This window comes from Aestuariivita boseongensis (assembly GCF_001262635.1).
Classification (GTDB): domain Bacteria; phylum Pseudomonadota; class Alphaproteobacteria; order Rhodobacterales; family Rhodobacteraceae; genus Aestuariivita; species Aestuariivita boseongensis.
Genome location: NZ_JXYH01000009.1, coordinates 56,102 through 102,950, shown reverse-complemented (window position 1 = coordinate 102,950; position 46,849 = coordinate 56,102). Strand labels below are relative to the sequence as shown.

Sequence of the window (46,849 nt, the reverse complement as noted above, 5' to 3'; positions counted from 1 at the left end):
ATCAGATCGGGCTGCTCAGCGGTACAAGTCCCCTCCAAGGACCAGCCCGGACAAAAACCGACAAGGATTGATGATCTCACCCGCCGAGAGGCCCAGGTCCTTCGTCTGGTCGCGAAAGGCAAGCAAAACAAGATCATCGCCGAAGAGCTCAACCTGTCTGAGCACACCGTGAAGCTGCATATTCACCATGTGATCGCCAAACTGGGTGTCCACAACCGGACAGAGGCCGCGATCAAATTCCTTGCCGAGTGGGGTGAGGAGGATGAGGTCGTCCGGTGACCACCGCAGACCGCCCTCCCGAACTCGACGACATCCTGTTGCGGGTGGGTCATCTGAACTATGCCTGGACGAATACGGAAAGCCTTTTGATCCATCTGATCGCCGGCTTGTGCCGCGTGGACAAGGACACGGCGCTGATTGTGTTCCTGACCCTGAACACCACGCGCGCGCGGCTGGATCTGGTGGAACGGCTTGCCAAGATGGAGCGCACCTCGGTTGCCGAGCGGGAAGGCGTTCTGGCGATCACCAAACGTATCCAAAGCCTGTCGGGCCTGCGCAACCGTTACAACCATTGCATTTACGCCTTCGACCCCGAAGGCGGGCAGCACCGCACCATATTGATGCGCATCGCCGATCGCCGCGATCATCTGCGCATGGGTCAGGTCAACGTGCTGGATTCAATCGCACTGACCGATATCGAAGAGGCCATCGCCGAATTGCGCGCCATCAACCGAGCGATCTGGACCCATGTGGGCGAGTTCAAGTACCCCGTTTAAGCCTCGGGCGGCGGATGTCAGAACCAGTCTGCCGCCATGTCGAATGCCGTCTGGTCATTCGCTGACAGCGTCTTGGCCCAGCCTTCTGTGCGCACCAGTTCCCGCGCATAGAAATAGCGCGCCGCCTGATGTTTGCCGCGCAGGAACGCGGTGTCACCATCGCGACTGGCCACGCGTTTGGCCGCTTCGGTCAGGCGCAGCCACATCCACGCCATGACCACATGACCCATGCAATCCAGATAAAGCGTGGCATTGGCCAGGCCCCGCGTTGGGTCTTTCATCAGTTCGCCGGCCAGATGCAGGGTCACGGGCTCCATGCGGTCCAGCGCGTCGCTCAGGGGCTGGGCAAACTCCGAATCTGCTGCCGCCGCGATATCGGCGCGGATCGTTGACATCAGCCCCTTGAAGGCAGCGCCGCCGCCCATCACCACCTTGCGGCCCAGAAGGTCCATCCCCTGAATGCCATGGGTGCCCTCGTGGATATGGTTCAGACGGTTATCGCGGTAATAGCGTTCCACCGGATAATCACGAGTATAACCTGCACCACCCAGGATCTGGATGGCGTGCTTGTTGGCCTCAAGGCAGAACTCGGACGGCCAGGACTTCGTGACGGGCGTCAGGATTTCCAGCAGAGGACCGGCCGCCTCGTCGCCCTTGCGCTCCCGATCCACCAGAGAGGTACAGTAGATCGACAGCGCCAAAGCGGCTTCCACAGCCGCTTTCTGCGCCAGCAGCAACCGGCGGATATCGGCATGTTCGATGATGGGCAGTTGCGGGCTGACCGGATCCTTGCCCGCGGGCGACCGGCCCTGGGGCCGCTCCCGCGCGTAAGCCAAGGACGCCTGATAGCCCGCCTGACCCAGCGCGGTGGCACCCATGCCGACACCGATCCGCGCCTCGTTCATCATCTGGAACATATAGGACAGGCCCTTGTGCGGCTCTCCCAAAAGCTCGCCCACGCACGCGCCTTTTTCCCCAAAGTTCAGCGCGCAATTCGTCGTGCCGCGATAGCCCATCTTGTGGTTCAGACCCGCCAGCGTCACGTCATTGGGCGTACCGTCCGCATTCCGCTTCGGCACGATGAACAGCGAAATCCCTTTCACACCCGGCGGTCCACCGGGGATCTTGGCCAGCACCATATGCACGATGTTTTCGCTGATCTCCTGTTCCCCGCCGGAAATCCACATCTTGCGCCCTGAAATGGCGTACCGCCCATCCTCCATCGGCTCGGCGCGCGTTGTGATGTCAGACAGCGAAGACCCGGCCTGCGGTTCGCTCAGGCACATGGTGCCGAAGAACCGGCCCTCGGCCATGGGCTCCAGATAGCGTTTCTTCTGGTCTTCCGTCCCGAAAGACTGGATCAGACGACCCGCGCCCACGGTCAGAAGCCCATAGCCGGCAAGCGAGATGTTGGAGGCCGAAAAGATGAACGCCGCCGCCTGATGCACCGTCTCGGGCAGGCCCATCCCACCGCTTTCGGGCGCAAAGCCCGACCCGATGAACCCGGCCTCGACCTGCTCGCGGACGGCGGCGATCGCCTCATCCGGGATCACGGCGCGGCCATCCACAAATTCGGGGTCATTTTCGTCCAGCAGCTTGCCGTGGGGCAGGAAGTGATCGGTCGCGATCTGATCGGCGGTATCAAGAATGCCCATCACCGCTTCGCGATCCAGATCCGTTCCCGCGATCTGGTCTTCAAGCTGCGCCACTTCGAACAGCTGGAACAGCAGGTCGTCACGATCATAAGCACGCATGGGTCTCTCCTCGGGTTTTTCCGGGACCATATGCGATCACGCGGGGCTCTGCCCACTCTGACCCTGCGGCAGTTGTTTTCGGACGGCAAAGACCGTATCTGATCGGCATCGACAACAAGGAAGACGCGCGTGGCCAACCACCTTTATCAGAACGATCTGCCCGACGGGCTGGACCTTGGTCCGGTTGTAGCCATTGATTGCGAAACGATGGGCCTGAACCCTCATCGCGACCGGCTGTGCGTGGTGCAGTTGTCGGGCGGTGACGGGGATGCGCATATCGTGCAGGTGACAAAGGGCCAGACATCGGCGCCGAACCTTTGCGCGATGCTGGAAAACCCCGATGTGCTGAAGATCTTCCACTTTGGCCGGTTCGATATTGCGGCACTCTATCATGCCTTTGGCGCGGTCACCGCGCCTGTCTATTGCACCAAGATCGCCAGCCGCCTTGTGCGCACCTATACCGACCGGCACGGTCTGAAGAACCTGCTTCAGGAATTGCTGGGCGTCGATATCTCGAAACAACAGCAGATGAGCGATTGGGGGGCGGAAACGCTGACCGATGCGCAACTGGAATACGCCGCCTCTGACGTTCTGTATCTGCATCAGCTGATGGAGCAGTTGAACGGCAGGCTCACACGGGAAGGCCGCACCGAGATGGCGCAGGCCTGTTTCGATTTCCTGCCCACCCGCGCCCGGCTGGATCTCGAGGGGTGGCCGGAAACGGACATCTTCGCCCATTCATGACCGCCTATCAGGATACCGCCCGCCGCGTCATCGCGACGGAAGCCGAAGCGTTGACAACGCTGGCGGGATCGCTGGACGACCGGTTTGACGCGGCCGTGGCGCAAGTCCTGGACACCAAGGGCCGGGTAATTGTCACAGGGATCGGCAAGTCGGGCCACATCGCGAAGAAGATCGCGGCGACACTGGCCAGTACCGGAACGCCTGCGCAATTCGTGCACCCAGCCGAAGCCAGCCATGGCGATCTGGGCATGATCACACAGGCAGACACGGTTCTGGCGATCTCGAATTCCGGGGAAGCGCCCGAACTGGCGAACCTGCTGATCTATGCCCGCCGTTTCGGCATCCCCCTGATCGGGATGACCAGCCGCCCCGACAGCACTCTGGCCAGCCAGTCGGATATCGTTCTGCCCCTGCCCCAGGCCGGAGAGGCATGCGGAACCGGCGTTGTGCCCACCTGTTCAACCACAATGACGCTGGCGCTGGGCGATGCGCTGGCCGTCGCCCTGATGGAACACCGCCGCTTCACCGCCGAGCATTTCCGCGAATTTCACCCCGGTGGCAAGCTGGGTGCGCAGTTGAGCCGCGTGCGCGATCTGATGCACACCGGCGACGCCATTCCCATGGTCAGTGTCGACACCGCGATGAGCGATGCACTGCTGGAGATCAGCCAGAAATCCTTTGGCGTGGTTGGCGTCGCAACCGATGACGGCGCGCTGACGGGCATCATCACCGATGGCGACCTGCGCCGTCATATGGAGGGGCTACTGTCCCAGACCGCCCGTGACGTGATGACCGCCGCACCGACCACCATCCGGCCCGACGCCCTTGCGGAAGAAGCGGTTGCCGTGATGAACAAGCGCAAGATCACCTGCCTTTTTGTCGTTGATCCCGAAAAGGGCCCCTCTGCGCTTGGGCTGATCCACATCCATGACTGCCTGCGTGCCGGTCTGGGATAGGAGCGCGATGTGGATGGATATTCGCGCCTTGTCGCCTTCCTTAAGGTTTTGCTGCCACTGACCGCGCTTGGGCTGTTGTCCACGCTGTTCCTGCTCTCGCGCAGCGTCGATCCAACCACGACATTACCCTTTGGCGAAGCGGAGATCAGCGAACGCCTGCGGGAAGGGTTGATCACGGCGCCCTATTTTTCGGGTACCACATCGGGCGGCGATCAAATCATCATTACAGCTTCGACAGCCAAACCAGAAAGCGAAACGGCTCTGGCACAGGCCGCGGACCTGAAGGCGCAGATTACCCTTTCAAGTGGGAACAACGTGACGCTTGAGGCGCTGACCGGCTCGTTCGACCCAAATGGCGATATCGCGCGGTTCATTGGCGATGTCCAAATTCAGACCACCAACGGATACTCGTTGATCACCGATGCGCTGGAAAGCCGTATCAAGGAACTGGATCTGCGCAGTGACGGCCCGGTCTCTGGACAGGCGCCTTTCGGCACTTTGGAGGCCGGACAGATGCAGTTGAGCGCCAATTCTGAAGGTGATGACGCCCATTTGCTTTTCAAAGACGGTGTGAAACTGATATATGACCCGAAAGATGTAGAAGATCGTCCATGACCCTCCTGCGTATTCTAACAATTTGTCTTTGCTTTTTTAGTTTTGCGACGGTCACTTCGGCGCAGGAAACACGTGTGTCTTTCGGTGCCCTGCAGGTCGACACGAAGCTTCCAGTGGAAGTCACCGCCGACGCGCTGGACGTTGACCAGGAAACCGGGGAAGCGATCTTTCAGGGCAATGTCCTGATCTCTCAGGGGGATATGCGGCTCTCGGCACCGCGCGTTCTTGTTGTCTATGACGCGGATACACGGGCCATCGCCCGGATGGAAGCAACCGGCGGCGTGACCCTTGTCAGCGGCCCCGACGCCGCCGAGGCAAACCGCGCCGATTATACCATCGACAGCGGTGTGATCGTGATGACCGGCAATGTGCTGCTGACCCAAGGGCCCAGCGCCCTGACTTCCGAGAAAATGACCGTGAACCTGACCACCGGGTCCGCGCAAATGGTGGGTCGTGTGACAACGATTCTGCGCAGCGGTGATTAAGCATGGCGCGCCCCGAGCTTAAGGTAACCGAAGGCGCGGTCGGCCTGCGCGTGGACAAACTGCGCAAATCCTATCGCAAGCGGGTGGTCATCCGCGATGTGACCATGGACCTGAACCCGGCCGAGGTTGTGGCGCTTCTGGGCCCCAATGGATCGGGCAAGACGACGACCTTTTATGCCATCGCCGGTCTGGTCTTTCCCGAAGCAGGCAAAGTCATCGTCGATGGTCAGGACGTGACCACCCTGCCGATGTACCGCCGCGCGCGGCTGGGTATCGGGTATCTGCCGCAGGAAATGTCGATCTTTCGCGGGCTGAATGTCGAAGACAATATCTCGGCCATCCTCGACATCACCTATTCCGACCGCCACAAGAAGCGCGAGCGGCTGGAAGAGTTGCTGTCCGAGTTTTCCATCGAACACCTGCGCCGGGCTCCGGCGCTGGCACTGTCGGGTGGTGAACGACGGCGGGTCGAAATCGCGCGCTGCCTTGCAGCCGACCCGAAATACCTGCTTTTGGACGAACCCTTCGCCGGGGTCGATCCGATTTCGGTCGGGGATATCCGTCATCTGGTCGCCGATCTGAAAAAACGGGGAATCGGCGTTCTGATCACCGATCACAACGTGCGCGAAACGCTTGAGATCGTGGATCGCGCCTATATCCTGCACGATGGTCAGGTGCTTATGTCAGGCACACCCAAGGACGTTGTCGAAAACGAAAACGTGCGCCGCGTCTATCTGGGCGACACGTTCCGCATTTCCTGAAAAATTCTCTGCCAAGCGTTGTTTCATCAGCCGCTTTTCGTTGACAGGTTGAGGGCCATGTCCTCAAATACAGGTATGGTTCTGCAACGGCCCCAGTCGATTGTTCCAACCCTCCGCCTGCGGAATGGGTCGGGTCAAAGCAAAGGCCAGGGTGGAACCAAAACACCCAATCCAAGTTGAAAACACCGCGAATCCCGGGCCAAACCGGGATCGGCAGGTTTTGAGCGACCAATGTGAAGGAGACCACATGCGCTATCAAATCACCGGAAAACAGATCGATATCGGAGCCGCATTGCAAACCCATGTCGAAACTGAACTGGGCGGAATCGTTGAAAAGTATGCCGAACGTCCGACCGACGCGAATGTCGTGTTTTCCAAGTCCGCGCATGAATATGTTTGCGAGGCGACTGTACACCTGTCGACCGGATTGACCGCGCAGGCCAAAGCGCATGCTACTGAAATTTATGCAGCTTTTGACGGCTGCGCCGAGAAAATGGAGAAACAGCTGCGCCGATACAAGCGCAGGCTGAAAGACCATCACAAGGATCGCTCGGAACCGGTTGAACTTTTTGGCGCGTCCTCGTATATCCTCGCCGCTGAAGAAACGAGTGATGACGGTGAGCCGGAATCGCTCCAGCCAATCATCGTCGCCGAGATGGAAACCCAGATACCGTCGCTGTCGGTTGGGGAAGCCGTGATGCAGATGGAATTGGCAGGGGCTCCGGTTCTCGTGTTTAGGAACGAAGGGAAAGACGGGGTCAATGTCGTGTACCGTCGCGATGACGGGAATATCGGCTGGATCGACCCTGGATCTTAACCAAATCTTGGGGGCTGTCCGTTACAGCGGGCGGTATGGAGCAAAGACAAATGGAATTGTCCACCATCCTCAAACCTGAGGCTGTTAAAGTCCTGTCCACAGTATCCAGCAAGAAGCGCCTGTTTCACGACATCGGCGATCTGGGGGACGCGGTTTATGGCCTGCCCGCAGATCGCACGGTCGAGGCGCTTCTTGAGCGTGAGAGCCTTGGCCCTACCGGTGTGGGCCACGGCGTCGCCCTGCCTCACGCCCGTTTGCCCGGCCTGACTTCGGTGGCGGGCACCTTTGTTCTGCTGGAAAAGCCGATCGACTTTGGCGCGGTCGATCGCCAGCCGGTCGATATCGCATTCGCGCTTTTCGCCCCGGAAGAAGCAGGGGTTGAGCATCTCAAGGCGCTTGCCCTGGTGTCCCGCACTTTGCGGGACACGACGCTGTGTTCGAAACTGCGGGCCAATTCCGATGCAGCGACGCTTTATGCCATCCTGACCGAAGGGCGGTCGGTTCAGGCAGCCTGACCCCAGGGGCCAAACCCAAACATGATGTAATCGCGCTGATAGACATCGGCGATCTGCGCTTCCAGCGCATCGTCATAGATATCAGCCAGGTCATAGGGCGTGTCTGCTGACGGTACATCCGGCAAAGGTTTGGGCGCGCAACCAAGACGTTCGGCAAGCGCTGGCAGATCAGTCGCTGCGTCCTGCGCGCGAATAACCAGATCAGGCAAGGCAAATTCGCTGAAACCCTGCAGGATTTGCGACTGCGTGCACCAGAAGGCATCGACGCGCAAAGCGGTCTGGCCCGCCAGATTGGCCTTCACGAAATCCAGAAAGACCGAAAACGCCTTGCGGTGATCCGCGGCGCTGTAACCGGGGTCTGGCATCTCCTCCGGGATGGGCAAATCAAAGTTCTTCCGCAAGCTGCGCCGCAGCTGGCCGAAATGTCCGAGACCGGTTGACAGGATCTTGGTGCAAAAGGCGTGATGCGCCCGCTCCAACGGGTGCGGCAACACGGTGAATCGCCGATGGCCAGGATGGGCGCGCATCCATTCGCGCAGGTCTTTCTGGTTCATCTTGCGATGCAGATCGCCGCGCGACACGCCGTCAAGGGATGCGAGCCACGCCTCCACCTGCCGTTCGGGTCCGCCTTTGACTGGCAGGTACATCAAGGGCGCCTCCCGCGCCGCGACATAGCTGGGCACCGCCGCGCCCCGACGTGGTTCGAAATTCGGCGTGCGCGTCAGGTTGAACTGATCCAGACGCCCCACGGCCTCCACCATCTGGCCGGGGTTCGCAACTTTCTCGACCAGGGGCTGGGGGTTCTGGCGTTTGAGGTTCTTCGACAAACCCTCAAGCCGCGCGTCGATTCCCAGCCACTGCGCCAACCCGTTCATCACATCGACCGATTGCAGGTCTTCATAGGCCACATAAAAAGGCGTCTGCCCGGTGATCTGCAGCCGGTTCAGAACCGTCACCTGAAAGCTTTGCAGCGCCTCCACATGGGCCGCGAATTCATCCGCATCGAATTGCGCTTTCGCCGCCTTGCGCTTTTGCACATTGGTCAGTTTCCACTGCCCGGTAGCCTGCGCGATCTTCCACGACACATAGCTGTCCAGCGGATTGCGCGTCAGGATGATCTTGGCGCAGGCGGGATCATCCAGCAGGAAGTCCAGCACACGCGGGTCGTGGTCGTGGAAATACCGAAAGCCACCCAGCTCGCCCGGTTGTCGTTTGATCAGCGACAAAAGCCGCATCGGATCACTGTCACGTTCTGCCCGTGTCAGACCCAACAGCGCGTCTTGCGTGGGATAGCCGATGAAATGGGGGTTGAACGCCTCCCCATGACAGGTGACGCCATCAAAACTGTTCAGGTTGGTTTCAAGGAAATTCGACCCGGTGCGCATTTCCGCGAGGACCACGAAATATTCAAATCGCGCCATGGATGATCACCTGACCAGATAGGGTTTGCGCGGCGGGCGCGGCTGATTGACAGGCGCGGGATCGACGGGGAAGTCGCCCATAAGATACGGGTGCATTCCCTGGTTTTTCAGGTTCTGCAGGAACTGCCCGAACCCTTCCAGATCCACCATTTTGGGCGCTTCGGCCAAACGGCGGTCATGGACCGTCCCGATTTCATCAAGGATCGTCTGCAGCGGCTCCATCGGGGCTTCGATGAATTCGGCCATTGTCCAGATCCGAATGCGGGCCTTCGCATGGACCGACCGCAGCACATCCAGATGTTTGCTTTCGATGCGCTGAAGCTCGGCCGCCTCAGCCCTCAGATCGGCGAAGTTGCGGTTGGTCTTGAACAGCGGCACCGCCCAGGCCCCCGAAATGACCGAGATCTGCGCATTCGGGTCCTTGGCCAGAAGCCAGCTGATTTTCTGATTATCGCCCGGCCCATACTGAAAAATCTGCCGTTCGCCCCGCGTGTTCCAGATCAGACTGGTCAGAAACGCCTTGGGTTCATAATCGCGGATCGCGGCGCTGTCGGGCAAACAGCCGTTGATCATGGTCTGGCCCCCGGCGAATTCGGCCCGGTCAGGCGCAAACAGATGGCCATGCACCCGCGCGCCCGTCGCCTTGGACAGCCAGGTTTCGAAATTGTCGAACAATTCGGTGAAGCCTTCGAACACGGAATAGGGGCTGCAGGTCACGCCATTCTCCCAATCCTCGTTCGGAAAACGGCTGTGCATGTACAGGCCCGGCCGCCCGCGCGTGCGGCGCTCCACGGCCTTGGCAAAGATACGGTCGATCTTGCCAGGGTTCGGTTCGGTCTGTTTCTGCGCGCCTTCAGGCGGGTTCAGGAACACCTCGTAAAGCCGGTTCGCCTGAGGCCAGATCTTGCGCGCGACAAAGCAGTCCGACCGGCGCAAAAGCTGCAGGTGATCGTCATAGAAAATATGCGGTTTGCCCTGGAAATCGAATTTCGAAAGGGTCAGCGACCGGCTTTCGATATTGCTTGAATAAAGCCGCACAAGCGTCTGGAAGTAACTCTCGTCCGGGATCCAGACCTGGCTGAAATACCGGTCATAGGCCTCACGCGCCGGATCCTGCAGGATGGCAGAAAGGGTTTGCCGGGTCAGACACCACCATTGACTGCCCATATGGGGCACAAGACCGGACGGTACTTTGCGTTTCAGGTGCAGCCTGCGCTGGATATCGACAGACAGATCGAAAAGCCGGCGATGGCGCTTCCACGAGAACGGAAAGCGCAAGGTAAACCGTTCTTCATCAAGCCCGCCCACGGTCCAGGGCACATCGGCGGTTGTGGCGCTTTCGATAAAATCGGTTCGGGGGCTGGCCGCCAGGTAATCAATCAGTTCATCAACCGGACGCAGCGGCAGGCAAGAGCCTGAGGTCAGGTAAACATGGCTCACATCGGCATAAGCTTTCAGCATCAGTTCCGACGCCGATTGCGTTGCCGCCACAAGCCCCCAGCGACCCCATTCGCAGCGGTGCCGCTTGGAAAACCGGATCAGCGGATCATCCGACAGGGCATCCTCGAACGCGCGATAGGCCTTGCGCGATACGTTCAGATCCACATGGATCACCACCGGACACCCAGCCGCCGTCCAGTGGCGCGCCACCTGTTCAGCCCTGTGCAGTGCGGTATGCACCAGCATGACGATACCGACCGTCATGCCCAGTTGCCTTTCGACATCAGGCCTAGAATCTCAAGCTGCCGCCAGTTGATGTATTTTTCGGACCATTTGCACCACAGCTCGGGGTTCTGAGCCAGTTGTTCGGCATAGGCGCGATATTCGACCGACGCCGAATAATGCTGTTTCCGCTCCAGCTCTTCCTGCGCCTTGTGGGTAAACGTGTCGATGAATTTGGCATGCAGTAGGACGCCTGACGCCTTCTCACCACCCCATTCGTCATAAACCAGATTCAGACCGCGCGGCAAAAGCATATGGGTCGAGCTGACATAGACATAGCGCCTGTCCCATTTCACCAGCGGGATCTTGTTCAGCGCGGGCGCCAGCGCCGGCTTTTCCGAAAAGAACACCCGTGCGCGCGGCCCGCCCTGTATCCACAGATTGCCGAAGCGCTTGTTCTTCTTGATCGTGTAATTGCCGCTGTCGAACCAGCAGGCAATTTCCATCGGGTCCTGGCCTTCAGAATAGGGCTGATCGTTCAGCGCGCCCTTGGGATACATGTCCAGAAGCATCGCACTGAACGACTTGATCGACGACGCATCCAGCCAGTCAGTAAGCGCACGCAATGGCCTTGTATCGCAGAACGGATAAACGAAGAACTCATCAGGATCGACCGTCAGCGTCCAGTGCCCATGCGCATGTTTGCGCTGCAGCCAGTTCAGCCAATCCACGCCATAGCGTGACTTCTTGTAACTGGCCCGCGTATGCCAGAGCGAGACATCAGGTTGGTCCGCAAGGTACTCATACGCGCCATCGGTGCTGTCATTGTCGACAAAGAAGAAGTGGTTCACACCCAGCCGGCGGTAATATTCCAGAAAATAGGGGAGCCGCACCTTTTCGTTCCGCTGGGTGCTGAACAGAAGGATATCGCCAGGCTTGATCTGACTGGTGCGGTCGACAACCGACTGAAGCTGACGCCGCTTGCGCAACGCCCGCACACGCCATCTTCGGCGTGACCATCTCAGGCGATAGGACTGCCAGAGGCCCAATCGTTCAACCCTTCATTCATTACCGAACGGTACACGGCCCCTCACATCGGCGTAAGGGCCAAGCGGAAATGATCGTCCCAGGTTGGCGCGCGAAACCCAACGGTTGATCCTGAAATCTGCTCGACCTTTGGCCCTTTTGACAGGCTCTGCACTGTATTAGCTAATAAATAGCGGTCCGTTGCTTTCAGGTAAACGGGAATGTCTGCCAGAGTTTCCCGGTAAACGGGCAGATCAAGGCAGATGACGGGCGTGCCCAGCGTGGCGGCTTCGATAGGGGGCAAGCCATATCCCTCGGCCTCACTGGGAAAGACCATCGCACGGGCGTTCTGCACCAGCGCGCTCAGGGCCGCGTCCGGCAGGCCCGGCAGTTCCCGCACCGGACCGTCTCTCGACAGCGCGTCAAGGCGGGCGAAGACGGCCTCATTTTTCCATCCGCGCGATCCGCAGATGTAAAGCCGGGGCACCTGATCGGCGGGCAGCTCATTGGTAAGCACCTCCCAGGCATCCAGAAGCAGCGCGTGGTTCTTGCGCGGCTCGATCGTGCCCACCGTGACGAAATAGGGCTGGGTGAGGTCGATATCGCCCGGCAATCCGGCGGGATCTGGCGGCGGCACCTCGACCCCCAGTGGTGCGACGACACCGGGTGGCGGATCACCCCATTGGCACATGTGATGCTCTGCCCGCTCCTGCGTATGGGCCGAGTTATAGATGATCTGGTCCGCAAAGTGCCGCACGCGTTTCAACCTGGCGCGAAACGCCTCTGGCGTGCCGGGGCGTTGGTATTGCGGGTAATCCAGCGGGATGGCGTCATGGATCAGCACGATGATCCGCGCCTTCAGATCATGTCGAACCGCCCAGAGGGTGCGATCCGTCAGGTTGCTGTGCCCGACATTCAGGTACTGCGCACCCGTTGGCAAATGCGTGCGCAACAGCCGTTCCAGCCGCGAAGGCAACGCGCGGGCGATGCACAGCCTGCGCAAATCGCTTTCGGCGCGCCGGACCGCCGGACCTTTCTTACGCGCACCCCATGACAACGCGTCCGCCCGGCCCCAGGGCTGCTGCCCGTCGAACCGCTCCAACAGTGCGAGCAGACCTGCCCGATCCAGAAGCACATAGCCCAGACTTGAGCGGACCAGCCCGAAACAAGGTGACGCGCCTTGAACCAGATGCCTTAAATAGGCCAGTTCGACCCGGTCCACGCCCGTCGGAACGCGGCCCGCCCGGCTGATCAGGCGGGTCAGGTCCAGCAGAAACGCATCGGGGTTATTTGTCGTAGTGGCCAGTTTGGTGCCATCTCCACGCGTCAGCGATCATCGTGTGCAGGTCGGACCGCTTGGGCCTCCACCCCAGTTCAGTCTCGGCGCGAAACGATCCCGATACAAGGCTTGCCGCATCCCCGCCGCGGCGGGGTCCCTCGTGAAACGGTACCTCCCGGTTGGTCACCGCGCGCGAGCTTGCAATCACCTCCCGAACAGAAAACCCACGGCCCGAGCCCAGGTTGAACACGCGGTTGGGCTTGCCCTCCATCAGCCAGGACAGGCCCAGCACATGCGCGTCCACCAGATCGGACACATGCGCGTAATCACGCACGCAAGTGCCGTCGGGTGTGTGGTAATCCGTGCCATAAACCGTCAGCGCATCGCGCTTGCCGTCGATCGCATCCAGCGTCAGCGGGATCAGATGCGTCTCGGGGCGGTGAAATTCTCCGACCTCGCCATCCGGATCGGCGCCCGCCACGTTGAAATAACGAAAGATCACGTGGTTCAGGCCGTGGCTTTCCCCGAAATTGCCAAGGATCTGTTCGATGGCCAGCTTGCTGGCGCCATAGGCGTTCAAAGGCTCTTGCCGCGTGGTTTCGTCCAGCGTGACGCCGTCATGGTCCCCATAGGTCGCACAGGTCGAAGAGAAGACAAACTTCAGGCACCCGGTGGCCACAGTCGCCTCGATCAGGTTCAGCGCACCGCCGACGTTGATCCGCCAGTACCGGCCCGGATCGCCCATCGCTTCACCCACCAGGGACAGGGCTGCGAAATGCATCACCGCGACGGGCTGGTATTTGGCAAACACCTCGTCGACCCGCGCGCGATCCATCAGGTCGCCCTCTTCAAGCGGTCCGAACTTGACGGCCTCCCGCCAGCCTGTCGCGAAATTGTCGAATGTCACGGGGGTAAACCCGGCAGCTTTCAGCGCCTTGCAGGCATGGGATCCGATATACCCCGCGCCCCCCGTCACCAACACATGCTGCGCCATGACGTCCGGTTCCGTTACTGGCTGGCCTTATCCATGGCGACAACCTCATGCAGGTATCGCGACAGGTCATCACGCAGATCTTCCCGCGCAAGACCGAAAGAAACCGTCGCCTGCAAAAACCCTGATTTAGAGCCGCAGTCAAAACGCTGACCCCGGAATCGCAGACCGTAAACGCCACGTTTGGGTTTTCCGATCTCCTGTGCGATGGCGTCGGTCAACTGTATCTCCCCACCGGCACCGGACTTGATCTTGTTCAGGTTCGACAGAACCGACGGGGTCAGAATGTACCGGCCGATCACCGCCAGGTTCGACGGCGCCTCTTCAGGCTTGGGCTTTTCGACCATGGACTTGACCTTGACGACCGACCCCATGTCTTCTTCAACGTCCAAGATACCATAGGCCGAGGTGCGTTCCGGCGGCACTTCCATCGCGGCGACCATGCAGCCGCCGGTTTCCTGATAGGCTTCGACCATCTGCTGCAGGCACGGTTTTTCCGCCGCGATCACGTCATCGGGCAACATGACGGCAAAAGGTTCATCGGCAATCAGACGACGCGCGCACCAGACCGCATGGCCCAGGCCCAGCGCCTTGTGCTGACGGATATAGGCGATCGCCCCGCTTTCCATATTGGTGGATTTCAGGGTCTCAAGAAGCGCATCCTTGCCCTTCTTGCGCAGTTCCTGTTCCAGCTGGGGGGCATGGTCGAAATAGTCTTCCAAAGCGCCTTTGCCGCGCGAGGTGACGAAGATGAACTCTTTGATCCCTGCCGCGCGCGCCTCGTCGATGGCGTATTGCACCAGCGGCCGATCCACCAATGTCATGATTTCCTTGGGCACCGATTTCGTCGCTGGCAAGAACCGTGTTCCCATGCCCGCCACCGGGAAAATCGCCTTGGTCACCTTCTTACGCATTCTGCCTCGCTCGCATGTGCTTCGCCACGCTGTTGCTGTCCGTGCCAGCTATTTTGCTGCCCATCACTTAACCAAGAAGCGCTGGGCGCGTCCATGACTACGCTCAAATTATTAACGGTTTCACCAAAATTGATGAAATTTACTGGTTTTTCGCCCAAAGCGTCGCTTCACGTTTGATCCGCTTGCTAAACCGCCAGAACGATAGCCAACGATCCGACCGCAGGCTTTTACCGAAAAGGCCACCTGTCTGCAGCCAATACCCAGGCATTTCATAGCGGCGTCTGTGAAACAGAGTTGTCGGCGAGAACGTATAAACGCAGGGAATTTTCCCCGATCTTGCGGCCTCGTCGGCTTGGGCTTGCAGGCGCTTTTTCGACCAGCTTCGACCCGCCAATGTGATGATTGGTTTTTCCGGGTCAGACGGGAAAGGCCTGAATGGGTCCGAAGCCCCTTCCAACGGCCCCAAAGCAGAGGCGGGACGCGCAAGCCCCTCTTCATATCCGCGGCGCAAACCACCCATGATCCGGCGCACGTCGCGCGGCTCTAGGCGGCCGTCGATCATGTATTGCACCAACCGCCGACGTTCTGCCTTGAGAATATCGGCCCAGCGCTCGTCCACATGTACCTCTGGACAATGGCGCGACAGGAACACGGCCCAGCTTGCCCCAAGTTGATGCAGGTCGCGGGGAACACGGTCAGCGCGCCGCGTCGCATTTTCGGCAAAGCCGTGATGCACCACGGCAAGGGGCAAAATCGCAGTGGCCGCGCCTGCCTGAGCAAGGCGCAGGTTCACATCGGTTTCGTCGAGGAAATAATGGTAATTCGGGTCAAATCCGCCCAGCTGCGCCAGAACTGATCGGCGAATGGCCATATTGGTGCCTTCCGTCTTGATCGCCCGGCCCGGTGACGGGGTCAGCACCAATGCTGTGTCCTCGGAAATCTCAATCGGGCGGATTTGACCGGCAAGATCCACGGAATGTGCCGCCCATTGCCACGAGATCCCGTTGCGCCCGCGCACAAAACCGCCAGCGGCGCTGACGGACGGGTCCTGAAACGGAGCTGCAAGGTGGCGCAGCCAGCCGGGTTCGGGCACCGCGTCATCGTCGATAAAGGCCACGATATCGCCCGCCGCGGCTTCGACCCCCAGATTGCGCGCGACCGAGATATTGGGTTCATCAAACGCAATCGTTTTGACATCCCCCGCCCCCGGCCAGCGCCACACGGCCTCCAGCCCTTGCGGATCGGCCACGACGATCACCTCGAACGGGGCATAGCGCAGTTGCGCAATTCCGGTCAGGCATCGGATCAGGGCCGCAGGGCGGCCTCTGCTGACCACGATGATGCTGACCGGAACTGCGGTCATTCAAGCCCCATCTCGACCATCATGGCTTCGATCTTGGGCACATCCTCGGGGTTGTTCAGCTCCCAGAACTGGCGGCCGCGGGCTTCGACCTCGACACAAAGAACCTTGCGCCCGTTTTCCATGAAGCGCAGCTGTTCCAGCCCCTCCAGTTGCTCAAGCGGGCCAACGGGCCATCCCGGATAGGCCGCCAGTGCATCGGGGCGATAGGCATAGACACCCACATGGTGGAAAACCGGCGTGGGATCGGCTTCAGCATAATGCGACGCCGTGAACGGCACGACTTCTTTCGAGAAATACATCGCGTGGTGATCGCGGTCGAATACGGCCGTTGTACCCCCCACGCGTCCCGCTTTCCTGTCGGCCAGCAGACCATTCAGCGCCGCGCCGTCACAGCGCAGAACGGGGGTTGCGATCTCGGCCTCCGGCGCGTTTTGCAGACCGCTTACTAGCCCCTCGACGAACCAATGGGGGGTCAGGGGCGCGTCGCCCTGCAAGTTGACTACGATCTCGAACCCGCCGCCCAGCGCTGCATGCGCCTCAGCACAGCGTTCGGTACCGTTCGCACAGGTTTCCGAGGTCATCACAACCTCGGCCCCGAAGCCGTCGCAGGCGTCGCGGATACGTTCATCATCTGTGGCAACCACCACGCGGTCGGCCCCGCTCACGGCGATGGCTGCGCGCCAGGACCGTTCAATCAGGCTGCGCGCCTGACCGGAAGACCCTGTCAGATTGACCAGAGGTTTGCCCGGATACCGGGTAGAGGCGAAACGGGCCGGAATGACGATCAGAACAGACATCACGCACCTTTCAGGGTTACGTTAGGGGCGAAAGCGATGAAGAACGGGTTTTCAAACCCATCCTTGCCATATGTCAGCGGGCTGTGATCATCGAACCGCACAACCTGACCGCCAGCCCCGGCCAGAACCGCATGTCCTGCCGCGGTGTCCCACTCCATCGTGCGGCCAAGCCGGGGGTACAAATCGGCCTCTCCGGTCGCGACCAGACAGAACTTCAGCGAAGACCCGGCGCTGGTCATGTCGCGAACGTCATATTTCGCGATATAGTCGTCGGTCGCTTGATCGCGGTGCGATTTGCTCGCCACCACCATCAGCGCCCCATTGTCCGGCGTACTGACCGAGATCGCCTTGGTCTCTCCCGGCCTGCCAGGATCGAAGGGGCCGGTTTCCTCGACCGTCTGGCCATCGGCGGTCGTATAGAACATCCGCTTGCGCGCAGGCGCATAGACCACACCGCGCGTAGGCACTCCTGCTTCGACCAAAGCGATATTCACGGTGAAATCACCGCGCCGGTTGACGAACTCCTTGGTGCCGTCCAGCGGATCGACAATCAGGAAGGTATCGCCGGACTGGGCATGAGAATCCGCCTGCTCCTCGGTGACCAGCATCAGATCAGGAAACGCCTCCCTCAGACCGGCGGAAATCAGGGCATCGGCCGCTTCATCCGCCGCAGTCACAGGGCTTTCATCGGATTTCGTCTTCACCTCGAAATCATCAGCGTCATAGATCTCCATTATCACATCACCTGCCTCGATCGCGAGGCGGCGCAAAACGGGGATGAGGGATTCATATGACACTTGGAAAACTCCGTTTTCGCTTCGATTGATCTGACATCATGATGCACTTATGCTGACCCCATAACGGAACAGCAAGAATTCCGTCATATTTTGAGGCAGTCCTAATAGGATCCGCAGAACATGTTTGAACAGGTACGGCGCCGAAGCCGTCTGAGCGCTGGGCTTGGCATGGCCGAAGTGGTCTATCACTCGGTCGTTCGCGACGTGCGCAAACAGCACGGCAACGCCTTCCTGGCGATCCTCGTGAATATGCTGCAGATCATCATTTTCGTCGCTGTCTTCTATGTCATGTTCGAACTTCTGGGTCTGCGCACGGCAGCGGGCGCGATCCGTGGTGATTTCCTGATCTATCTGCTGTCCGGCATCTTCCTTTACATCACCAACATCAAGACGCTGGGCGCGGTAATGGGTGCGGCGGGGTCGACCAGCGCAATGATGCTGCACGCACCGATGAACACCATCGTGGCCATTGCAGCGGCCGCCTTTGGCGCCCTTTACACTCAGGTTCTGACATTGGTTGTGATCCTTTTCGGATACCACGTCATCATCAGCCCGGTGACAATCGACGATCCGGGCGGCGCTTTCATGATGTTCCTCTTGGCCTGGTTCTCCGGTATCGCCATTGGGCTGCTGCTTCTGGCGTTCAAGCCCTGGTTTCCGACCGCCGCGATGATCATCGCAACCATCTACAAACGCGCCAACATGATTGCATCCGGCAAGATGTTCGTGGCCAACAGCCTGCCTGGCTTTATGCTTGCCATGTTCGACTGGAACCCGCTGTTCCACATCATCGACCAAACCCGTGGCTATGCCTTTGTCAATTACTTCCCGCGCAACACGAATTGGGAATACCCGCTGATCGTGTCCTGCTGTTTCATCGTGCTGGGGCTGATGGGCGAATTCTTCACCCGCCGCCACGAATCCCGCAGTTGGGAGGCGCGCCGGTAAACCCGGTCACTCCACCACTCGCAGCGTCAGGTTGATGCGCCCGCCCTTGGGCAACAGGCTGGACGATTTGAACCGGATCCTGTCCACCCCGTGGTAGGTCAGCCGTGCCTCGCCCCCCATGACCACCACATCCCCCGATCCCAGCCAGATCGATTCCGTCTTCCCACCGCGCGTGGGATTGCCTATCCGGAACAACGCGTCATCCCCCAAAGAGATCGACAGAACCGGCCAGGAGAAGTCGGCCTCGTCCTTGTCCTGATGCAGACCCATCCGCGCATCTTCACCGTAATAGTTGATCAGACAGCAATCCGGCATCCGCTGATCGCTGACCAGGTCGCGCCAGACGTGAAGAATCTGGTCGGGAATGGCAGGCCAGGGCTGCCCGCCCGGATGCCGGTCGACATAGCGATACCCGCGCCTGTCCGAAAACCAGCCCAGCCGCCCGGCCGAACTCATCCTCACCCGCATGGGCTTGCCATAGGGCGTATCGGGCCGGTAAAGCGGCGCCGCTTTCAGCAAATCGCGCAAGGCATCAACCATCTGCTTTTGCGCAGATGCGTCCAGAAAGCCTTTGTGGATGTGAAAACCGCATAGCTTCAGCACCATCCGCGCCTTAATCCTTTCCAAGCAAAACCCAAAAAATACCCCGAAGATTCCCGAAAACACACGCTTCAGAACGGTTGCAGGGTCGCATTACCGTCCTTATATACGCCGGGACGCGCAAGGGGCACGCCCCACGCGCCATTCACTTTCGGGGCAGGGATGCCGGAACGGGTCCGGGCCTCGGGTAATCGCCTTGAATAGATAAGGGATGAACAACATGGCCAAAGTCATCGGTATCGACCTTGGAACCACAAACAGCTGCGTTGCCATCATGGACGGCTCTCAGCCCAAGGTTATCGAAAACTCCGAAGGGGCGCGCACCACGCCCTCGATCGTCGCCTTCACAGATGATGAGCGTCTGGTCGGACAGCCTGCAAAACGCCAGGCGGTGACAAACGCAGATAACACGATTTTCGGCGTCAAACGCCTGATCGGCCGCCGGTTCGACGATGCGGACCTGGCGAAAGACAAGAAAAACCTGCCCTTCGCTGTGATCGACGGCGGCAATGGCGACGCCTGGGTCGAGGCCAAGGGCGAGAAATACTCCCCCAGCCAGATCTCCGCGTTCATTCTGGGCAAGATGAAAGAAACCGCCGAAAGCTATCTGGGTGAGGAAGTGACCCAGGCAGTCATCACGGTTCCCGCCTATTTCAACGACGCCCAGCGTCAGGCCACCAAAGACGCAGGCAAGATCGCCGGTCTGGAAGTGCTGCGGATCATCAACGAACCGACAGCCGCCGCCCTGGCCTATGGTCTGGACAAGGAAAACACCCACACCATCGCGGTCTATGACCTTGGTGGCGGTACCTTTGACGTGACCATCCTGGAAATCGACGATGGCCTGTTCGAGGTGAAATCCACCAACGGGGACACGTTCCTGGGTGGTGAAGACTTCGACATGCGCATCGTGAACTACCTTGCTGAGGAGTTCAAAAAGGAACACAGCGTCGATCTGACCAAAGACAAGATGGCCCTGCAGCGTCTGAAAGAAGCTGCCGAAAAGGCCAAGATCGAACTGTCTTCCTCCAGCCAGACCGAAATCAACCAGCCCTTCATCTCGATGGGGTCGGACGGTCAGCCGCTGCACATGGTCATGAAACTGACCCGCGCCAAGCTGGAAAGCCTGGTGGGCGACCTGATCAAATCCTCCCTGAAACCCTGCCAGGCCGCGCTGAAAGACGCCGGTCTCTCGGCCAGCGACATTGACGAGGTTGTTCTGGTCGGCGGTATGACCCGCATGCCCAAAGTCGTTGAGGAAGTGACCAAGTTCTTCGGGAAAGAGCCGCACAAAGGCGTGAACCCCGACGAGGTTGTCGCCATGGGCGCCGCCATCCAGGCCGGTGTTCTGCAAGGCGACGTCAAGGACGTGGTCCTGCTGGACGTTACCCCGCTTTCGCTGGGCATCGAAACGCTGGGTGGCGTGTTCACCCGTCTGATCGACCGCAATACGACGATCCCGACCAAGAAGTCGCAGATCTTCTCGACCGCCGAAGACAACCAGAACGCTGTGACGATCCGGGTCTTCCAGGGCGAACGCGAAATGGCCGCCGACAACAAGATCCTGGGCCAGTTCAACCTGGAAAACATCCCGCCCGCACCGCGCGGCATGCCCCAGATCGAGGTGACCTTCGACATCGACGCCAACGGCATCGTGTCCGTGTCGGCCAAGGACAAGGGTACCGGCAAGGAACAGAAGATCACGATCCAGGCTTCGGGTGGCCTCAGCGATGAGGACATCGAAAAAATGGTCAAGGACGCCGAGGAGAATGCCGAAGCGGACAAGGCCCGTCGCGAGCTGATCGAAGCCAAGAACCAGGCCGAATCCCTCATCCATTCGACCGAAAAGTCGATGGAAGAGCATGGCGACAAAGTGGATCCCACCACGATCGAGGCCATCGAACTGGCGATCTCGGCGCTCAAAGACGATCTGGAGAAAGAAGACACCGGCGCAGACAAGATCCGCGCAGGTATCCAGAACGTGACCGAAGCCGCGATGAAGCTGGGCGAGGCGATCTATAAGGCCAGCCAGGAAGAGGACGACGGTGAACCCGCCGCCGCGGATCAGGCGCATGACGACGATATCGTCGACGCCGAATTCGAAGACCTGGATGATGACAAACGTGCGTAAGGCGTAAAGCCGGAGCGCAATCAGGGCCGGTCCGGCATCCGGGCCGGCCCGATTTGTTCCGGTGAGAGGGGCAATACGATGTCAAAACGCGATTATTACGACGTTCTGGGAATATCCAAAGGCGCATCCGCCGAAGAGATCAAGAAAGCCTATCGCACAAAGGCGAAAGAGCTTCACCCCGACCGCAACGCGGACAATCCCGATGCAGAGGCGCAGTTCAAAGAAGCGAACGAAGCCTATGAAGTTCTGAAAGACGCGGACAAGAAGGCGGCCTATGACCGCTTCGGCCACGCTGCCTTCGAAGGCGGCATGGGCGGCGGCGGGCGGCCCGGCGGTGGCTTTGGCGGCGGGCAGGGCGATTTTACCAGCGCCTTCTCGGACGTGTTCGACGATCTGTTCGGCGATTTCATGGGGGGCCGTGGCGGAGCCGGCGGACGCCAGCGCGCCGCGCGCGGATCCGACCTTCGGTACAACCTGCGCGTCACATTGGAAGAGGCGTATTCAGGCCTGCAGAAAACCATCAAGGTGCCCACGCTTACCGCCTGTGGGTCTTGCGCTGGCAGCGGCTCCGAAGGTTCGTCCGAACCGACCTCCTGCCCCACCTGTTCGGGCATGGGCAAAGTCCGCGCGCAGCAGGGCTTCTTCACGGTTGAACGGACCTGCCCGACTTGTTCCGGCATGGGCCAGATCATCAAGAACCCTTGCAAGACCTGCGGCGGTGCCGGCCGGGTCGAAAAAGAACGCGCCTTGAACGTCAACATCCCCGCCGGTGTCGAAACCGGCACCCGCATCCGCCTTGCCGGCGAAGGCGAGGCAGGGATGCGCGGCGGCCCTCCGGGCGATCTTTACATCTTTGTCGAGGTGACCCAGCACGAGCTGTTCGAACGCGACGGCTCCAGCCTGTTCTGCCGCGTGCCGGTCAGCATGGCAAAAGCCGCGCTGGGCGGGTCGATCGAAGTGCCCACCATCGATGGTGGCCGCGCCCGTGTGCAAATCCCCGGCGGCAGCCAGTCAGGCCGTCAGATGCGCCTGCGTTCCAAGGGCATGCCCGCCCTGCGCGGCGGCCCGCAGGGCGACATGTTCATCGAACTGGCGGTGGAAACCCCGGTCAATCTGACCTCGCGCCAGAAAGAGCTTTTGGAGGAATTCGAGAAGCTCAGCGAAGACAACAACCCGGAAAGCAAAAGTTTCTTTTCCAGCGTGAAGTCTTTTTGGGACGGGATGAAGGGCTGACGCCCCCAGCGACGCCCCGGGCCTGACCCGGGGCCTCTGCCCGCCTCTGGACGTTGCCCTATGCCACGGCGCATCATGCGCTCCATGACGATCCTTGGGCAATCCGAACGAACCACCCTGCGCCGGCTGTGCCCCACAGATTTGGACGCCTTCCTGGCCTATCGCGGCGATCCGATCGTGGCGCTTTATCAAAGCTGGGCACCCATGTCGCGCGAGACCGCCCTTGGGTTTCTTGCCGCCTGCGAAACTGCGCCGCTTTTCGCGCCGGGCGAATGGTGCCAGATCGCGATTGCGAATGCCGAGAATACGCTGATTGGCGATATGGGCCTGTTCCTCTCTGACGACAGCGCCCATGCCGAACTGGGCATCACCCTCGCCCGACCGCATTGGGGGCAAGGCCATGCCATATCCGCCATGACTATGGCCATTGATCTGGTCTGGGCGCAAAGCCCCGCACGCGCGATCCGTGCCTGGGGCGATCAGCGCAACACGCGCTCCATTGCCTTGATGCAGCGCCTTGGCATGACCCATCTGGGCACCGAAACCTCCAACATCGTGGAAGAGGCATTTATCCTGCACCGACCAAAGGGGCGTTAACCGGTTTTTCACCATCCGCGGGCACTCTGCCGCGCATGACCCGACACTCCGCCTTCGAAGAAGCCCCGCAAACCCTGTTCGACCTGGACGAGGCTGTTCCCCTTCCCCTGCCGAAGGGCCAGAAACTCCCCTCCTACATCGCCGATCACCGCAAACGCCTGCGCGCCCGGTTTCGGGAGGGTGGCGCGCAAGCCCTGCCGGATTACGAACTGTTGGAACTTGTCCTCTTCCGCGCCATCCCCCGACAGGACGTGAAGCCGCTGGCCCGTGACCTGATCGACTGCTTCGGCGATTTCAACCGGGTCATCACTGCGTCGGACCCCCAGTTGAAAGAGGTGAAGGGCGTGGGCGAGGCCGTGATCACAGAACTCAAGCTCATCGAAGCCGCCGCACAGCGGCTGGCCCGCGCACGGGTGCTGCAGCGCCATGTCATCTCAAGCTGGGATGCGGTGCTGGATTACTGCCACACCACCATGGCCCACCGCGACACCGAACAGTTTCGTGTGCTGTTCCTAGACCGCAAGAACACCCTGATCGCGGATGAGGAACAGGCCAAAGGCACCGTGGATCACGTGCCCGTCTATCCGCGTGAGATCGCCAAACGCGCGCTTGAGCTGAACGCATCCGCCCTGATCCTGGTGCACAACCACCCGTCAGGCGATCCGACACCCAGCCAATCGGATATCGACATGACCACACAGGTTCAGCGCGCGTGTCAGGCGCTGGATCTGACCCTGCATGACCACCTGATTATTGGAAAAGAACGGGAACTGAGCTTTCGCGCACAGGGGTATTTGTAAGCGGAATTACTTCACCCAGACCTCAACCCGGCGATTGACCTGTCGGCCCCAGGCGCTGTCATCGCAGGCCATGGGCATCGCCTCTCCATAGGCTTCGATCTTCAACTCTACCCGGCCCGGCGTCACCGCCTCTGCCGCGGCGGTGACCGCATCGCGCACCGCCGTGGCCCGTCGGCGGGCAATCTCCAGATTGGCGGGGGCAGGCCCTTCGCCGTCGGAAAAGCCGACAAAACTCAGGCTGCGCGCGTCGTAAACCCCGGCTTCAATGGCGCGGGCCAATTGCTCCACATTCGACCGTGACTGCGCATCCAACCGCGTTGACCCGGTTTCGAACCGGAAGGACGTGGTCAGCCGCGTCATCGGCCGCAATGTAGACACCATACGCTGAATTTCATCCAGCGTGACCTCTTCCCCGGCCGAGGAAATCGCATTGGCGAACCGATCCCCCTGACGATTGATCGGGATTTCTTCGGGCGCCTGATCCACGAAACCCACGCGCCTGATCACGATCTGCGCGGCCGGTCCCCGGAGATAGCCCAGGAATTCCCGCGCCAGCTTCGGCAGGCGCCTTGCCGGCATGTACAGAAACATGGGCGAGGTCAGCGGATAATCCTCTGTCTTGATCGTGCGCCGCGTCGCCTCCAGCGTGAAGCCGCAACTGCCCGTCAATGTCAGCATCCGGGCGTTCCCCACCTCGGCAAAGCTGACAAGGCCCAGGCCGAACGGATCGGTGGTAACCGCACGTGACAAAGCGCTGCTGACGCGGTGGCGCACCACATCGTCAGGCAACACAGCGCCCACGGGGCGCAAAAGCCGGTCTTCCACCGCTTGCGCCAGACCCGATCCGGCATCCGGCAGATGCAGGGTAATGGGTGCGTCCGGCCCGCCCAGATCGGCCCAGTTCGTGATTTTCCCCGAAAAGGCCGCCGCCAGATCGGGCATGGAAATCGCCTTGACCGGATTGCCCGGCGATACGATCGGCACCATTGCGTCCAGCGCCAGAACACGGCTGCGATTGCGGTCGGTCATGTCGCCCATGCCCGCTTCGCGTGCGCGGGTGCGTTCTTCGGGACGGATTTCGCGCAGGGCCAGCACGATATCGGCCTCATCGGCCAGGAGATCGGCGAACCCCTCATCCGTCGTGGTCACCCGGAAGCCGAACCGCGCCAGTGTCTTCTGCGTCTGCCCGTCGCTCAGGAAGAAATCCACATGGGTTTCGTCCAGATTGCTGCGGCGCACGCGGTACCCGTTGCGCAGGGCAAACCCCTCCAGCAGCGCGGGCATCAGAACCTCGGCCATGGTCGAGGATCCGGAGAAATCCACCTCAGCCACGAAATCCAGAAGATTGGGGCAACCCGGCCCTTCGCAGGTCACGCCCGACCCGTCGACGGTCAATTCGCCATAGACCGTGTCGACACGGTAAAACTCACCGTCAAAGCCCAGAAGAGTGCCGGTGATTTCGACACCGCCATCGCGTGACGTCAGCGTCACGTCCTGCGCTGTCGCGGCCAGCGGCGTGATCAAAAGAAGAAGTGCGGCGAAAATCGCCGCACCTTTGGAACCCAGCATGAGGCCTCGAACGGTCGCGGATCAGTTGGCCGCGATTTTCAGGTCATCCACCAGATTATTCAACACCAGAAAGTCACCAATCGACGAACATTCCGGCACGGCAAGCGTCAGATATTGCGTGCGCAGGGTGCCATCGGATTTCACCTCAAGCGATTGCGCCTCGATATCCTGGCCGCAGTTCTGTGCGGTCACTTCCGCCTCGACGCTCAGCGCGATATCGCCGCTGCGCGAGGCCGTGCCGGTCGGGAAGGTGTAAACTTCAACAACACGGGGGGCCAAAGCCACGTTATCGCCCAATCGGGTCATGAACCCGCCCTGGCCCAGCGCGGCCGCGGTCACTTCGCGTGCGGCACCCGACCAGACATGGCCATCGCTGCCATATTCGGCGCCATATTCACGCGCGTGCAGTTCAAATCCCATGTCACCGGCCCATTGCAGAACGACCCGGTCATAGAACATCAGCGACGGCACGTCGGCAGTGGCCACGGCCCCTTCGCCATTTGCGAATTCAACGATCAGAACGGCGGTTTCCGACAAGGCAGGCACCAGCGTGCTCATTGCGCCGGTGTCATCGGTCGCAGCCGTGAACATCATACCGTTGTGGTGAACCACAACCCGTTCACCCGGCAGACAAGGCGCGGTCACGTCCAGCTTCACCATCGCACCTGCATCAACGGTCGCCACGGCATCGATGCCGCAGGTGACTTGGGGCGCTTCGGGTTCAGATGGCATGCCCGGCAGGGTGGTATCGGCCAGTGCAGCGGTCTGCACCTCTTTCGCGATCTCTGCTTCGGGTTCTGATTTCGGATCGGCGGGTGCCACGATCTCGGTCATGGCCGCGGCCTCAGCGGGCTTCGGCTCAACCAGTTCGGCATTTTGCTGCGGCTCGTTTCGAACCGGGAAGGCGGGTTCGCTCAGCGGTTTGAAATCCGCCCGTGCAACGGGTTCGATCGGCGCGGCGGCTGTTCCGGTATCGGAGGCCGCATTCTGCATGAAAAAACCAATGCCGATGGCACACAGAAGCGTGCCGCCAATTGTGATGATGCGTGTTTTATTCATTGCTCGTTACCCCTGAACGCACCTCGGAAGGCGTCTGGTTGCGCGCAGCGTCGCAAACAATCAGGGCAATGCTGTGGCACCCATCGGGAACCATCATGGCAAAAGTCGGGCACCCCTTAGACGAGGCGCCCGTGGCAATGTTTGAACTTCTTGCCGGAACCGCAGGGACATTTCTCGTTCCGGCCAGGGCTGCCCCAGGTGGACGGGTCGTCTTCGACAAATCCGGGCGCGGCCTCTCCGGGCTGGACTTCGGGCTCGGGCTCGGGCGCGGGTGGTTGCAGGCTGGCCTGTTGCGCGGCCATCTGCGCCATGATCTCGCGCTGTTGTTCTTCGGTCAGCGGCTGGATACGTGACAAATCGCGGGTCACATCCTGGCGCAGGCTGTCCAGCAGGTTTTCGAACAGCTGGAAGGATTCGTTCTTGTATTCGTTCAGCGGATCGCGCTGCGCATAGCCACGGAACCCGACGACCGACCGCAGATGCTCAAGCGTCAGAAGATGCTCGCGCCACTTGGTGTCGATAGTGTTCAGCAGAACCTGTTTTTCGATATTGCGCATGGTGTCGGGGCCGAAATCGACGGCCTTTTTCGCCATCATTTCATCGCTGGCCTTGGTCAGGCGTTCGATGATGTGTTCATCATCGACACCTTCCTCATTGGCCCAGTCCACCACCGGCACATCCAGCGACAGCTGTTCTTTCACCGCCTCGTGCAGACCTTCGGTATCCCACTGATCGGCATATGTGTTTGGCGGCAGATAGGTTGTCACCAGATCGTCGATCACCTGATGACGCATATCGGTCGAGATTTCCGAGACATCATCCGCCGCCATGATCTCGCGGCGCTGGTTGAAGATCAGCTTCCGCTGGTCGTTCATCACGTCATCGAATTTCAGGATCTGCTTGCGCATGTCAAAGTTGCGGCCTTCGACCTTCGCCTGCGCGCGTTCCAGCGATTTGTTCACCCAGGGGTGAATGATCGCCTCGCCTTCTTTCATGCCCAGCGTCTTCAGCACCTTGTCCAGCCGTTCCGACCCGAAAATGCGCATAAGGTCATCTTCCAGCGACAGGTAAAACGCCGTGCGGCCAGGATCGCCCTGACGGCCCGACCGGCCGCGCAGCTGGTTGTCGATCCGGCGGCTTTCATGCCGTTCGGATGCCAGAACATAAAGCCCGCCCGCCTCGATAACCTTCTGCTTTTCTTCGGCGTGACGTGCCTCTTCTTCGGCGCGCAGCTGTTCGGGATCGGCTTCGGGGTTTTCGGCCAGCGCCTGCAGCACTTTCAGCTCAACATTGCCGCCCAACTGAATGTCGGTGCCGCGGCCTGCCATGTTGGTCGCGATCGTCACCGCGCCCAACTTGCCGGCTTCGGCGATGATCTGCGCCTCTTGCTCGTGCTGGCGTGCGTTCAGAACGTTATGCGCGATCCCGGCCTGGGTCAGAAGCTGGCTGAGCTGTTCCGACTTCTCGATTGACGTGGTGCCAACCAGAACCGGCTGACCCTTTTCATTCGCCTTTTTGATCTCGTCGATCATGGCGTTGTATTTCTCGCGGACGCTGGAATAAACCTTGTCGTCTTCATCCACCCGCGCGATGGGCTTGTGCGTCGGCACTTCGACAACGCCCAGACCATAGATTTCCTGGAATTCCTCGGCCTCGGTCGCGGCGGTACCGGTCATGCCCGACAGCTTGTCATACAGCCGGAAGTAGTTCTGGAAAGTGACACTGGCCAACGTCACGTTTTCAGGCTGGATCGACACGCCTTCCTTGGCCTCAATCGCCTGATGCAACCCATCGGACAGGCGGCGTCCCGGCATCATCCGGCCGGTGAATTCGTCAATCAGCACGACGTTGCCGTCGCGCACGATGTAATCCTTGTCCTTCTGGAACAGCTTCTGCGCCCGGAGCGCCTGGTTCACATGGTGAACGATTGTGGTGCTTTCGGGGTCATAAAGGCTCTGACCTTCGTCCAGCAGACCGGCCTCGTGCAGTTTCTCTTCAAGAAACTCGTTGCCTTCATCGGTGAAGTTCACCGCGCGCTGCTTTTCGTCGATCTCGTAATGATCGTCCTGAATGCTTGGGATCAGGTCATTGATGGTGATGTAAAGATCACTGCGATCCTGCGACGGCCCCGAGATGATCAGCGGCGTCCGCGCTTCGTCAATCAGGATCGAGTCGACCTCGTCCACGATGGCAAAGCTGTGGTGCTTCTGAAACAGCTGCGACAGCTCGGATTTCATATTGTCGCGCAGGTAATCAAAGCCGAATTCATTGTTCGTGCCGTAAACGATATCGCTGGAATAGGCCTCCAGCTTTTCCTCGTTCGGCATGTTCGAATAGATGCAGCCGGTCCTCATGCCCAGCGCGGAAAACACCTTGCCCATCCATTCGCTGTCACGCTTGGCCAGGTATTCGTTCACCGTCACGACATGCACGCTCTCGCCCGACAGCGCGTTCAGATAGGCCGGGAATGTGGCCACAAGGGTCTTGCCCTCACCCGTCTTCATCTCGGCGATATTGCCCTGATGCAGGAAGATGCCGCCCATCAGCTGCGTGTCGAAGGCGCGCAGGCCCAAGGTCCGGCGCGCGGCCTCCCGGCAGTTGGCGAAGGCTTCCTGCAACAGGTCGTCCAGGCTTTCGCCCCCGGCAAACCGATCGCGCAGCTCTTGTGTTTTGCTGATCAGCGCGTCGTCGCTCAGCGCCTCGAATTCCGGCTCAAGGGCGTTGATGCTCTCGACCAGAGGGCGTGTCGCCTTGATCTTGCGATCATTGGGTGTGCCAAACACCTTTTTGGCGATTGTTCCGAGTCCCAGCATGCTCTCTCCGACGGATCTGACCTAATCGTGCTTGGGCCCATCTTGCCGCCCCCGCACGCAGCCCGTAGATACGAAGGTAGAAAAGGCCTTGCCCAAGCCTCTCAGCGATGTAAGGGCCGGGCGAAACAGTGTCAACGCCGTGCCCTGTCGCGGCCCTGAAACAGGACCTCTTCTTATGCGTAAAGGTGTCACATTCCTGACAACTCTGGTACTCGCGGGCGCTTTGGCGCTCCCCGTCAAGGCTCAGGACACGCCGTCGCCTGATACAGTCGTGGCAACGGTCAACGGCACCGATATCACACTGGGTCATGTGATCGTCGCGTTTTCCACCCTTCCCGCACAGTATCAGCAGCTGGATCCGAATGTGCTTTTGCCCGGCATTATCGACCAGCTTGTCCGCCAGGCCGCCCTCGCGCAGTCCTTTGACGGCGAACCCAGCCTTGCCGCGCGCCTCGCGCTTGAGAATGAAGAACGGTCCCTTATCGCCGGTGAAGCGGTCGAAATCGTCATGCGCGAGGCCGTCACCGCAGAAGCCGTTCAGGAGACGTATCAGGCGCTTTATGCCAATGGCACGGCGGGCGAGGAGTATAACGCCTCCCACATTCTGGTCGAAACCCAGGAGGAAGCGCAGGCCATCATCACCGAACTGGAAGGCGGGGCTGATTTCGCCACGCTGGCGCAGGAAAAATCCACCGGCCCCAGCGGACCCAGCGGCGGTGAACTGGGCTGGTTCGGCCCGGGCCGCATGGTGCCCGATTTCGAAGCCGCCGTTATCGCGCTGGACGTGGGCGCAATCTCGCAACCGGTGCAGACGCAATTCGGCTGGCACGTGATCAAACTGAACGACACGCGCACCGTGGACGCCCCCGCGCTGGAAGAGGTGCGGTCCGATATCGAACTGGAAATCCGCCAGCAAGCCGTCAGCGAACATATCGAGGCACTGGTGGCAGAGGCCGACATCGTACGCCCCGACCTAAGCGATCTGGACCCAAGCGCGATTTCCAACCTCGACTTGTTGAGTGACTAAAATGGCCGGCCCCGTTTCGCCCCTGGCGCCCGAACGTTTCCCGGTTCTTCCTGTCATTGACGGAGTAACATTCGCCGCCACTGCCGCTGGCGTGCGATACAAAGGCCGCACCGATGTGATGCTGGCCCTTTTGCAGCCGGGTACATCGGTTGCGGGGGTTTTCACCAAATCTTCCACCCGCTCTGCCCCGGTTCTGGATTGTCAGGCCAAACTGGGCGGCGATGCCTCGGCCGGGGCTGCGATCCTTGTGAACTCAGGGAATTCCAACGCCTTTACAGGGCACTATGGACAAACCTCGGTGGCCGAGATCTGTGCGGCCGTTGCCCAGGCCACCGGCCTGCCCCAAGCCCGCGTCTTCACCTCCTCCACCGGGGTGATCGGCGAACCGCTGCCCCATGACCGCATCATCGCCAAGCTGGATGAACTGGCTGGCGCTCAGGATGCCACAGGTATCGAAGCCGCCGCGCGCGCCATCATGACCACCGACACCTTCCCGAAAGGCAGCGCCACGCAGGTCGACGTGGGGGGCACAACCGTCTCAATCGCGGGGATTGCCAAGGGCAGCGGCATGATCGCGCCCGATATGGCGACGATGCTGGTCTATGTCTTCACCGATGCCAAAATCGCCCAGCCCGATCTGCAGGCGATGGTCAGCGAACTGAACGCGAAAACCTTCAACTGCATTACCGTCGACAGCGACACGTCGACGTCAGATTCCCTCCTGCTGTGTGCAACCGGTGCGTCGGGTGCCGATGTCACGGGAAACGCAGCGTTCAAGGACGCTCTGCATCAGGTTATGCAAGACCTTGCCCATCAGGTTGTCCGTGATGGCGAAGGCGCGACCAAATTCGTTGAGATCGCCGTGACCGGTGCCGCCAATGATTCCGACGCGCATACCCACGCCATGTCCATCGCCAATTCGCCCTTGGTCAAAACCGCGATTGCCGGCGAAGACCCCAACTGGGGCCGTATCGTCATGGCGATCGGCAAATCCGGCGCGGCAGCGGATCGCGACAAGCTTAGCGTTTCTTTCGGGGATGTTCTGGTTGCCGAAAACGGCTGGGTCAGCCCGACTTACAAAGAAGCCGACGGCGCAGCCTGCATGAAACAGGAAAACATTCAGGTCAGTGTCGATCTGGGCCTGGGCTCTGGCAGCGCCACCGTCTGGACCTGCGATCTGACCCATCGCTATATCGAGATCAACGCGGATTACCGTTCGTGATGAAAACGGTCCTTGTTTCTGCGGTCGCGCTAATTGACGTGGACGGGCGTGTGCTTCTGGCCCAACGGCCCGAGGGCAAGTCGATGGCGGGCCTGTGGGAGTTTCCGGGCGGCAAGGTCGAGCCCGGCGAAACCCCCGAAGCCGCCCTGATCCGCGAGCTGGAGGAAGAGCTGGGGATCAACACGTGGTCCTCCTGCTTGGCCCCTCTGACTTTCGCCAGTCATTCCTATGCCGATTTCCACCTGCTGATGCCGCTGTTCGCCTGCCGCAAATGGGAGGGAACTCCGGCCTCGCGCGAAGGCCAGACGCTGAAATGGGTGCGCGCGAATGATCTGCGCAACTATCCCATGCCCGAGGCCGATATTCCCTTGATCCCCATATTGCGTGACTGGCTCTGATCCACAATTAGCCTAAAAACAAAGCATATGCCTGAATTTCAGTCGCGTTTTTCATCGGCGGAAAACTGTTAACGAAAACTTTCCTTCTTCAGGATTGACGCTATTTCGCGTACAATCCTGCGCAGCTGAAAGTCATTTGGGGGACTGACATGCTCAAGACGATTACGGTTGGTTCCTGTGTCTCCATTCAGGGGCTGTATGTAAAAACCCTCCCCGACGGGCGTGTGGCCGTTCGCGTTGGTGACACCATCTATACCGGATATCCCGTGGCAAAAGCCGCCTGAACCGTCGTTCAGGACCAGAAAAAAGGGGCAGCTTCACGCTGCCCCTTTTTCATTTCGATGGTTTTAGCGTGGATCAATCCAGCGTCCGAGACACTTCTTCGCGCTCGAAAATCTCGATCACGTCGCCTTCGCGGATATCGTCGTAGTTCTCGAAGGCCATACCGCATTCCTGACCCGACTGCACTTCGGCCACTTCGTCCTTGAAGCGTTTCAGGGTCTTCAGCGTGCCTTCGTGGATCACCACATCGTCGCGCAGCAGACGCACACCAGCCGACCGGCGGGCGACACCTTCGGTAACCAGACAGCCAGCCACCTTGCCCACACCCGAGACCTTGAAGACCTCCTTGATCGACGCATAGCCGATGAAGTTCTCGCGCACCTCGGCGCTCAGCAGACCGGAGGCCGCCGCTTTCACATCGTCCACCAGGTCATAGATCACCGAATAATACCGGATCTCCACGCCCTTCTGGTTCGCGCTGTTCCGGGCCGGAGCATTCGCCCGCACGTTGAACCCGATCACCGGCGCGCCCGACGCTTCGGCCAGGCCGATATCGGTTTCCGTGATCGCACCCACGCCCGAATGCAGCACGCGCACGCGCACTTCATCGTTGCCGATCTTCTCCATCGCCTGAACGATAGCCTCGGCAGACCCCTGCACATCGGCTTTCACCAGAATCGGCAGCTCTGCAACGTTTTCATCCGCCTTGGCCTTGGCCAGCAGCTGATCCAGCGTGGTCGCGGCGCCGGCTGCGGCGCGTTTGTCCTTGGCGGCCTGTTCGCGGTATTCTGCGATCTCACGTGCTTGCGCCTCGGTTTCGACCACGTTCAGAACGTCACCCGCTTCGGGCGTGCCGTTCAGACCCAGCACCTCGACCGGCACGGACGGGCCGGCGGTTTTCACCCGGTCGCCATGGTCGTTCTCCATGGCTCGGACTTTACCCCACTGCTCGCCCACGACGAAGATATCGCCTTGTTTCAGCGTACCGTTCTGCACCAGAACCGTGGCAACGGGGCCGCGGCCCACATCCAGCTGCGCCTCGATCACGGCGCCTTCGGCGGCGCGGTCGGGGTTGGCTTTCAGTTCCAGAATTTCCGCCTGCAGCGCGATGGCTTCCAGCAGATCGTCCAGACCCTGACCCGAGATGGCAGAGACTTCAACGTCCTGCACTTCACCCGACATCTTCTCCACGATCACTTCGTGCTGCAGAAGGTCGGTCCGCACCTTGTCCGGATTGGCGGCAGGTTTGTCGATCTTGTTGATCGCCACGATCATTGGCACATTCGCCGCCTTGGCGTGGTTGATGGCCTCGACCGTCTGCGGCATCACCGCATCGTCAGCAGCGACAACCAGCACAACGATGTCCGTCACCTGCGCACCGCGCGACCGCATCGACGTAAACGCCGCGTGGCCAGGCGTATCCAGGAAGGTCAGAACCGCGCCATCCTTGGTCTTCACCTGATAGGCGCCGATATGCTGCGTGATGCCACCGGCCTCGCCCGCGGTCACATTCGCATTCCGGATCGCATCCAGAAGCGAGGTTTTGCCGTGGTCCACGTGACCCATGATGGTGATCACAGGCGGGCGCGGTTTGAGGTCTTCTTCCTTGTCTTCAACCTGCTGAATGACGTCTTCGACATCGGCATCCGACACACGGACAACCTTGTGGCCGAATTCCTCGATGATCAGCTCGGCGGTATCGGCGTCGATGGTCTGGTTCTGCGTGACCATCATGCCCATCTGCATCAGCGATTTGACAACTTCGCCCACGCGTTCGGCCATCCGGTTCGCCAGTTCAGACACAACGATGGTCTCGGGCAGCTGCACATCGCGCACAACCTTTTCGCGCTCGACCGATCCGCCCATGGCTTTCTGGCGTGCACGTTCCTGTTTGCGCTTCATCGCAGCCATCGAGCGTTGCCGCCCGCCTTCACCGCCGGACAAAGCTTGGTTCAGCGTCAGCTTGCCCGCCCGGCGGCCGCCGTCATCGCCACGGCCTTTGCCGCCCTTATTGCGATCATCGCCACGGTCCCGCTCGGTCTTGCGGGGTGCAGGCGCAGCTTTCGCGCGGTCTTTCTCAACAGCTGGTTCCGGCGCGGGCGCAGCCGCCGCCGCACGCGCCTTTTCTTCGGCTTCTTTCCGGGCGCGCTCTTCTTCCTCGGCCTTGGCCTTGGCTTTCGCCTCGCGCTCACGCTCTTCACGTTCTTTGGCTTCCGCCTCCGCGCGACGGCGCTCACGCTCCTCGGCGCGTGCCTTCTCTTCGGCTTCGCGCTGCGCCTCTTCTTCGGCCTCGCGGGCCTTGGCTGCCTGCAGCGCCTTCAGACGGCGCTCCATTTCCGCATCAGAAATACCGGCAGGCCGTTTCGACGGATCGCCCGCCTGCGTCGTCCCGGCAGGCCCCGAGGCCGCAGGTTTCCCGGCACCCGGCTTGGGCACCACAACGCGTTTACGCTTGGTTTCGACCACGACATTCTTGGTCCGCCCGTGGCTAAAGCTTTGCTTTACGCTCCCCGGACGCGCGCCGCCGCGCAAACCCAATGTCTTTTTGCCGTCACTATCGCTCATTAAGCTCTTTTTCCTTCCCGGCGGCCCCTGCCACCGTCGTCCGTTTGACGCACGCCTTTAAGTCTTTGGGCTTCCTCTACAACACGTTGCGTGAGTCCACCAGAGGCGAGCGCAGCATGTATCACAGTTTCGCGGCCAAAGGCCATGCCCAGCTCATCCGCGGTCAGAAACCCGATATAGGTACCGTAATGCGGCGTGCTCAGTTTCGATTTACCCCGTTCAGAGCCATCTTTGGCCTGAATCAGAACCTCGGCCTCTTCCTTGGCCAAGATATCTTTCACTTTCTCGTACCCGGCGACCGCCCGGCCCGATTTCCGCGCAAGGCTGATCAACTCGATCACCCGGCGGGTCAGTTGGCGTTCCACCTCGGCAATCAGATCCTCGGGCACGCGGGTCTGCGTTTTTAAACCCCGCGCAAAGAGGTTCTTTTTGACCGCTGTTTCAAGCGCCGCACGATCGGCAGCAACATAGACACCACGACCCGGCAGTTTGCCCAGAACATCCGGCACAATCTGCCCGTCAGGGCCTGCCACGAAGCGGATCAGCCCAAATTTCGGCTGCACCTCACCAGTGGCAATGCACTTGCGGTCAGGACCGTCTCCGCGGTCTTTATGGGCGCCACCGCGTCCCATGTCGGGCCTCAGGGGCCTGAGATCAGGCCCCGGCCTCCTCAGTGGCTTCGCCTTCTTCCCCTTCGGCTTCTTCAGCCTCCAGATCCGCAGGATCGACCCAGCCCAGAAGGATTCGCGCGGTCATCACCATGTTTTGCGCTTCTTCCAGGGACACATCGAAGGGCTCAAGCACACCATCGTCCTTGATCCGCTCACCGTCGACCGTGGTCCAGCCACCGGCCAGCTCCCAGTCGGCGCAGGTGGCGAAGTCTTCCAGAGACTTCACATCATCCTTGGCCAGTGCTTCCACCATTTGGGGTGTCAGACCTTCGAATTCAATAAGGCTGTCCTCGGCACCCAGGGCACGTGCATTCTCCAACGCCGCCTTGTTCTGCGCATCCAGATAATCGCGCGCACGGGCCTGCAGTTCTTCGGCAGTGCCTTCATCCACACCGTCGATGACCAGCAGTTCGTCCAGCTCCACGTATGCAACCTCTTCCAGGTTGGTAAAGCCTTCGGACACCAGAAGCTGAGCAAAGAATTCGTCCAGATCCAGCGTTTCCATGAACAGCGCAGTGCGTTCCTCGAATTCTTTCTGACGGCGTGCGGATTCCTCCTCCTCCGTCATGATGTCGATATCCAGACCCGTCAGCTGAGACGCCAGACGCACGTTCTGACCACGGCGACCAATCGCCAGGCTCAGCTGCTCTTCCGGCACAACAACTTCGATCTTGCCGGCTTCTTCATCCAGAACCACTTTCGACACTTCCGCAGGCTGCAGCGCGTTCACCAGGAAGGTGGGCTGATCTTCGTTCCACGGAATGATGTCGATCTTTTCGCCCTGCAACTCGTTCACGACAGCCTGCACGCGAGAACCCCGCATACCCACACAAGCGCCCACGGGGTCAATCGATCCATCATAGGAAATCACGGCAATCTTGGCGCGCGAACCCGGATCACGGGCCACGGCCTTGATCTCGATAATCCCGTCATAGATCTCCGGCACTTCCATCTTGAACAGTTCCGCCATGAATTCCGGCGCGGTCCGGCTCAGGAAGATCTGCGGGCCGCGCGGTTCACGACGCACATCCTTGATGTAAACGCGGATGCGGTCATTCGGGCGATAGCTTTCGCGGCCGATCTTCTCGTTCCGGCGCAGGATCGCTTCGCCAGCGCCCACATCGACGATGACGTTGCCATATTCCTCGCGCTTGACCTGACCGTTGATGATGGTGCCCGCGCGGTCTTTGAACTCTTCGTACTGGCGCTCACGCTCGGCTTCACGCACCTTCTGCAGGATCACCTGCTTGGCAGATTGCGCCGCGATCCGGCCCATCTCCACCGGCGGCACTTCTTCAACGAAGGTGTCACCGACCTTGGGGTCGTCCATATACTGCTTGGCCTGTTCGACGGTGAACTCTGCCTGATAATTCTCAAGCTCTTCATCCTCGACCACGGTGCGCACGCGCGTGAACGTCGCCTTGCCGGTCTTGCGGTCAATCGACACGCGAATGTCCATCTCCGCGCCATACCGCGACTTCGCCGCCCGGGCGAGGCTTTCTTCCATCGCCTCGATCACCAGCGCGGGGTCGATCATCTTTTCGCGGGCAACGGCCTCGGCGGTTTGCAACAGCTCAAGCTGGTTTGCAGAGGTAATAGCCATTCTCAGTCCTCCTCAGGAGACCCTTCAGTCTCAATCTCGTCAAATGCGTCTTCATTCAGTGTGCCCGCAGCTTTCCGCTGACGCAGCATTTCCTTGATCAGATCGTCGGTCAGCACCAGCTTCGCATCACTCAGCCAGTCGAACTGCAGACCAATCGTGCCCTCTTCGACGTTGATCAGAACCTCATTATCCTCAACCCCGGCCAGCACGCCCTTGAAGCGGCGGCGTCCATCGATCAGCTCAGCCGTCTCCAGCTTGGCCTCATAGCCTTCGAATTCCTCGAAATCCTTTAGCCGCGTCAGGGGCCGGTCGATCCCGGGGCTCGACACTTCCAGCGTGTAGGCATCCAGAATCGGATCTTCCACATCCAGAACCGCGCTGATCGCGGTCGAGATTTCGGCGCAATCATCCACCTCGATCCCACCGCCGGGCTTGTCGGCCATCACCTGCAATGTCGTCGCCTTGCCCGACATCAGACGCACGCGCACCAGCTCATACCCCATGTCTTCCATGACAGGGGTAATGATCTCGGCCATACGGCGATCCATGGCGGATTTGGCGATCAGGTCGTTCGACATGTTTCCAAGCACAAAAAAACGGGCGCGCGGCCCGTACAAACTTTCCGGTGGAGCGTCAGGTTTGGACCCCAGCGCACCGCTGTTGAGGGGGATATACGTGGCCGGGGCTGAGTCTGCAAGGCCTGTGACACTGCGGACTCACATTTCTCGCAATCACAAAAACGGAATCCCAGTTTAGGAGTTCTTTGCTTGTTTGCGATACGAATGCTGCCTAGATTCAACCAAGAGGTTAGAGAGTTGGCAAAAAAGAAACCGTTACTGGAACAGATGGATGCCAATCCTCGAAACGACTGGCAAATAAAACACGTTGAAAAGCTATGCTCACAGATCGGTCTGACTTTGGAGCCGCCAAGTAATGGTAGTCACTACAAAGTCTACAGTGATTATCTTCGCGACGTTTTGACCATACCTGCGCACAAACCAATCAAGCCACCGTACATAAGAACGCTGGTAAGTTATGCAAAAGCACACATCTCAAACTCCAGCAGCAAGGATGACTCCGATGACTGAATATCCGATCGCGATTATTCCTCTTTCCGACGAGGACGGTGGGGGGTTTCTTGGCTTTGCACCAGACCTGCCTGGATGCATGTCTGACGGCGATACTCCAGAAGAAGCACTGGCAAACACACTTGACGCAATGAATGAGTGGCTTGATCTGCAAATACGTAGAGGTTCGGACATACCATCGCCCGGCAGCGCCGCTGAAGCGGCTGAAGCGCGAGAAGGTAAACTTCTAGAAACGATCCGATCCTTGGCGGATTACCGCGAAGAAATTGAAAGTGAGAACGGCGCCCTCAAGCGAAAATTGGCTGAGGTACTCGCTCTGCTAAAGGAAGACAGTGGTAAGTTTGGGCCGTCGGTAAACGTACCGAAAAGCTTAAGGTTCAAGTCGCCCAAAGCTCGACACTAGAGTTCGCTAAACCATCCACCACCGCTGCGCGATCCGCCCATCGTCCAACGGCGCGCGGCGGCCCAGCTGTTTCGGCACGCCCATGCCTTCGCGCGCGGCCAATTCAATGGTCTCCGCATCCGGGCGCAGGATCAGGGCAGACGTATCGCCCAGACCCTCCGCTTGCGGCAAATCGGCGACATCGACAAACCCATCGCGCAACGCCTCCGCCCGCACGGCGGGGTCGGGGATCACGGCAATCTCAACCTCATCAAACCAACCCGCCTGCCCGTCCTTGTAATGCGGCTGCACACGGCGGCCCAGGAAGTGGCGGTCACTCTGGTACCGCTGCACCTGATACAGGCCCGTGCCCGTCGGCGCATCGGCCATCTGACCGCCGGGCAGCATGATCAACGCAGGATCGGCCAGCAGATAGGGCAGCTGTGGGTTCGGCTCATCCAAGCGCAAGCGCAGCCGGTGCGCACCGTCCACATCAATATCCGCCGCCAGATCGTACAGGCTCAGAGACTGCGCCGCATCCTCGGCCTCAAACGCCCGTTCATCGTGAAACCGCGCATCCGGGCGCAGATCGATCACCCAATCCGCCCCATGCACATCGCTGGTCCAGCGCGCCGCCAATTCCCCGCGCAACAGCCCATCCGGCCCCACCTCGGTCAGCGTGTCATAAACCGCCCCGCGCACCGCAGCCTCAAACCGTGCATCCGCCCGTGGCACGGCCAAGCGCAACCGCCCACCCCGGCGGGGTGCGGCCTGCAACGAAACACCCGAGGCCGCCAAAAGCGCAGCAGCAGCACCAGAAGTGAATAGGGCACGACGATCCAGACGGGACATTACAGAACATCCTCCGCAATCTGATCCATCGTGCGTACCAATTCGGCACTGATCCCCGGTTCAGACAAAGCATGCCCCGCATTCCGGATCATCTTCAGCTCACAGGCCGGCCACAGCTCTGCCAACCGATAGGCGGAAGTCGGCGGGCAAATCATGTCATACCGCCCCTGCACGATCACACCGGGGATGTGAGAGATCCGGCCCATATGCGCCAGGATCTGCCCATCAAACTCCAGAAACCCGCCATTGATGAAGTAATGGTTCTCAAGCCGCGCAAAGGCGCGCGCATAATCCCCAGGGCTTTCCCCAGATGAGCCGTTCGAATGAATCGACGCCAGCGCATTCTCCCAGGCTGACCAGGCGCGGGCATAGCGCGTCTCCAACGACAGATCGCCGGAAAACAGCCGCCGGTTATAGGCGCGGATCAAGTCATCGCGTTCATCCTGTGGAATCAGCGATACAAACCGCGACCATGTCTCGGGCCAGAACTTGCCCGCGCCGCCGCCATAGAACCAATCCAGCTCGGCCTTGGTCATCAGGAACACACCGCGCAGGATCAGCCGCAACACGCGGTCGGGATGTTCTTGCGCATAAACCAGCGACAGGGTCGCGCCCCAGCTGCCGCCAAAGACGCACCACGCATCAATGCCCAGTGCCCGGCGGATCGCCTCGATATCCTCGACCAGATGCCATGTGGTGTTGTGGGTCACCGACGCATGGGGCCGCGACCGCCCACACCCGCGCTGATCAAACAGAATCACACGATAGACACGCGGATCGAAATAGCGCCGCATCGCCGGGCTGCATCCGCCCCCGGGACCGCCATGCAAGACCACAACCGGGATGCCGTTCGGCTCCCCACATTGTTCGACATAAATCTGGTGACCATTGCCCACGTCCAGCATCCGCTGATCGAACGGGTCGATCGGCGGGTACAGATACTGCATTGCGCGCTTTTGATCCAAGAATTTGTCCATTACTGACCTATATAGTCCGCGACGGACAAAAGAGCACATGGAGACAGGAATGCAAGCGCAACAAACCACCGTTGACCCGGGTGAAATCGCTAAATTCGAGGCGATGGCTGCGGAATGGTGGGATGTGAACGGCAAATTCAAACCGCTGCACATGCTCAACCCCTGCCGCCTAGACTATATTACGACTCAGATAGCCGGAGAATTTGACCGCGATCTGAGCCAGCCTGAACCGTTCAAAGGTCTGCGTATCCTCGATATCGGTTGCGGCGGCGGGCTGCTGTGTGAACCCATGGCCCGGCTGGGTGCCGATGTTGTGGGGGCCGATGCCGCCGAACGAAATATCCCCGTGGCGAAAGTGCACGCAGAACAATCCGGGCTGGATATTGATTACCGCCACACCACCGCCGAAGACATGGCCGCCGCGGGCGAACAATTCGACGTGGTTCTGAATATGGAGGTGGTCGAACACGTCGCCAGCCCCATCAGCTATCTGACCGCCTGCCAACGGCTTCTGAAGCCCGGAGGGCTGCACATCTGTTCCACGATCAACCGCAATCCCAAAAGCTATGTCATGGCGATCTTCGGGGCCGAAGTGGTGATGCGCTGGCTGCCAAAGGGCACGCATGAATGGAACAAGTTCATCACGCCCGATGAGCTGTTCGACCTGATGCGCGATGCCGGTCTGAATCCGGTCGACCGCAAGGGGTTCGTCTTCAACCCCGTCAGCTGGAGCTGGAAAATCTCTGACCGCGATCTCAGCGTCAACTACGTGACGGCGGCGCTGAAGCCTGCTTGAAGCCGGTGTCAGCGGATAGTCCAGCCTTGGGACGCAGGCGAAGCAAGGCTTGCCGGACCGCGGCCAACCGCCGCTCGAACAGCGCTGCAAAGCCGTAACAGATCGCCAGGGTCATACCGATCAGCAGCGCGTCCTCAAGCAGGGTCGCGCTGGCAAAACCAAAGGCCGCAAGCATCTGCAAAACCGGGTAATGCACCAGGTAGAGCGAGAAACTCCCCCCCGCCAGCCAGCGGATCTGCGTGGCATGGCGCATGGATTGACGCTGCCGCAAAATGCCGGCCATCCCCAGAAGGTGCAACGCCATCAGAACGGCCAGAAGGTTGTTCCAGATGAATTCGTCCGAGAACCGCAAAACGGCGTCATAGGCCGCAATCGGGGCGCGCAACAGATCAGGTACACCAAGATAAAGCGCGATCACATACGCCAGCAGCGGCAGGATCGCGAAGGCGGCAGCAACCTGCCCGCTGGGAACACGGTCACTCAAGATGAACCTGTGCACCGCAACGCCCAACAGCCACGCGGGCAGCAACAGCAGGATGTTCAGACCAAACACCCAGCCGCCCAGCGCCAGAAGAACGATACGCCGCGCCCCCTGCGTATAGATCGCGATCCCGAACAGCGCGTAATACGCCGCCTCGTAACTCAGCGACCAGAAGGGCCCGTTGCTGCCAAGCCGCGTGGCCAACCCCGCCCACTCATTTGAAAAAGTCAGGCCGCGCAGCAGGATTTCCCAAAGCGGCGTGTAGGCATAAACCCACCCTGGATAGACCTGAGGCGCAATCTGCGTTCCCAGCCGGTCAAGCACAAAGCCGAAAACCAGCGCCGGGAGCGCAACCGACAAAAGCCGCGTGACACGATCAAAGGCGAACTTTCCCGGACGCCCGGGCGTGTTCTGCACCACATGGCTGATCACAAGCCCGGACAGAACAAAGAACATCACCACGGCATCGCTGCCCAGGTTCAGCTCGCGCACCCACAGCCAGCGGCCATCGCTGAAGCGCGGATAGGCGAAATGCGAAAACAGAACCAGCATGGCCGCGGCAAAGCGGACCGCATCAAGATAGACAGAGAAACCCCGCGACACGACGCTACTCGGCCGGTGTGGAAGGGGTTTCGGGCGTGGCCGTCGCGGCCGCCCCCTCGCCTGCGCTCATGCGATACCGGCGCATCCCCAATAGTTTGGCGATCTGACGCAGACTGTCCCGCACCGGCACAACCATCGCAGCGCTCAGGCTGTCATGGGGCTGCGCGATCCGGTTGCCATGGCGGTCGCCCAGACCGAATTCAACCGTCTCCCGCTGGCGCGGGACATACAGCGTGCCGAACATCCAATCCCAGATGGCCAGAACCTCACCGTAGTTCTTGTTGTGATGACGCGGATCCAGCGAATGATGGATCTGATGCTGCGCCGGAGAGATGAAGATATGTTCGATCACCGGCCCAAAGCTCAGCCAGACATGACTGTGGCGCAGGTTGGACCCGGCAATGTTGAACAGGATGTAACACGCATTCACACCGGCAATTGTGGCCGCCGTTGGGGCCTGATCGAATACGCACAGCATCACGCCCTGCAGCCCACCGATCAGTACACCGCGCACAAAGGACGAGATCAGATCATATATCGGATGTTTGCGATACACAGTGATGGGCGTCATCACCTCGGCCGAATGGTGCAGCGAATGAAACGGCCATATGATGCGGCTTTCATGATGCACCCGGTGCACCCAATAGGTCGCGAAGTCGCCAGCCATCAGCAGCAGGATCGCAATCAGCACCGGATGCAAAGGATCTTCCGTGCCCCCGGCGCCAAACATATTGACGATGGCCAAGGCGACGATCGGGCTGAACACCACCACATTGAACATTCCAATGGCCGTAAATATCCGGTTCAGGACGAACACTTTCAGATCCACGATGTGCGACGCGTGGAAATAAATGGACTTGGGAAACAGCCACTTCACGAAAGATGTCCGCACTGCCTGTTGTCGGTAGATGATCATGCAGAGACCCAGCGTGACCAGCAAATAGACGGGCCACAACCGGCTTGTCGGACCGGCGACCACAGACAGAAATTCAGAAAGGGTGTTTGCGTACTGCTCCATGCAAACAGCCTTGGTCAACAAAGCTGTCAGCAATATGGCATTGTTTCGAAATCTTCGCGGTGGCTGGACAGCCGCAGCCGGGCTGAACGATCAATCCGGGTTTGCGATGACTCTGCTCAAGGCGCGGCCTTTGCGCATGCGTGTTTCACATGAACCAGCGCACAAGAGCCGGCACGATCAGGCTGGTCAGAAGGGCGTTCAGCGCCATGGCAATGCCGGCATAGGCACCTGCGACCTCGTTCACCTGAAACGCACGCGCCGTTCCTATGCCGTGGGCGGCCACTCCTACGGCAAATCCCCGGGCACGCCAGTCCGATATGCGAAGCATGTTCATCAGCGGCGTCACGGTGACGGCCCCGATCACACCCGTCAGAATCACCAGAACTGCCGTCAAAGTGGGAATGCCGCCAACGGCTTCGGACACCCCAAGTGCCACGGGCGCCGTTGTCGACTTGGGTGCAAGCGAAAGAATAACTTCGGTCGGCAGCGCAAACGCGCGCGCAAGCAGAATGGCCGATCCCGCCGCGACAAATGATCCGACAAACAGGGCCAGAAGAATGGGCGCAACCGAACGCTTGATCATGTCCCTGTTGTCCCACAGTGGCAACGCCAATGCGACGGTGGCGGGACCAAGAAGGAAATGAATGAACTGTGCACCTTCGAAGTAAGCAGCGTAATCCGTCTCGGTCGCCCACAGGACCGGTGCGATCAAAAGAACCGAGAAAAGAACGGGATTGGCCCAGGGTGCATTGCGCAAGGCGCGCGCAGCGGCATCGGCCGCAAGATAGGCCAGAATGGTCACTGTCAGCCATGTAAGGGGCGTCGCTGAAAGATAGCTCCAAAGATCTGCCGCGGCGTTCATTCCGGCGGCCCCCCGATCAGCTTGCTGACACCGATGAACGTGGTGACAGCCGCACACATCGCCAGAAGGGTTGATACCGTCAATATGACCAGCAGGGCGAACCAGTCATCCGCCAATACGTCGAGATTGCCAATCACCCCGACCCCTGCAGGGACGAACATCAAAGACAGGTTCGCAAGGATGACCCCAACGGTTGCGCGGATCTGCGCGGCGGCAGCGGGCCATGTCCGCAAGATCGCGATCATCAGAACCAGACCAAGAACAGGACCCGGTATCGGCAGGCCCAGACCACGTGCTGCGACCTCGCCACATAACTGACAGCCAAGAAGCAGACCCAAAGTAGGAAGCATCGTTTTCATGATACAAGCAGGCTGGCTTTGATTAAGGCCGACGGCAAGCTGAAAGGTGCTGTCAAACGGAAACAGGGAAAAGACGACACATCTCGCTTGGCGTATCTTCGCGGATCAGTCTGCTTTGGCCACCAGCCAGCCTGACACCGCTTTGCCACAGCGGATGACATCAACACGCGTGTTGATACGCCGTTAACCTCACTGGACGGCGGCTCAACCTTTTCACCGCCTGCAGGATCCGGTGCACAAGCGGAGCACACGTTGTGCACGGCATGTGCACGCAAATCATGCCGCCGAATCTCTGCAAGACAGAGCCGTTAACCAATTTCTTTGTCAGGTTAACGGGCAAAGCCCGATGATGGCCTCAAGCCTCGCTTTCCAGTTTGCCTCGGAGCTCTCGCAAAATCGGCAGCGCGGCGCGCACCTTGTCGCTGCCCAGATCGCCAACGACCTCGTTCAGCAGCGGCGTGATGGAGGATATTGCCTGATCCCGTGCGCGCCGACCCGCCGGGCTGATCGCCACCATCTTGCGTCGCGCGTCGTCCCAGTCGGGCCGGATATGCACATATCCCGCCCATTCCAGCCGGGACAGCGTGTTCGTCATCGCACCGCGCGTCACATGAAACGTCTTGGCCAGCTGTGCGGGGCTGCGTTCCTGCCCGGTAAACGCCAGATGGTTCAGAACCGAAAAATGAGAGATCTCCATCCCCTTGGGCAGCACCTTCGACAACCGGTTCCGCAACAGCTGGTCGGCGGTCAGAATCTCACTGAACAGGGTGACGGCAAGGGCGCCGGACTCTTCGGGCATTACGGATCTTCGAACGGTCTCACATGGGTCAGCGACGGCACTTTGCGCCGCGCATCGTCAACAGATGTACCATCCAGATCGAAAAAGTGAATGCCGCGCTCTGTCCCACCATCAACCAAGACCTCACCCCAGGGGGAAATCACCATAGAATGCCCATAAGTTTTGCGCTCCCGGCCGCGTGTGGCGGGATGCGTACCGGTTTGGGCCGGGGCCAGAACATAGCAGCCCGTCTCGATCGCGCGGGCCCGCAAAAGTGATTCCCAATGCGCTGCACCAGTGACCGGTGAAAAGGCCGAGGGCACCGTCAGAATGCGCGCGCCAGCCTGGGCAAGCGCCTGATACAAATAGGGAAAGCGAATGTCATAACAGATCGTCATGCCGACCGGGCCAAAGGGGGTCTGCACGATCACCGCCTTTTCCCCCGGCCGGTACCCAGCGGATTCGCGATAGGTTTCTTCCGCGCTGACCTGCACATCGAACATATGGATCTTGTCATATCGCGCGACGATCTCGCCCGACGGATCAATCATGAACGACCGGTTCGCAAAGCGCCCGTCCGGATCATCCGTCTTCACCGCAAGCGATCCGATCAGCAGCCAGATACCCAGATCCGCCGCTTGCGCGCGCAAAGCGGCCAGCGTCTTGTCATCGGCCTCATGCGCCAGAACCTCATTCTGCCGCATGCGGCTGGCCGAGACGCAATTCGTCACCTCAGGGGTCAGGATAAATTCCGCGCCGCCCGCTGCGGCATCGGCAATGAAGCCGGATGTCTGGATCAGGTTGGCCTCGGGGTCATCGCCCGACGTCAGCTGAACCAGCGCCCCCCGCATCAGGCTGCCAGCAAGCCGTCCAGCTTGCCCGCGCGCTCCAGCGCGTAAAGATCGTCACAGCCACCCACATGGACGTCCCCGATAAAGATCTGCGGCACGGTGCGCCCGCCATTGGCACGCTGGATCATCTCGGGCTTACGATCCGGATTGGCCATCACGTCGATCTCGGAAAAACGCACGCCCTTCTGCGTCAGCAGCCGCTTGGCCGCATGACAAAACCCGCAGAGCGGCGAGGTATAGATTTCAACCGGTTGCATTCTGACTGACCTTTTTGGTTCCCATCACTTGTCAGGCATTTAGGCGTCCTTTGCAACGCGCGCCAGTGCAAGCACGAAAACGTCACCGCTTCCGGCCTGCAGGCAGCACTGCGCTGCGGCTGTAAATGTCGCGCCCGAGGTCATCACATCATCGACCAGCAAAACCGGCCTGCCCCGGATCAGACCCGCCCTGCGCGGATGAACCGACATGACATCGGACAGCGCCTCAAACCGTTCGGCCACCGATTTTCGGTCCAGCGGAAGGGTGCGTTTCGGCCGGATCAGCAGATCGGGACATATCTGCGACCCTGTTTTGTCTGCCAGGGCCTGCGCCAGTGCTGCGGACTGGTTGAA

At 60.1% G+C, this 46,849-nt stretch carries 48 protein-coding genes (1 of these 48 only partly in view); 20 read left to right on the top strand and 28 right to left on the bottom strand.

Annotated features, from left to right (window positions below):
• The coding region (locus TR61_RS05865; RefSeq protein ID WP_172676942.1) for a response regulator transcription factor at positions 1–279 on the top strand (279 nt) is incomplete at its 5' end.
• Positions 276–776 carry a hypothetical protein gene (locus TR61_RS05860; RefSeq protein WP_050928965.1) on the top strand — a complete coding sequence of 167 codons (501 nt, stop codon included), beginning with the start codon at positions 276–278 and terminating at the stop codon, positions 774–776. The genes TR61_RS05865 and TR61_RS05860, both read left to right, overlap by 4 nt.
• 17 nt (positions 777–793) lie before the next feature.
• Here the strand turns inward: TR61_RS05860 and TR61_RS05855 are convergent, their stop codons facing one another.
• A complete protein-coding gene (locus tag TR61_RS05855; RefSeq protein WP_050928964.1) occupies positions 794–2,530 on the bottom strand; it encodes an acyl-CoA dehydrogenase family protein in 1,737 nt (578 codons plus the stop codon).
• A gap of 129 nt (positions 2,531–2,659) precedes the next feature.
• On the opposite strand from TR61_RS05855, the gene TR61_RS05850 reads away from it, so the two are divergent.
• The 7 genes from TR61_RS05850 to TR61_RS05820 all read left to right on the top strand — a co-directional run bounded on the left by TR61_RS05850 (position 2,660) and on the right by TR61_RS05820 (position 7,423).
• A complete protein-coding gene (locus tag TR61_RS05850) occupies positions 2,660–3,274 on the top strand; it encodes a ribonuclease D (protein WP_050928963.1) in 615 nt (204 codons plus the stop codon).
• Complete coding sequence (locus TR61_RS05845; protein WP_050928962.1) at positions 3,271–4,230, top strand: KpsF/GutQ family sugar-phosphate isomerase; 960 nt, start codon at positions 3,271–3,273, stop codon at positions 4,228–4,230. The genes TR61_RS05850 and TR61_RS05845 overlap by 4 nt, the downstream gene beginning before the upstream one ends.
• 9 nt (positions 4,231–4,239) lie before the next feature.
• The gene (locus TR61_RS05840; protein WP_050928961.1) at positions 4,240–4,845 is read left to right on the top strand and encodes an LptA/OstA family protein; all 606 of its coding nucleotides are present in this window, start codon (positions 4,240–4,242) and stop codon (positions 4,843–4,845) included.
• A 74-nt stretch (positions 4,846–4,919) separates the two neighbouring features.
• Positions 4,920–5,330 (top strand): LptA/OstA family protein, encoded by a 411-nt coding sequence (locus TR61_RS05835; protein WP_425394199.1) that lies wholly within the window; start codon positions 4,920–4,922, stop codon positions 5,328–5,330.
• A 2-nt stretch (positions 5,331–5,332) separates the two neighbouring features.
• Entirely contained in the window at positions 5,333–6,091 is a 759-nt protein-coding gene (gene lptB, locus TR61_RS05830) for an LPS export ABC transporter ATP-binding protein (RefSeq protein WP_050928959.1), read from the top strand.
• Positions 6,092–6,338: 247 nt separating this feature from the next.
• Entirely contained in the window at positions 6,339–6,908 is a 570-nt protein-coding gene (gene hpf, locus TR61_RS05825; RefSeq protein WP_050928958.1) for a ribosome hibernation-promoting factor, HPF/YfiA family, read from the top strand.
• 50 nt (positions 6,909–6,958) lie between these two features.
• Complete coding sequence (locus TR61_RS05820) at positions 6,959–7,423, top strand: PTS sugar transporter subunit IIA (protein ID WP_050928957.1); 465 nt, start codon at positions 6,959–6,961, stop codon at positions 7,421–7,423.
• Here the strand turns inward: TR61_RS05820 and TR61_RS05815 are convergent.
• The 9 genes from TR61_RS05815 to cysQ all read right to left on the bottom strand — a co-directional run bounded on the left by TR61_RS05815 (position 7,411) and on the right by cysQ (position 17,673).
• The gene (locus TR61_RS05815; RefSeq protein WP_050928956.1) at positions 7,411–8,844 is read right to left on the bottom strand and encodes a nodulation protein NodH; all 1,434 of its coding nucleotides are present in this window, start codon (positions 8,842–8,844) and stop codon (positions 7,411–7,413) included. The two genes, TR61_RS05820 and TR61_RS05815, sit on opposite strands and share 13 nt — an antisense overlap.
• 6 nt (positions 8,845–8,850) lie before the next feature.
• Positions 8,851–10,548 (bottom strand): DUF5927 domain-containing protein, encoded by a 1,698-nt coding sequence (locus tag TR61_RS05810; protein ID WP_050928955.1) that lies wholly within the window; start codon positions 10,546–10,548, stop codon positions 8,851–8,853.
• Positions 10,545–11,555 carry a glycosyltransferase family 2 protein gene (locus TR61_RS05805; RefSeq protein WP_050928954.1) on the bottom strand — a complete coding sequence of 337 codons (1,011 nt, stop codon included), beginning with the start codon at positions 11,553–11,555 and terminating at the stop codon, positions 10,545–10,547. Before TR61_RS05805 ends, TR61_RS05810 begins: the two co-directional genes overlap by 4 nt.
• A gap of 41 nt (positions 11,556–11,596) precedes the next feature.
• Positions 11,597–12,754, bottom strand: coding sequence for a glycosyltransferase family 4 protein (locus tag TR61_RS05800; protein WP_050928953.1), 1,158 nt, complete (start codon positions 12,752–12,754; stop codon positions 11,597–11,599).
• 64 nt (positions 12,755–12,818) lie between these two features.
• Positions 12,819–13,805 (bottom strand): UDP-glucose 4-epimerase GalE, encoded by a 987-nt coding sequence (gene galE, locus TR61_RS05795; protein ID WP_050928952.1) that lies wholly within the window; start codon positions 13,803–13,805, stop codon positions 12,819–12,821.
• A gap of 14 nt (positions 13,806–13,819) precedes the next feature.
• Positions 13,820–14,716 (bottom strand): UTP--glucose-1-phosphate uridylyltransferase GalU, encoded by an 897-nt coding sequence (galU, locus tag TR61_RS05790; RefSeq protein ID WP_050928951.1) that lies wholly within the window; start codon positions 14,714–14,716, stop codon positions 13,820–13,822.
• Positions 14,717–14,855: 139 nt separating this feature from the next.
• Positions 14,856–16,079, bottom strand: coding sequence for a glycosyltransferase family 2 protein (locus TR61_RS05785; protein ID WP_050928950.1), 1,224 nt, complete (start codon positions 16,077–16,079; stop codon positions 14,856–14,858).
• Positions 16,076–16,876, bottom strand: a complete 801-nt coding sequence (locus TR61_RS05780) for a 3-deoxy-manno-octulosonate cytidylyltransferase (RefSeq protein ID WP_050928949.1) — start codon at positions 16,874–16,876, stop codon at positions 16,076–16,078. The genes TR61_RS05785 and TR61_RS05780 overlap by 4 nt, the downstream gene beginning before the upstream one ends.
• A complete protein-coding gene (cysQ, locus tag TR61_RS05775) occupies positions 16,876–17,673 on the bottom strand; it encodes a 3'(2'),5'-bisphosphate nucleotidase CysQ (RefSeq protein WP_050928948.1) in 798 nt (265 codons plus the stop codon). Before cysQ ends, TR61_RS05780 begins: the two co-directional genes overlap by 1 nt.
• Positions 17,674–17,793: 120 nt before the next feature.
• Between cysQ and TR61_RS05770 the strand changes: the two genes are divergently transcribed.
• On the top strand, positions 17,794–18,621 hold the full coding sequence (locus tag TR61_RS05770) for an ABC transporter permease (protein ID WP_050928947.1): 828 nt from the start codon (positions 17,794–17,796) through the stop codon (positions 18,619–18,621).
• Between the two features lie 6 nt (positions 18,622–18,627).
• On the opposite strand, the gene TR61_RS05765 is transcribed toward TR61_RS05770, so the two are convergent.
• Positions 18,628–19,227, bottom strand: a complete 600-nt coding sequence (locus TR61_RS05765; protein ID WP_050928946.1) for an alpha-ketoglutarate-dependent dioxygenase AlkB family protein — start codon at positions 19,225–19,227, stop codon at positions 18,628–18,630.
• Positions 19,228–19,441: 214 nt separating this feature from the next.
• Here TR61_RS05765 and dnaK point away from each other — a divergent pair, with 214 nt between their 5' ends.
• The 4 genes from dnaK to radC all read left to right on the top strand — a co-directional run bounded on the left by dnaK (position 19,442) and on the right by radC (position 23,982).
• On the top strand, positions 19,442–21,352 hold the full coding sequence (gene dnaK, locus TR61_RS05760) for a molecular chaperone DnaK (RefSeq protein WP_050928975.1): 1,911 nt from the start codon (positions 19,442–19,444) through the stop codon (positions 21,350–21,352).
• Between the two features lie 78 nt (positions 21,353–21,430).
• Positions 21,431–22,585 carry a molecular chaperone DnaJ gene (gene dnaJ, locus TR61_RS05755; protein ID WP_050928945.1) on the top strand — a complete coding sequence of 385 codons (1,155 nt, stop codon included), beginning with the start codon at positions 21,431–21,433 and terminating at the stop codon, positions 22,583–22,585.
• 60 nt (positions 22,586–22,645) lie between these two features.
• Positions 22,646–23,182 (top strand): GNAT family N-acetyltransferase, encoded by a 537-nt coding sequence (locus TR61_RS05750; protein WP_082181854.1) that lies wholly within the window; start codon positions 22,646–22,648, stop codon positions 23,180–23,182.
• A gap of 35 nt (positions 23,183–23,217) precedes the next feature.
• The gene (gene radC / locus TR61_RS05745) at positions 23,218–23,982 is read left to right on the top strand and encodes a RadC family protein (RefSeq protein ID WP_050928943.1); all 765 of its coding nucleotides are present in this window, start codon (positions 23,218–23,220) and stop codon (positions 23,980–23,982) included.
• A 6-nt stretch (positions 23,983–23,988) separates the two neighbouring features.
• Here radC and TR61_RS05740 read toward each other — a convergent pair whose 3' ends face one another.
• The 3 genes from TR61_RS05740 to secA all read right to left on the bottom strand — a co-directional run bounded on the left by TR61_RS05740 (position 23,989) and on the right by secA (position 29,423).
• Positions 23,989–25,551: a phosphate ABC transporter substrate-binding/OmpA family protein gene (locus tag TR61_RS05740; RefSeq protein ID WP_050928942.1), complete on the bottom strand. Its 1,563-nt coding sequence runs from the start codon at positions 25,549–25,551 to the stop codon at positions 23,989–23,991.
• A 21-nt stretch (positions 25,552–25,572) separates the two neighbouring features.
• Entirely contained in the window at positions 25,573–26,610 is a 1,038-nt protein-coding gene (locus tag TR61_RS05735) for a hypothetical protein (RefSeq protein WP_050928941.1), read from the bottom strand.
• A 116-nt stretch (positions 26,611–26,726) separates the two neighbouring features.
• Complete coding sequence (gene secA, locus TR61_RS05730; RefSeq protein ID WP_050928940.1) at positions 26,727–29,423, bottom strand: preprotein translocase subunit SecA; 2,697 nt, start codon at positions 29,421–29,423, stop codon at positions 26,727–26,729.
• Positions 29,424–29,598: 175 nt separating this feature from the next.
• On the opposite strand from secA, the gene TR61_RS05725 reads away from it, so the two are divergent.
• The 4 genes from TR61_RS05725 (at position 29,599) to TR61_RS20485 (ending at position 32,354) form a co-directional block, all read left to right on the top strand.
• Positions 29,599–30,450 carry a peptidylprolyl isomerase gene (locus tag TR61_RS05725; RefSeq protein ID WP_050928937.1) on the top strand — a complete coding sequence of 284 codons (852 nt, stop codon included), beginning with the start codon at positions 29,599–29,601 and terminating at the stop codon, positions 30,448–30,450.
• 1 nt (position 30,451) lies between these two features.
• Positions 30,452–31,672, top strand: coding sequence for a bifunctional glutamate N-acetyltransferase/amino-acid acetyltransferase ArgJ (gene argJ, locus TR61_RS05720; protein WP_050928935.1), 1,221 nt, complete (start codon positions 30,452–30,454; stop codon positions 31,670–31,672).
• The gene (mutT, locus tag TR61_RS05715) at positions 31,672–32,070 is read left to right on the top strand and encodes an 8-oxo-dGTP diphosphatase MutT (protein ID WP_050928932.1); all 399 of its coding nucleotides are present in this window, start codon (positions 31,672–31,674) and stop codon (positions 32,068–32,070) included. The genes argJ and mutT overlap by 1 nt, the downstream gene beginning before the upstream one ends.
• Positions 32,071–32,219: 149 nt before the next feature.
• Positions 32,220–32,354, top strand: coding sequence for a hypothetical protein (locus TR61_RS20485; protein WP_281178059.1), 135 nt, complete (start codon positions 32,220–32,222; stop codon positions 32,352–32,354).
• 73 nt (positions 32,355–32,427) lie between these two features.
• Here TR61_RS20485 and infB read toward each other — a convergent pair whose 3' ends face one another.
• Genes infB through rimP form a run of 4 tightly spaced genes read right to left on the bottom strand, consistent with a single transcriptional unit; the run spans position 32,428 to position 37,769 of the window.
• Positions 32,428–34,917, bottom strand: a complete 2,490-nt coding sequence (gene infB / locus TR61_RS05710; RefSeq protein ID WP_050928930.1) for a translation initiation factor IF-2 — start codon at positions 34,915–34,917, stop codon at positions 32,428–32,430.
• Complete coding sequence (locus TR61_RS05705; RefSeq protein ID WP_050928927.1) at positions 34,917–35,549, bottom strand: RNA-binding protein; 633 nt, start codon at positions 35,547–35,549, stop codon at positions 34,917–34,919. Before TR61_RS05705 ends, infB begins: the two co-directional genes overlap by 1 nt.
• Before the next feature lie 22 nt (positions 35,550–35,571).
• On the bottom strand, positions 35,572–37,191 hold the full coding sequence (gene nusA, locus TR61_RS05700; RefSeq protein WP_050928925.1) for a transcription termination factor NusA: 1,620 nt from the start codon (positions 37,189–37,191) through the stop codon (positions 35,572–35,574).
• Between the two features lie 2 nt (positions 37,192–37,193).
• Entirely contained in the window at positions 37,194–37,769 is a 576-nt protein-coding gene (rimP, locus tag TR61_RS05695; protein WP_050928974.1) for a ribosome maturation factor RimP, read from the bottom strand.
• A gap of 502 nt (positions 37,770–38,271) precedes the next feature.
• On the opposite strand from rimP, the gene TR61_RS05690 reads away from it, so the two are divergent.
• Positions 38,272–38,682 carry a type II toxin-antitoxin system HicB family antitoxin gene (locus TR61_RS05690; protein WP_216595369.1) on the top strand — a complete coding sequence of 137 codons (411 nt, stop codon included), beginning with the start codon at positions 38,272–38,274 and terminating at the stop codon, positions 38,680–38,682.
• A gap of 6 nt (positions 38,683–38,688) precedes the next feature.
• Here TR61_RS05690 and TR61_RS05685 read toward each other — a convergent pair whose 3' ends face one another.
• Positions 38,689–39,513: an ABC transporter substrate-binding protein gene (locus tag TR61_RS05685; protein WP_050928920.1), complete on the bottom strand. Its 825-nt coding sequence runs from the start codon at positions 39,511–39,513 to the stop codon at positions 38,689–38,691.
• Complete coding sequence (pip, locus tag TR61_RS05680) at positions 39,513–40,490, bottom strand: prolyl aminopeptidase (protein ID WP_050928918.1); 978 nt, start codon at positions 40,488–40,490, stop codon at positions 39,513–39,515. Before pip ends, TR61_RS05685 begins: the two co-directional genes overlap by 1 nt.
• Before the next feature lie 49 nt (positions 40,491–40,539).
• On the opposite strand from pip, the gene ubiG reads away from it, so the two are divergent.
• Entirely contained in the window at positions 40,540–41,286 is a 747-nt protein-coding gene (ubiG, locus tag TR61_RS05675) for a bifunctional 2-polyprenyl-6-hydroxyphenol methylase/3-demethylubiquinol 3-O-methyltransferase UbiG (protein ID WP_050928915.1), read from the top strand.
• Here ubiG and TR61_RS05670 read toward each other — a convergent pair.
• The 8 genes from TR61_RS05670 to TR61_RS05635 form a co-directional block, all read right to left on the bottom strand.
• A complete protein-coding gene (locus tag TR61_RS05670; protein WP_050928912.1) occupies positions 41,252–42,370 on the bottom strand; it encodes an acyltransferase family protein in 1,119 nt (372 codons plus the stop codon). The two genes, ubiG and TR61_RS05670, sit on opposite strands and share 35 nt — an antisense overlap.
• A 4-nt stretch (positions 42,371–42,374) precedes the next feature.
• Positions 42,375–43,388: a sterol desaturase family protein gene (locus TR61_RS05665; RefSeq protein ID WP_050928909.1), complete on the bottom strand. Its 1,014-nt coding sequence runs from the start codon at positions 43,386–43,388 to the stop codon at positions 42,375–42,377.
• A 145-nt stretch (positions 43,389–43,533) separates the two neighbouring features.
• Positions 43,534–44,250, bottom strand: coding sequence for an LrgB family protein (locus tag TR61_RS05660; RefSeq protein WP_050928908.1), 717 nt, complete (start codon positions 44,248–44,250; stop codon positions 43,534–43,536).
• Entirely contained in the window at positions 44,247–44,609 is a 363-nt protein-coding gene (locus tag TR61_RS05655; RefSeq protein WP_245626827.1) for a CidA/LrgA family protein, read from the bottom strand. The genes TR61_RS05660 and TR61_RS05655 overlap by 4 nt, the downstream gene beginning before the upstream one ends.
• 355 nt (positions 44,610–44,964) lie before the next feature.
• Positions 44,965–45,408: a MarR family winged helix-turn-helix transcriptional regulator gene (locus tag TR61_RS05650; RefSeq protein ID WP_050928906.1), complete on the bottom strand. Its 444-nt coding sequence runs from the start codon at positions 45,406–45,408 to the stop codon at positions 44,965–44,967.
• Positions 45,408–46,238, bottom strand: a complete 831-nt coding sequence (locus tag TR61_RS05645) for a carbon-nitrogen hydrolase family protein (RefSeq protein ID WP_050928904.1) — start codon at positions 46,236–46,238, stop codon at positions 45,408–45,410. Before TR61_RS05645 ends, TR61_RS05650 begins: the two co-directional genes overlap by 1 nt.
• Positions 46,238–46,495, bottom strand: coding sequence for a glutaredoxin 3 (gene grxC / locus TR61_RS05640; protein ID WP_050928901.1), 258 nt, complete (start codon positions 46,493–46,495; stop codon positions 46,238–46,240). Before grxC ends, TR61_RS05645 begins: the two co-directional genes overlap by 1 nt.
• A 39-nt stretch (positions 46,496–46,534) precedes the next feature.
• On the bottom strand, positions 46,535–46,849 hold the 3' end of the coding sequence (locus tag TR61_RS05635; protein ID WP_050928899.1) for a double zinc ribbon domain-containing protein. The gene runs 414 nt beyond the window's last position; only the last 315 of its 729 coding nucleotides appear in the window; its start codon lies beyond the right edge, outside the window — the gene reads right to left on this strand; its stop codon occupies positions 46,535–46,537.

Bases quoted from the DNA above. Each gene is read 5' to 3' on its own strand.
- hpf (WP_050928958.1), top strand. From the start codon at position 6,339: ATGCGCTATCAAATCACCGGAAAACAGATCGATATCGGAGCCGCATTG.
- nusA (WP_050928925.1), bottom strand. From the start codon at position 37,191: ATGGCTATTACCTCTGCAAACCAGCTTGAGCTGTTGCAAACCGCCGAG.
- argJ (WP_050928935.1), top strand. From the start codon at position 30,452: ATGGCCGGCCCCGTTTCGCCCCTGGCGCCCGAACGTTTCCCGGTTCTT.
- TR61_RS05845 (WP_050928962.1), top strand. From the start codon at position 3,271: ATGACCGCCTATCAGGATACCGCCCGCCGCGTCATCGCGACGGAAGCC.
- dnaK (WP_050928975.1), top strand. From the start codon at position 19,442: ATGGCCAAAGTCATCGGTATCGACCTTGGAACCACAAACAGCTGCGTT.
- rimP (WP_050928974.1), bottom strand. From the start codon at position 37,769: ATGTCGAACGACCTGATCGCCAAATCCGCCATGGATCGCCGTATGGCC.
- TR61_RS05740 (WP_050928942.1), bottom strand. From the start codon at position 25,551: ATGCTGGGTTCCAAAGGTGCGGCGATTTTCGCCGCACTTCTTCTTTTG.
- pip (WP_050928918.1), bottom strand. From the start codon at position 40,490: ATGGACAAATTCTTGGATCAAAAGCGCGCAATGCAGTATCTGTACCCG.
- radC (WP_050928943.1), top strand. From the start codon at position 23,218: ATGACCCGACACTCCGCCTTCGAAGAAGCCCCGCAAACCCTGTTCGAC.
- TR61_RS05750 (WP_082181854.1), top strand. From the start codon at position 22,646: ATGCCACGGCGCATCATGCGCTCCATGACGATCCTTGGGCAATCCGAA.
- mutT (WP_050928932.1), top strand. From the start codon at position 31,672: ATGAAAACGGTCCTTGTTTCTGCGGTCGCGCTAATTGACGTGGACGGG.
- TR61_RS05780 (WP_050928949.1), bottom strand. From the start codon at position 16,876: ATGTCTGTTCTGATCGTCATTCCGGCCCGTTTCGCCTCTACCCGGTAT.
- lptB (WP_050928959.1), top strand. From the start codon at position 5,333: ATGGCGCGCCCCGAGCTTAAGGTAACCGAAGGCGCGGTCGGCCTGCGC.
- TR61_RS05705 (WP_050928927.1), bottom strand. From the start codon at position 35,549: ATGGGACGCGGTGGCGCCCATAAAGACCGCGGAGACGGTCCTGACCGC.
- galU (WP_050928951.1), bottom strand. From the start codon at position 14,716: ATGCGTAAGAAGGTGACCAAGGCGATTTTCCCGGTGGCGGGCATGGGA.
- infB (WP_050928930.1), bottom strand. From the start codon at position 34,917: ATGAGCGATAGTGACGGCAAAAAGACATTGGGTTTGCGCGGCGGCGCG.
- TR61_RS05735 (WP_050928941.1), bottom strand. From the start codon at position 26,610: ATGAATAAAACACGCATCATCACAATTGGCGGCACGCTTCTGTGTGCC.
- TR61_RS05815 (WP_050928956.1), bottom strand. From the start codon at position 8,844: ATGGCGCGATTTGAATATTTCGTGGTCCTCGCGGAAATGCGCACCGGG.
- ubiG (WP_050928915.1), top strand. From the start codon at position 40,540: ATGCAAGCGCAACAAACCACCGTTGACCCGGGTGAAATCGCTAAATTC.
- TR61_RS05810 (WP_050928955.1), bottom strand. From the start codon at position 10,548: ATGACGGTCGGTATCGTCATGCTGGTGCATACCGCACTGCACAGGGCT.
- grxC (WP_050928901.1), bottom strand. From the start codon at position 46,495: ATGCAACCGGTTGAAATCTATACCTCGCCGCTCTGCGGGTTTTGTCAT.
- galE (WP_050928952.1), bottom strand. From the start codon at position 13,805: ATGGCGCAGCATGTGTTGGTGACGGGGGGCGCGGGGTATATCGGATCC.
- TR61_RS05690 (WP_216595369.1), top strand. From the start codon at position 38,272: ATGACTGAATATCCGATCGCGATTATTCCTCTTTCCGACGAGGACGGT.
- TR61_RS05785 (WP_050928950.1), bottom strand. From the start codon at position 16,079: ATGACCGCAGTTCCGGTCAGCATCATCGTGGTCAGCAGAGGCCGCCCT.
- TR61_RS05765 (WP_050928946.1), bottom strand. From the start codon at position 19,227: ATGGTGCTGAAGCTATGCGGTTTTCACATCCACAAAGGCTTTCTGGAC.
- secA (WP_050928940.1), bottom strand. From the start codon at position 29,423: ATGCTGGGACTCGGAACAATCGCCAAAAAGGTGTTTGGCACACCCAAT.
- TR61_RS05645 (WP_050928904.1), bottom strand. From the start codon at position 46,238: ATGCGGGGGGCGCTGGTTCAGCTGACGTCGGGCGATGACCCCGAGGCC.
- dnaJ (WP_050928945.1), top strand. From the start codon at position 21,431: ATGTCAAAACGCGATTATTACGACGTTCTGGGAATATCCAAAGGCGCA.
- TR61_RS05660 (WP_050928908.1), bottom strand. From the start codon at position 44,250: ATGAACGCCGCGGCAGATCTTTGGAGCTATCTTTCAGCGACGCCCCTT.
- TR61_RS05685 (WP_050928920.1), bottom strand. From the start codon at position 39,513: ATGTCCCGTCTGGATCGTCGTGCCCTATTCACTTCTGGTGCTGCTGCT.
- TR61_RS05725 (WP_050928937.1), top strand. From the start codon at position 29,599: ATGCGTAAAGGTGTCACATTCCTGACAACTCTGGTACTCGCGGGCGCT.
- TR61_RS20485 (WP_281178059.1), top strand. From the start codon at position 32,220: ATGCTCAAGACGATTACGGTTGGTTCCTGTGTCTCCATTCAGGGGCTG.
- TR61_RS05650 (WP_050928906.1), bottom strand. From the start codon at position 45,408: ATGCCCGAAGAGTCCGGCGCCCTTGCCGTCACCCTGTTCAGTGAGATT.
- TR61_RS05820 (WP_050928957.1), top strand. From the start codon at position 6,959: ATGGAATTGTCCACCATCCTCAAACCTGAGGCTGTTAAAGTCCTGTCC.
- TR61_RS05655 (WP_245626827.1), bottom strand. From the start codon at position 44,609: ATGAAAACGATGCTTCCTACTTTGGGTCTGCTTCTTGGCTGTCAGTTA.
- TR61_RS05770 (WP_050928947.1), top strand. From the start codon at position 17,794: ATGTTTGAACAGGTACGGCGCCGAAGCCGTCTGAGCGCTGGGCTTGGC.
- TR61_RS05665 (WP_050928909.1), bottom strand. From the start codon at position 43,388: ATGGAGCAGTACGCAAACACCCTTTCTGAATTTCTGTCTGTGGTCGCC.
- TR61_RS05855 (WP_050928964.1), bottom strand. From the start codon at position 2,530: ATGCGTGCTTATGATCGTGACGACCTGCTGTTCCAGCTGTTCGAAGTG.